Origin of the sequence: Streptomyces hamibioticus, from assembly GCF_047946815.1 — a bacterium.
Taxonomy (GTDB): Bacteria; Actinomycetota; Actinomycetes; order Streptomycetales; family Streptomycetaceae; genus Streptomyces.
Map to the genome: position 1 here is coordinate 7,247,389 of NZ_JBKKQY010000001.1, position 56,283 is coordinate 7,303,671.

A 56,283-nucleotide genomic window follows, 5' to 3' on the forward strand; every position below is an offset into this window, starting at 1 on the left:
GTACAGCGAAGACCACGAGCAGGACGGCTCGACCCAGTTCGTCGGCACGCTGTTCGAACAGGGCGCGCTGGTCTTCTTCGACTGCCTGGTACTGGCCATCCAGCGCACGCGCGGCATCGATCCGAACGCGATGTACGGACGCCACAACAACCTGGAATGACGCCCGTCCGCGTTCGCCGCTCGCTCTTTCGAAGGGAGGACCCGGCCGTGCCGGAAGCCGAAGTATCGACCGTCATCAGCTGCACCAGCACCAAAATGAACCTGGGCCTGGCCGACACGCTCCGCTGGTTGGACGACGTGATCCCGCCGCACGCCACCACCCTCGCCGCGCTGTCCTTCTTCGCCTGCCTGCCGCACCCCCTCCTGATCCCGGCCCGCGACCGACTGGAGGGAAGCGGCGTGAACGTGGGCGCACAGGACGTCTGGACCGAGGGCGGGGCTGTGACGGGCGTCGTCAGTCCCGGCCTCTTGGCCGAGATCGGCTGCACCCATGTCATGGTCGGCCACGCCGAACGCCGTAGCATCTTCGAGGAGGACGACGACCTCGTCGCCCGAAAGGCCGCCGCCGTGTCCGCCGCCGGAATCACACCCCTGGTCTGCGTCGGCCGAGACAGCACAGCAAGGCCCCGTCACCGCCGCGGAATGCGCCGTCGCGCAAGCGTGCGCTGCCCTGGAGGGTGTCCGGCCCGATCACCCGGCGCTCGTGCTGTACGAACGTGTCTGGGCCATCGGCAGCAGTGCGGGCGCCGATCCCGAACACGCTGGTCACGTCCTGCGTGCCCTGTGGGCGGCCACCGCAAGCCGCAACGTGCGCTTTCTCTACGGAGGCGCGGTCCTGCCCGGTACCTAAACCCGCATGCGACAGCCGCCAACTGGGACGGTGTCGCCCTGGGGCGTGCCGCGCAGGACGCCGGAATCCTCGCGGAGACCATCGCCGAAGTACTGGACAATGCCGAAAACCGAGCCCAGCACCAGGTCCGCTGAGATGCGGTGCCGATCTTATGCGGGGCGGGAGGTGCTCGTTGGCTGGAGCAGGAGAGGCCCGCGGCGAACGGCTGGTGGCCCGGCCGACACTCCTGCCGGGGTAGTAGCGCTGTAGCTGTCTGGAGATCTGCACACGGGATGAGCGGCAGAAATGGACACCGCTCTCCGAGGTGGCCGGCCACAAGGCGGGGTGATGGACGAGCAGGGCGCTCTGCCGCGACCTGGAGGCGAACCAGTGAGCGTTGTCAGTGTTGCCTCTCCGGGCTTGAGGACGGCCTTGGCGACTGACGTCATGGGGTTGGGGCTGATCCGGAACCTTCGGAAGATGCGCCGGGACTTCAGCAGCGTCATGCCCCGTTCGACGGGCGCCCGGGACGTGGCCAGTGCCCGGTTGACCGTCTGCTGTGTCGCAGACAGCTGCCCGCCGGGCGGCCGTCTGCGCCCGGTGGTGACCCAGGGGCCGGCGCCCTGCTCGACCGCTACCAGCACCTGAAGAAGGCCCTGGGCACCGATGTGGAGCGTGTCCGCTCTTGGCGGCTGCCGAGTACGCGCAATCGCCCGCTGAACCGCCACGCGCCAGGCGAAGCGGAGCAGTTGAAGGCGCACCGGCTCCTCGTCCATGCCGCCGAAGCCGCCACCGGCAGGCCTCCGCAGGTTTCGGCCTGGAGAGGCGTTTCTTGAACGAGCGGGGAGTCAGGCATCCGGCACTTGGGGACAAGCGTTCCGGTGGGTCTGGGGGGACGCGCACCTGGCTCTCGGTGAGTGGAGGGGGGCAGGTGCGGGGCGGTCAGCCGGTGACCGTGCCGGCTGCGCCGAGGGGGGAACGGTGCCGATCCAGGACCCCCTCGACGGTCCTCATCAGCCGATCCCCCGCCTGATCGATGCTTCCGTTCTGCGTGCTGACCTGCGCGCCTTCGAGTACGAAGGTGATCTCCGCAGCGGCCTGCTCGGGATCGGACAGCCCGGCCTCGGCGCACATGCCGACCAGTCTGCGGGTCTGATGGGCCTTGTGCTCCTCGATCACCTGCCGTGCGGGATGGGAGCGGTCGGGCAGCTCGGCGAGGGAGTTGATGAACGGGCAGCCCCGGTGTGAAATGGCCGGCAATCCGTCGGCAATGAAGCGGGCCAGGCCCAGGATCTGCTCCCTGGCCCGGCCGGGGTGTTCGGCCTCGACCCGGTCGAACGCCGCCTGGTAGTCGGCGGCGACGATCCGCATCCACTCCGCGACCAGCGCGTCCTTGGTTTCGAAGTGCCGGTAGATCGCCATTTTCGTGGTCTCGGCCCTCTCGGCGATCGCCTGGACGCTTACCCGCCGGATCCCCTCGCTTTGGAAGAGCTCTTCCGCTGCGTCGAGGATGCGCTCACGGGGCGGCAGTTTCGCCACCCTGCTCGGCCTTCTGGCGGTCGATGCCATGACTTCTCCGTGACGTCCGGTCCGGTGCGGTCCCCGCACCCACAGCTACGGTACCAGCCCGTTCCATGTGATACCGTCGGGTATCGTTAAGGACCGAACGGTATCGCTCTGTCTGCTGGGAGTGGCAGTGAGAATTTCCGAGTACGTGAGCTGCGACGCGGTCGGGCTCGCGGAGCTGGTGGCCAAAGGCGAGGTGACCCCCGCCGAAGTGGAAACAGCCGCACGCGAGGCCGCGCAGGCGGTCAATCCGCAGATCAACGCCATCGTGGAGACATGGCCGGCCGATGACGCGCCCATCCCCGGCAGCACCCCGCTGGCCGGGGTCCCTTTTCTGATCAAGGACATCGCAGTCTCCATGGCCGGGAGGCGAATGGAGCTGGGCAGCCGTCTCGCGCTCGGCAACGCCACCGACGCCGACTCGTTCCTGATGCTGCGCTTCCGCCGCGCCGGCCTCGTGACGTTCGGGCGGACCGCGACACCGGAGATGGCTTACAGCATCACGACGGAACCACTGCTGTACGGCGCGACCCGCAACCCGTGGAACCTGAAGCGGAGCGCGGGGGGATCCAGCGGGGGCGCGGGCGCGGCTGTCGCCGCCGGAGTTGTCCCGATCGCACACGCCACCGACGCCGCCGGCTCACTGCGCATCCCCGCCGCCTACAACGGCCTCTTCGGGTTGAAGCCCACCCGTGGCCGGGTCTCCATGGGCCCCGGCGTCGACGAGGTCTTCAGCGGCCTGGCCGTGCACGGCAGCGTCAGCCGCACAGTACGCGACAGTGCGGCACTGCTCGACCAGATCCGCGGCCCGGAACCGGGCGACCCCTACTTCGCCCAGCAGCCGTCCCGGCCGTACGCACAGGAAGTCACCCGCCCCCCGGGCTCGCTGCGGATCGGTGTCCTCACTCAGGCATGGGGCGGACGCCGCACCACCCCGCCCGTGGCCGACGCGCTCTCTCACACCGTGCGCCTGCTCGAATCCCTCGGCCACCGGGTGGAGGAGACCGTCGTCGACCTCGGGGCCGACTGGGAGGAGTTCATCCTGGCCAACGCCCGCCTGATGACGGCGAATCTGACGGCCCAGGTCGACGAGCTGGCTGCCGCCTTCGATCGGCCCGTCGACTCCTCAACCCTCGAGCCGCTCACCCTCGCCGGCTACCACTACGGACAGCGGGTCAGCGGCGCGGAGTTCGTCACCGCTCTGACCATCCGGAACCGGGTCGCCCGAAGCCTGGCACGGTACTTCGACGCCCACGACATGCTGCTCACGCCCACTCTGCCGGAACTGCCCGTGCCCCTGGGCACCTATGCCGAGGGCGCAGAGGCGCTGGACGGCCTCGGCTGGATCGACCGCCTCAACGACAGCTCACCGTTCACCATGGCGTTCAACGTGGCGGGCACGCCCGCCATGTCCGTGCCCCTGACGGCCGACGCCGAGACGGGGCTCCCGATCGGTATGCAGTTCGCCGCCGGTTACGGACTCGAAAGCCGCCTCTTCCGCCTCGCCGGCCAACTCGAACAGGCAAGCCCCTGGTCGGGCCGAACCCCCACGGTATGGGCAGGGAGTCCCACCGGCCCCTGAGCGGCTCCTGAAGAGCCTCCACCCTAAGGGCTGTCCCGTAACGGCTGGTCACAGGTGAGATGATCTTGCTGTGTCTGGTGTGATCACGGCGTCGGAGCCTTCCTGGATAGCCCCGTTCACCGGGCTGAGCCCGCGTCAGTTCGGCAAGCTGATCACCGCGCTCCGGCGTGAGGGTGCGGATCCGGTGCGCAAGGGCCGGCCCTGGAGCCTGCCACTGGAGGACCGCGTGCTCCTGGTCGCCGCGCACTGGCGCACGAACCTCACCTTGCGCCAACTGGCACCATTGTTCGGGGTGTCCAAGTCGGCGGCCGACCGCATCATCGGCCACCTCGGGCCCACACTCGCGCTCCAGCAGCGCAAGCGGTTCCGCAAGGACACCGTGCTGATCGTGGACGGCACCCTGGTCCCCACCCGCGACCACACCATCGCCGAGCAGTCCAAGAACTACCGGTACTCCACCAACCACCAGGTCGTCATCGACGCCGACACCCGCCTCGTCGTCGCCGTCGGCCGGCCGGTCACCGGCAACCGCAACGACTGCAAGGCATGGGAGCTGTCCGGAGCCAAGGACGCCGTCGGCCACACCACAGTGATCGCGGACGGCGGCTACCGGGGCACCGGCCTGGTCATCCCGCACCGCCGTGACCCCGGCCAGAGCGAACTCCCGGACTGGAAGGAAGAGCACAACCGCTCACACCGCAAGGTCCGCGCCCGCGTCGAGCACGCCTTCGCCCGGATGAAGACCTGGAAGATCCTCCGCGACTGCCGCCTCAAAGGCGACGGCGTCCACCACGCCATGCTCGGCATCGCCCGCCTGCACAACCTCACGCTGGCCGGATGACCCAGAAACCACCAGGTCACCAGGCACATCAAAGATCATTTACGGGGCAACCCTTAGGCGGTCAGTCACGGTAAGTAATGTCGCCGTCGCGGTCGTTGGTCTTCTTGGTGTAGGAGTGGACGTCGGCGCGGGCGCCGGAGGGCTCGGGTCCTCCCAGTGGTGAACGGTGGAGACGGCCATCGCGACGTCGAAGGAGTGGTCTTCGAACGGCAGGCTCTCCGCGGCGGGGGCCACGCACGGCGCCGAGCCGGCAGGTCGCTGTCCTCGCATGACCGCCGATGGCTCCACCGCGGTCATGTCGCGATCTGCAGGCTCGTAGGAGCCGGTGCCGGCCCCGACGTTCAGTACCGTCTGTGCGTCCCCGAGCGCGTCCAAGATCTGTGCGGCGATCCGAGGCTCGGTACGCCGGTGTCGCGGTGTAGGCGCCGCCGATCGCGTCGTACAGGCGTGCTCCGAGCATCTCCAGTTGCTCTTCCGGTGTCACCTTCAATCCCTTCGCCCGTGCCTCCAGTTCCTTGTCGATGGCCGCCACCATGGCGTTGGCGCGATCACGCCGCTCCAGTAGCAGGCCGCGCAGTTGGCGCAGGTGCGCGACCGCGTCGGTGGACGAGTCACCAACCAGTTCTTCAACCTCCTGCAGACCGAAGCCCAGGCGCCGGTAGGCCAGCACCTCCCTGAGCCGCTCCACGTCGCCCGCCGAGGAGGCCCGGTACCCGGCCGCGGTCCGCGCCGACGGACGCACGAGCCCGATCTCGTCATAGTGATGCAGCGTGCGGACGCTCACGCCGGCCAGTTCGGCCACGCGTCCCACGGTTCAGTGATCCTCCACGGCGCCGACTAGGCAGCCTGACGTCACGTGAGGGTCAAGCCTCACTCGCGGCATCACGACAAGTCGGGCCTTCCGAAACAACCGAACAACCAGCGTGCGCACCCTCGCTACCGCTACCGCTACCGCTACCGCTACCGCTGCCGTCGCTGCGCTCGTCGCCCGCCCACGCCGACGCTCCACTTGGTGAGAAGGGCCCGTCGTCCCCGGACACTGGTCCGCATCTATCTCGTGCTGGTGCTTCACTCAATTCCGCAGCTCTCGCAGGAGCCGATGCCGGGCCCTTCCGTGATCGCCTGCACAGCGGCCGAGGGCGCGGGGCCGTTGCTCAAGCGGCCCTTACCGCATGGCAGTTCACCTGACGAGTGACCAGTCGACTTGGTGAGGCTCAGCGCACTGGTCGGGGGACCCGCGCGGGCCCGGCGATACCGTTGTGTTCTTACTGAGCTTGTTGGCGTGGTGTCGTTGGGGGCTGACGGCGTGTGATCGTCGCGTGCGGTAGGCACTGGGCCACCAGGCGGTACCCGGGCACCAGGCCGACTGCCTGGTGCCCGACGCCGGCGGCAATCCGTGCTTGCACGCCGCCTTCCTCCGTCAAACCGGGCACAGTTCGCCTTCCGCCTTCGCGAAGCCTTCCAACGGCATGCGCCCTCGCCTGGAAAGCCATGAGCCTGCCATGGGCGATCACCGGCTGACCAGAGCTTCGCCGTGCGGCGTCCAGCTTGGTGACCTTGTGGTGTGACCATCAGCCCCTGATCTGCGGCCGGGCTGGGCGGACGAGCCCAAGTGGGGCGGGTTCAGGGTGGCCGCCTCCATTTCCGGTGGTCGTGATCGTGGTCGTGGCCGTGCGGCTGCGCGGTGCAACCGCGCTGTACGGCGACTGGTCGTATGGGACGCCGCGGGTCGCCTCGCGTTCGAGCGGTTGCAGAACCGGCTGGCCCGGCGCGGTGACCGACCTTGAACTGGCCGCCCAGCCCTTCGCCGAAGGCCCCGACCGCCTGGAGACCCAGCTCGCCGTTCTGCTGCGGCGGGCGAAGACCGAGGGACGGCTCGCCACGACGGCGGACCCGGACGTCGAGTCCGCCCGGCTGCTCGCCCTCAGCCGCGGCCTCGGCATCGGCACGAGCGTCCTGGTCGGCAGGCGCACCCCGGTGTCGGCCATGGAGCTGCTGGGATACCACCTGGACCGGCTGTTCACGCTCCGCTGAGTCGCAGGGTCCGCTTCAGGTGCCAGCGCCCGCCGTGGATGAGGCGCACCCCGGGCGTACCGGAGAAGATTTCGTGCCCCTTGTCGTGGTCACCGGCCTCGGCCGCCTCCTGGTGCGCCTCGACGCCGGTCCACTCCGTGTACAGCAGGACGCGGCTGCCGTCTGCGCTGTGCAGGAAGTGACCTGAGATCGCTCCGGGGTGCCCGCCACCCTTGGGCTGGGCGGCGATCACCGCGTCGGTGAAGGAGCGCTGCCGCTCCGGCCCGTCCACGTCGAAGGCAGCCGTGATCAGGCAGCCGGGAACGCGGGTCTCGTTCTCCTCGGCAAGGCTGCGGTACAGCTGGTAGCGGGGCGGACCGGTCAGCGGGGCGGCGTAGCCGCCGCGGTGCAGGCAAGCGTCGTACGCCAGGGCGCTCTCCCACTGGGCGACCGACAGCACGGTCCCGCCGTCCGTGCTCGCGAACCAGCTCACGGAGACGAGGCCGCGTGGCGGGGAAGTGCCGTCCAGCGCATGTACCTCGGCATCGACGAGCTGCTGCTGCCGGTCGGGACCTCCGGCATACCGCGTGCCGATCACGGCGGTACCGGCGCGGGCGATGTCCGGGAAGCGGTCGGTGGTCAACGCGGTCTCCCTGCAAGGCGATGGGCGGTCGGATCCTGGTCCGACGATGATGCGGGGACGACGGCTTGAACCGGCAACTGCTTTACCGAGCCCGTGGCCCGTGAGCCTGCCGCGGTGCCGGCAAACCGCTCGCCGGCCTCGGCGGTCGGTTCGCCGATGTCGCGGGCTGCTCGGCGACGACGACGGCGTGGGCGTCGGCCGCCACGCACCCACCCGGTGGGTCGCCCACCGGGCTGGTGCAGGGGGGCTTCGCCGGGCAGGCCAACAAGACCTGACCCGACTGCCTACGCTCACCTCACTCCGGGTCACCTGTCTGGACTGCGACGCGCGGTGGATGCGCGGAAGTCTGCGCTGCGCGGGCTGCGGTGGGCACGGCATCGCCCATCGTCCGCAGGCCATGACCCGGCACTCGCGGGGCACTCAGCTGTCCGTCATCGGCTGGCGCGAACTCCCGCTGTGCCGCAGGTGCGACGCCGAGGTGCCGGAGACCTCCATCTCCCAGAACGTGCCCGTGCCCAGCGACTACGTCGCCGCCTGTCTGGGTGCCGCGCGGAAACCGGTGGTGGCCGCCGCGCCGTGGAAAGGCCGGCCGGCCCCCGCGCTGGTCCCGAAGCCCCCTCCCGCCGCCGCGGCCAGATCCGCTGCAACCGCGAAGGGTTCGCCGCCGCGCGCCCCGGTGCGGCCGCGGCAGGCCTGGCCGAAGACCGTACCGTCACCGAGCATGGTGCCGACCGTCCGGCAGGCCATCGCCGCCTTCATGAGCGAGTCCTCCGGGGATGCGGATGCCACCGCGATGCTGCCGCTGGGTACTCACCTCGGCTCTCACAATCGGCTGACCGTACTCGAGAAGGACGGGGCCGCCGACCGGTTCGCCGAGTGGTGCCTCGGGCACTGGGGCGACGGCAGCGACCGTGCGCAACGATGCCCGGGCACGATCTGCCGAGCCGTCGAGCGTCAGGAGCGGCTTCGGCTGCGCGCGTCCGGCCCAGAGCCGGTGCAGGCCGGGGACGGGATGTCCGCCCCGGATGCTGTGGCGCTGGTCGAGGTTGAGTACGCAGGCCGAGACGCCCGAGACCAACCAGTCAGAACGACGCGCCGATCATCGAGGTCGACTGCGGGTGAGCACGGGTCGGGCAGCTGGAGGAACTGGTCCACCAACGCGATACGGCCGCCGAGCGCGGCCAGCACCGCTGAGAGTCCTCCGGTGACGGAGGCTGTCCCGATGCGCACCAGGCGCTGCTGGTCCTCACCTCGGTCCGGTCCGTACTGCTGTCACCGCCGGTCGAGCGCGGTGAGCTTGCGCGCCAGTACCGCCCGCTCGCGCCGGTTGGCGCAGAGCCTGACGGCGTGCTCCAGTTCGGCGCGCGCCTCGGTGGAGCGTCCCAGGCGGGCGAGCAGTTCTCCGCGGACGCTCGGCAGCAGATGGGAGTGCGCCAGCGCCTTGCCCGCGGCCAGTTCGTCCACGATGGGCAGCGCCGCGGCCGGTCCGCGCGCCATGCAGACTGCCACCGCCCGGTTGAGGTCCACCACCGGTGAGGGTGCGAGCCGGCCGAGCGCCTCGTACAGGAGCACGATGCGCTCCCAGTCCGTCTCGTCGGCCGTGGCGGCGACGGCATGGCATTCGGCGATCGCGGCCTGCAGCCCGTAGACGCCCAGGCCCCGGCCGACCTGCGCGGCGCGGGCCAAGGCGGCTCGTCCCCGGCGGATCGCGGCACGGTCCCAGCGGCGGCGGTCCTGGTCCTCCAGCAGCACCGGATCGCCGTCGGGCCCGATGCGCGCGGGGAACCGCGCCGCGGTCAGCTCGCACAGCGCGAGCAGCCCGTGGGCTTCGGGTTGCTCCGGCATCAGCCGGCTCAGCACCCGCGCGAGACGCTGCGCCTCACCGGCGAGGTCGAAACGGATCAGCTCGTCACCCGAGCTGGCCGAGGACCCTTCGGTGAAAATCAGATAGATCACGCTGAGCACAGAGCCGAGCCGCTCGCCCCGCTCCTTGGCCTGTGGCGTTTCGAACGGCACCCGGGAAGCCCTGAGGGTCTTCTTCGCCCTGGTGATCCGGGCCTGCACCGTGGCGGTCGGGATGAGGAACGCCCTGGCGATCTCGTCGCTCGTCAAACCGCCGACCACCCGCAGGGTGAGGGCCACCCGCGCCTCCCGGGAGAGCACCGGGTGGCAGGAGATGAACATCAACGCGAGAGTGTCGTCGTCGATCTGGTCGGGATCCCACAGTACGTCCGGGGTGTCCCGGGCAGGGTGGGCCGGTGCGCTCCCCGAGACGACGCCGCCCTCGCCCAGGCCGTGGGCCAGGGCGGCGTACCGCTCATCGAGGGCGGAGCGGCGGCGGAACGCGTCGATCGCGCGGCGACGGCCGACGGTGAGCAGCCACCCGGCGGGGTCACGCGGCACCCCGTCGCGCGGCCAGGTCACCAGAGCCTCGGCCAGGGCCTCCTGCGCGAGGTCCTCGGCCAGCGGGAAGTCGCCGGTGTACCGCGCGAGCGCACCGACGATCCGCGCGGACTCGATCCGCCACACGGCGGCCACGGCCTCACGGCCGGTGAAAGCAGCCATCTCCGACCCGTCCTCGTCAGAGCTGACCGGTGGCCTCGCGCCACGCCCGCTCCTTCTGGATCCACTCATTGTCCTGGGGGAACTCATCGATCGTGGTGACCCGGCGGATCTCGGTCTTCAGGCCCGGCCCGGTCATCGGCGACCGCTTGGCCCACTCCACGGCCTCCTCCTTCGAGGAGACATTGAGGATGTAGAACCCGCCGAACAGCTCCTTCGTCTCGCCGTACGGGCCATCGGTGACCACCGGCGGCTCCGATGAATGGTCCACGACGACCCCTTCGGCCGCGTCATCGAGTCCTTCGGCAGCCACCAGCACCCCGGCCCGGACCATCTCGTCGTTGTACTTGCCGATCTTTTCCAGCAGCTCACCGAAGTCGATGTTCGCCATACCCGCGACGGCCTCATCAGTGGCGCGCATGATCAGCATGTACTTCATGATTCTGTCCCTTCCGAGCAGTGTGCGGGCCCCTCTCGGACCCTTCACCCATAGGTCGAACGGAGACACCGCGGATCGACACAACCGCCGAATCCATTTTCGGCAGCCCCTTACAGCACAGGACCTCCAGCCGCCACGGCCCGGTTCCTGCACCTGCGGACCCGTGTGCCGACCACGGCCCGCCGGAAAGCCACGTACTGATCGACATGGCCACCCACCGACCGCTGCACCTCTATGACGGCCGCGAGAGCGAAGACCCGGCCGCCTGGCTTCGAGGCACCCCGAGGTGAAGGTGACCCACCGGGACCGGTCCAGCGGTTACGGGGAGGGCGCACGGGTCGGAGCACCGCAGGCCGAGCAGGTCGCGGACGGATACCATCTGTTGGCCACCTTGGCCAGGCGGTCGAGAAAGCGGTCAACGCCCATCGCCCCCGCCTGGCCGAACCACCTTGCGGCCAGGGAGGCGACCCCGACCACCTGGAAGCGGAACCTGAGGTGGTCCAGCCGGCGAAACAGATGAACCTCGACTTCAACGCCGTCCGCAACGGTCTTTCCCCGCCCCCACGGCTGGCCCGGATCACAGGAGGGCCGACAGCCCCCCCGGATCCTCACGTGGACCGCGCCGATGAAGACGACCGGGCAGACGGCGTCCAGGGGCAGCTTCTGCCACGCCAGCATGCCGTCCATGACCGTGCCGGTGATGGCGGAGTGACGGTCTGCTTGGAGACATCGCCCGTGGCCGGTGATTTCAGAAAAGTAGTCATGGCGGCCCAAGATCAGCAGGACCAGGCGCTGCCTGGTCCTGCTGATCAGAAGCTGCTTCGAGCGCCGGAGCCGGGAGACGGCATGGAGGCCGGCGCTGACGTGTTCGGCTGCCGCTGGCAGTGAGTGAAAGGGCACGGTGGGCGGCGTGGCCGTGGCCGGAAATTGGAGTACCGGTCAGTCGGTTGCACGCCGACGGGGCGCTTTGCGCCGTGCTGGCATCAGCGCGGGGCCGAAAAGGGTGAACGCGGGGCCGTAAAGGGGGAACCTGGAGGGCTGGGAGTGCGTCCAGGGGCCCGAGCATGTGCTTCGCGGGGCGAAGGCAGGTGCCTCCACCTGGGGCAACGGCGCCTGGAAACGATAGGAGGTTCCCTCTCGTGGCGCATCCTACTTGGTGCGGTGCCCGCGGGTGAGCAGGACTGCCAGTGCGATCATTCCGAGGCCGAGCGACAGGTGGAGCCAGTTGTCGGCGGTGTTGACGGGGACGAAGTTCGCGGCGCTGTCGTGGTCGATGATCACGCCGTACAGCCACAGGACCAGGTAGACGGCGCCACCGACGAGCAAGTAGAGCCGTGCTTGTGCGGCGGCGCGCGACAGCGCCAGCCCGGCGATGCCGAAGGCCAGATGCACCAGGTTGTGCAGGATGGACACCTGGAAGATGCCCAGCAGCTTGGCGTCGGAGTGGTGAGCGGCGAACTCCATGGTGTCGTAGTTGGTGGTGACGCCCGGGATGAATCCGAGCACACCGACCAGGAGGAAGACGACTCCCACGACCAGGGAGGCCTGCTGGACCGGTGTCCGCCCGGTGCGGGCGGTGCGTGCGTGCGTGGACATGGAAACTCCCGTTGAAGCTCGACAGCCGACCCGGGTTTGTCAGGTCCGCCATGGACCCCTCGAGTGCCCTCAGCCGCCGCAGACATGTCACAACAGCACGAGCACACACCACGCACGGGACCCGGCCGATGAGGACCACACCGGTCCGTCCCGCGAATCCTTACGGCATGAGGTGGGTCGCGGAACGGGCCCGCTCCCACCTGCCGGGAATCTGCTCCGTCGGGCGCTGCCGTTCTCGGGCGAGTCGCCGCTGCGCCTTGTCCAGGCCGATGGGGTGCTGCTGCGCCTTCTCGGCGCCAGCGGGATCGGAGGAGGAGGCGAACGTCGCCTTCTCGCCCAGAACCCGGGTGTACCTGGTGGCGGCCAGAGCGCCGGCCGACTCGGGACCAGGAAGCCGATCACCTCCCGTAGCGCAGACTCGGGCAACAGCTCCAGCGACAAGGTCATGCCCGCCTTGATCACCTTCACGGAATGCGTCCCAGATCCATATCGAAGAACGGTGTTTGGCCCGACCGTGTCCGATCACCCGACGGAATGTCCGAAATGTGCAGAGTTGTTCCGCTCACAAGGTCGTGAGCCGTGGGGCCGGACACGCCGGTCCCACGGCTGAAGGAGGAGTAACCGATGAGTGACGTTGCGCAAGGGGACGCCAGGGGTGTCCGGCAGGCAGGGCAGACGGCGAAGGAGCAGGCGTCGGCCACGGCCGGCCAGGCCCGGCAGGCGGCTGGGACGGTGGCCGGAGAGGCGCGGCAGCAGGCCGGAACCGCGGTGAGCGACCTGCGCGAGCGGGTGACACAGGAAGCGGAGAGCCAGACTCAGCGCGCGGCAGGCACCGTGCGGCAGTGGTCGGACGAGCTCTCGGAGTTGGCGCGGAATGCGCCCGAGGATTCCCCCGCCCGCAGCCTGGTGTCGCAGGTGGCCGATGGCGGCCACCGCGCGGCCGAGTACCTGGACAAGCAAGGCGTGGAGGGCATGACGGAGGACCTGAAGGGGTTCGCGCGGCGGCGGCCCGGGGCGTTCCTGGCGGGAGCGGCGCTGGCGGGGCTGGTCGTCGGCAGGATGGCCAAAGCGGGCAGCAAGGCCAGCCAATCCTCGCAAGGGCCGCAGCAGGACCCGGTCCGCGACGGCAGGCCGGGCGTGCAGGAGGCAGCCGTGCGGCCGGAGCTGCCGGGTTCCCCGGAGGTGTGAGATGTCATCGACGGCGCCAGAACCGCGCGGACAGGACCGCTCGGTAGGAGAGCTGTTGTCGGAGGTGACCTCGGACGTACAGGCGCTGTTCCGGCAGGAGGTCGAGCTGGCCAAAGCCGAAATCCGAGAGGAAGCCACCAAGGCGGGAAAGGCCGCCGGGATGTTCGGCGGGGCCGGGTTCGCCGGCTACATGGTCGCGGTGTTCCTGTCGCTCGCCGCCGTACTGGGCCTGGCAAACGTGATGGACGGGGGGTGGGCGGCGCTGATCGTGACCGGCGTCTGGGCAGGGATCGCCGCCGTGCTGTTCGTCATGGGCCGCTCCCGGATGCGGGAGGTGTCGCCGAAGCCGGAGCAGACCGTGGAGACGCTGAAGGAGGATGCGCAGTGGGCACGTCACCCGACCAAGTGAGGACCGAGATCGAAACGACCCGTGAGCGGCTGTCGGAGAACGTCGACCGGCTGGCCGAGCGCACCAGCCCCCGACGTATGGCGCGCCGCCGTACGGATCGAGTCCGCAGCGCGGTGTCCGGTGTACGCGAGCGCGTCATGGGCACCGCCTCCGAGGCCGCGGGGAAGGCTCAGGGCCGCACTCAGCAGGCCGCCGCGTCGGCGCAGGAGAGCACGGGACAGGCCGCGGACACTGTCCGTCAGACCGCCGGGCAGGTCAGCGACGCGGTCAGCAGCGCCCCGGAGCAGGCGGTGCGGCAGACGCAGGGCAATCCGCTGGCGGCCGGGCTGATCGCCTTCGGCGCCGGGATGCTGGCCGCATCGCTCCTGCCGGCCTCGCAGACGGAGGAGCAGGCAGCCTCGCAGCTCTCCGAGAAGGCCGGTGAGGCGATTGAGCCGGTCAAGCAAGCGGCGATGGAGTCCGCGCAGCATGTGAAGGAAGACGCCACCGAGACGGCCAAGCAGGCCGCTCAGGAGGTCAAGGACACAGCGGCGGAAGCTGCCCGAACCACCAAGGAGGAGACGCGCGATAAGGCGGAGCAGTTCGCTGAGCAGGCCCGACAGTCCGGCCAGGTAGCCGGTGAAGCCCGCGGGCGGCCTGCCCCCGGCCCCTGAACCATCCCCGAGCCACCGCGCCGTCCGGGCTTTTCCTGCTCCGGGCGGTGCGGCAGCACCGAACGGAAGGGGTCGGCTACGGCACGGCCCCACGCGGACGGCAACGGCGCCTCCCCTTCCGGGAGCGAACGCGCAGCCACCGGCCACCGGCCGAGTCCTGTTCGATCCCGAGGCTCGCCTGCCGCTGGCCGCCCTGCTGACCGACGCGTCCGCCGACCGGCAGACCCAACTCCTCACCGTTCTGGTACGCGCTGCCACGGTACGCGAACAGGCGGGATCCACGGCCAGGGCCCAGCGCATCGAGCGGGAACTGCTGGACGCGCTCGGCGATGCCCGGCTGCATCCGTGGACGCTGCGGCGACTCGGCTCCCTGCTGCCGTACGGAGAGCAGTTGAGGGAACTCGGCTTGGCGGTCGCGGCGGAGACGGTCGCCGTGAGCGGACGCCTGATGCGGGACGACACGTCGCTCGACGCGATCGTCGGCCACGCCCTCGCCCTTGACGTACCCGGGCGCGCGACTCGGCTCCGCTCAGCGCCACGGGGAAGCGGTGCGCGCCCGCCAGCGGGCTGTCGAGCTGCTGTGCCGTGCGGCCGAGGCCGGTCACGGGTACGGCGAACTGCACGCCGGAGCACTGCACGGCCTGTACGCGTCGCTGCGCTCCGTGGGCAGGGAACGGGAGGCGCTCGCGGCCCTCGACGAGGCGGTGGACCTCCTGACCCGGATCGCCGACGAGGCCGCTGCGGGCCGCGACGCCCGAGACGACTTCAGCGGGCTCGGGTGGCGGCTGACGGGCCTGGAACCGGACCTCTGGAAGGCGGGTCGCCAGGACCAGGCGGTCCGGGTCCTCCGCCGAGGGGTGGAGCTCCTGCGGCCTCTGGCCGTACCGTCCTCGGGGAATGAGGTGTACCTGGCGAGCGCCGTGGGGAAGCTCGGCGTCCGGCTGATGCAGACGGGACACCTCCACGACGCCTTGCTCACGATGCGGGAGACGGTGGAACGCACCCGCCTGCCGGCCCGGGCCGACCCTGCCGGCTTCGAACCCTGGCTCGTCTCCGCTCTGGTGAACCTGAACAACCTGCTGCAGCCGCTGGGACGTGACGAGGAGGCGATCGACGCCCTGAAACAGGCGGTCGGCATCATGCGGCACCGTATCCGCATCGGTCTCGGGGACGACCCCGGAGAACAGGACCTCGCCCTGTGGACGGCCGAACTGGGCCACCTCCAGGCCGAAGCCGGACACGACGGGGAGGCACTGGAGACCCTGGAGTCCGCCGTCGGTATCTGGCGACGACTGACCCGGGCCGACGCCGAACGAGACGAGGCCTCCTTCGCCCGGGCGCTGCTCAGCGTCTGCCAGCTGCGGTTCCAGGAGAACCAGTACCTGGAGGCGCTGGAGGCGGCCGCAGAGTCGGTGGATGTCTGGCGCTGCGTGGTGAAGGCCGCCCCCGACCGGTACGCCCCCCGTCTCGCTGGCGCGCTGGCCATCCAGGCGACACCCCTCTTCCTGGTGGACGATCTGCCCGGTGCCCTCGGAGCGACGGGTGAGGCCGTGGAGATCCACCGCGGCCTGGTCGCCACCAGGCCGGAGGAGTGCGCGTCGCTCCGTCGCGTGCTGGACCTCCAGGCGCTCGTACTCGACGGCCTCGGACGCACCGGGGAGGCGGCTGTGGTCCGCGCCTGGCTGGCCGCGCCCCCGGTCGTTCCCCCGGACGCCCCCGGGCGGGTGGACAGCAGCGTGACCAGGACGGTGTGCCAGATCCACCACGAGACGGTCTGCGGGTGCACGGCGGGGACCATGCCCCAGTGAACGCCGTCGAAGACGATCCCGTACGCGGTCAGGGCCGGTGCGTCGATCACGAGGTGCCGATCCGTCCGGAACGGAAAGAACCCCGACCAGATGACGATCCCGCCCAGGAGAAGGACGGTCACCGGTACGGAGGCGCCGCGCAGGCCCTGGTCCCGCTCCGCCAGTCGTGCAGCTGGGTGCCGGGACACCCAGCGTGGCCGGCAGGGCGAAACCGCCTGACACCGCGAGCGCGAACGCGGCGTGAGGGTCGATGCGCTCCAGCAGCTTCACCGAGCGTTCGTCCCAGTCCAGCTTCTTCCCGGGCTCGTCGGTCTCCCCGGGCTCCGCGGCGACGTCAGTCATGGTGTGCCCCCCTCCAGGGGGCACGGGCGGCCGCGTCCGAGCGGACCGTACGAGCACTGGGAGGCAGGCGTCCGAGAAACCGGAGCACATGGTCCTTACGGGTGAGTGGAGGGCCCGGACCGGGCGTCAGGAGTCGAGATCTGATCGAAGCCACGCAGCAGCGGCGTCAGCTGCGGAGCGCAGCCGTGCAGCGTGCGCGGCCGCGTCCCCGGGTTCTCCGCGACGGTCAGCGCGTGCTCCAAGATCGAGCAGCGGCGCGCCCTGCGGCGCCTCTTCGCCTGCATTCACCCCGAAGGCGGCGTTCCCCGAGGATCTCGCCGACCGACGTGGGCGACGACTCCAGGCGCTGGCGGGCCTTCTGGCCGGGCAGGTGGAGCGGGCGCGCTTGGTGCGGAGACTCGCGCGGAAGCAGCCGGCGCGGAACCGTCGTCCCACGAGCTATGGCAAAGTCCGGGGTTCGGCTCTTCTATCTCTGATCGTCGTTGTTCCTAGAATGGGCAGATGAAGGACATCGAGGCGATCGCGGCGTTGCAGGATCCGGTACGACGCCGTCTTTATGAGTACGTGGCAGTACGGGGGCGCGAGGTCGGCCGCAACGAGGCCTCCGAGGCGGTCGGAGTGGGACGCACCCTCGCTGCGCACCATCTGGACAAGCTGGTCGAGGCAGGACTGCTGGAGAGCGGCAGCCGTCGACTGACGGGTCGTTCGGGGCCGGGGGCGGGGCGCCCTGCCAAGGTGTACATGCGGGCGCGGGTCGAGCGGTCGGTGTCGCTGCCCGCCCGTGATTACCTCACCGCCGCGGAGCTGCTGGCCGAGGCCGCGGAAGAGGCAGGGTTGGACGACCGGCTCTGTGCGGTCGCGCGCGCCCGCGGGGAGGCCCTGCGCGGCAGAGAAGCACCCTGCGGAAGCCTGGAGGAGGCCATGGAGGTGCTGTCCGCCCGCGGTTACGAGCCGCATCTGGAAACCACCGAGGGTGCCGGGGGAGCTGACGGTCTCGAAGGCGGACAGGAGGCAGAAGGCGCCGGGGCGGGTCGGCGAGTCGTCCGTATGCGCAACTGCCCCTTCCATGTCGTCGCCGAACGTTTCCCGCCGCTCGTCTGCGGCATGAATCTCGCACTTCTGGAAGGGCTGTTGGGTGCGGACGGTCCTGTCCGCGCCCGCATGGACGCCCGCCCGGGCGAGTGCTGCGTCGCGGTCGAACATTCTAATGACAATAACCGTTGACATAGAAAAGTATGGCGTGCTGATATGGGTCCATGACCGCATCCGCGCATGGCGCACATCTGGCCCAGCTCAACGTCGCCACGCTCCGTCACCCTCTCGACGACCCGCGCATCGCGCCCTTCGTCGAGATGCTCGACACCGTCAACGCCGCCGCCGACAGCGCGCCGGGCTTCGTGTGGCGGCTCGTGGAGGAAGGGCAGGGCGACGCCACCGGTCTGCGTCCGGCGGGCAGGGACGTCATCGTCAACCTGTCGGTGTGGCAGACCCAGGAAGCTCTGTGGGACTTCGTCTACCGCAGCGGGCACCTGGAGGTGATGCGCAGGCGTCGTGAATGGTTCAAACGGCACGTCCAGGCCCACATGGTGCTCTGGTGGGTTCCCACCGGCCACCTCCCGACGGTCGACGAGGCCCTGGCGAGGCTGGAGGATCTGCGGGCGAACGGACCCTCCCCGCGCGCCTTCACTTTCGTCTCCTCCCACACCGCCGCCGGACGCATGTAGCGCCTGCAGGCCGCACCGCCGACCTGAGCGGGCCGCTCGAACGGTGCGGTTGACGCCAGCCTGATCGACCGCTACCACCTGCTCGTCTTCCCCTTGCTGCTCGGTGCGGGCAAGCGGCTGTTCAGCGACACGGACAAGGACGCGCAGAAGCTGAAGCTCGTCGAGCACGAGGTGTACGCCAACGGACTGCAGAAGAACGTCTCCGACGCGTCCGCTGACAAGGCGGCGGTACTTCAAGCGACAGCACATCTTGGCTGGTATGAGCGGTAGCCGGAGGAGGACCAGGTAACACCTTCGCGGAAATGTGCAAGAGAACCGAGCTTTGTGAACGTCGTACGTGTGCCGGGCGAGGTCTTGACGCCCTGGACGTCGATCACGCAGGCCGTCGGCTTGGATTCCGGCCTTCCTTCTCTCGTAGAAGTTACCGGAGTAGGCCGTTGAGGTCGGCGAACACGCCTTCGTCGCCATTTGGAGAAGTTAGCCGTAGACGGTTTTCCAGGGCGTGAGATCGTGCGGGAGGTACCTCCACTGGATCCAGGACGAGACCGCCACAGCGGCACTGTGTTGTCGCTGACCTTCTTCAGCAGCGCGTCGGCGGCTCCCGTGTCCGTTGCCGTGGCAAGCCGCACCCGGGTGCGGGCAGGGCCGGGGGCCGGCCCCTTCCGTAGCCGGTCGGCGGACAGCCGCACTGGTCTGCTGCTGCCCTCCTTCGCGGTGCGCTTGGCCATGGACAGCCCCCTGGGACCGGCATGAACCGGGACGGCGCTGAGCGCCATGAAGGATGCCGTCCACGGTGAAGGCCGTTCTAGGACCGTCTCCCGGCCGAACGCTCTTGCTCCGTTGACCAGTTGGCGCCTGCCTGGATGGGTGATGATGACGCGGCGGGTCGGCACCGCAGCGGGGCCGACTCCGAGGACCTGTCCGATCGCCCCGGTCCCTCGGACGATCCGTGGGCCAGCACTACCCCCGGCTGGGGGAAGCGGGGCTGGATGGACGAGCGGGACTGGCTGACGGAGCTGGTCAGCCGCGCAGCCGAACTGCGGTATGCGGCCGATCCGCGACCGTACTGGCCACAGCGGCAAGGCCGCGGCCTCTCGCACGACGGCAGCGCAGCGCGCGACACCCGCCGTGGCTTCGCCCGGATCCTCAGCGACTTCGCCGACAACAGCTACGTGGTGGAAGTCTTCGGCGAGGAACGCGCCGACGACTCCACCGAGCCGCCGGACGCCTCACAAGCGATCGAGCGGCGACTGGGCATCCCGGGCCTGTGGCCTCTGGACCCCGAGACGTGGGACGAGGACACCTTCTTCGGTCTGATCGAGGTCTTCCACGACCTGATCAGCCGACCCCGCACCCGCCGCTTCCACCGCTGGAACAGCTGCGGATGGCACCACTCGGAGTTCCACAACGGCCCCGCCCGCATCCTGTACCGAGGCAAGGTCAACGACCTGCTGCGCGAGGCCGGCATCGAGTACGAGCTGACTGCCGAAGGCGAGGACCTCGGGCGCCTGGTCGCCGTCACCGACGACGCTCGCAGCGCGCTGGTGCACCGGGCGCTCAACGACAGCGCCCCGGACGTCACGACCCGGGTTCGCCACGCGATCGCCCTTTTCCGCGCACGGGACACGACGGTGGAGAGCAAGCGGTCGGCGATCGTCACCCTCGCGGCCGTCCTCGAGGAACGCCGCGCCCTGCTCAAAGACAAGCTCGGCAAGGACGAGGGGGCACTGTTCGAGATCGGCAACCGCTTCGACCTGCGCCACACCAGCAGCATCGCGGTCGTCGCCAACTCGCCCGGCTGGTCAACCACACCCCCCACCTCCCGCACTCGGCCGGTGAGGAGCTGACGGCGGCGCCCCTCGAGAGGCGCCGGGCGCCGTGACCCGCCCGATGCCGCAGCTCCGCCCACTGCGTGCCGCCCGCCACCGGCAAGTCGGAGATGCACCGCCCTTCCCGTATGCGAGGGCGCGCCCCGACAGGCCGAGGCGGCCTGCTTCGCCAGCGCGGCGAGCGGGGAGCGGGGAGCGCCGGCCCTTCGCCATCGTGCGCAGCTGCTCCCGGTCGACCGACCCTCGAAGGGCGGGTTCTTCACCGGTGCTGTCCGTCACTGTGCGGCACGACTGCAGTCCGGTGCCGTGAAGGGCCAGGAGGTGACTGCCCGGGACAACTGCGGCAGGTGGATGCCGGCGTAGGCGGGCCCGGCACAGCACGGGCCCCGAGGGAGCAGCCAGGGCATCCCTGGGGGCCGCGGCGGGGGAGTGGCGCTCCGGGCAAGGGCTACGACGTCAGTTGGCCCAGGGTGGCCGGGAATGCCGTGAAGTCGGCCCGCAGGCCGTCGTCTGCGGTGAAGGTGGGCAGTTGGGCAGCCGAGTAGAGGGCGCCGCCCGTGGAGGAGCCGTCGGCGTTCGTGATGTGGGGTGGCGGTGGCCAGCTCGGCATGGTCGCGGTCGCCTTGAACGGCTCTTGCGTGAGCAGGACGAACGGGCCCGCCTGGTCTGCCGACCTCTCGAAAGTGATCTGGAAGGACTCGTACCAGGTCTCGGTGAGTTCGCTGGGCGACACCCACCGCAGGATGCTCAACGGTGCCGTGCTGATGTCCGGCGTGGTGATGGTGATCGTGCCGAACAGCGGGTGATGGGCCTGGATCCGGAAGTCGAGCGTCTTCAGCCGTACCCAGTCAGCGCCTCCAACCAGCACTTCAGTCATACGGCTGCCGGTGAAGCTGAGCGTGTGCCGGCCGGGCTGGAGCCCGGTTGCCATGACGGCGCCGGGCACGCTGACCGACAACCGGACTCTCTGCCCGACTGGCGGGACGGCCCACGACGGGCCCGCAACGGCCGGCACCAGGGCGCCACCCGCTGCCGCAGCCAGCGCGCCCTTCAGGAACCGGCGGCGTACGACGCCGGATGTGTCACTCGATGCATGCATGAGCGCATAGTCGCGCCTGCGTGCACTGGCGGCCGGGCAGATCGCTCCGCCACCACCCATACGGATGATCGACAGCCCCCAGCCGCTCACCATCCTGCTCATGGGCCACCTGGTCCTCCCTGGGGGCCGTACAGAGGCGGTGGCCGTCCGGGCTGCCTGTTATGGATACGGCTGCCTTCCTCACCCGGTGGGCTGCGGCCCGACCGTCTGCCAGGCCGCGGCCCGCCTCCACGATCTCCACCTGGGAGCCGCGGGTGTCTGCGAAGCAGATCGCCTCCGCACCGCGCTCGCCGGTGATGTCCACGCCCCACCGAGCACTCGCACGGACGCGAGGAACGCCCGGTGCACGCGCCAGTTGTTCGCGTCGATGCCGTTCGCGAACTGCCGCAGGACCTCGCGCCGCTCGGACACGAGGTGGTCGCCGCACAGCCACGCCGGCCACACCCTCTCCGGCGGGACGTGGCGGCCGGCCTCCAGCTCGTGGAACTCCGCGTCGATCGACGACTCCGGCGACTCCTCCGCCCTCGCCAGGTCCTCATCCGAGAGGTCGTTGACGTACAGCTCGGCCGCCGTCTCGGGCAGCTTCTCCGCGAACGCGGCGGCCCCCTCCACCCTCTGGTGGAACGTCATGACCGTACGCAGGTTCCACTTCGCGGCGTGCTCCAGGAGTGCCGTCTGCAGGAGCGCCATGCGCCGACCCTCGCTGCGCCTCCTCCGACTCCCCGAAGACGGGGGAGGGGCCGCGGATCTCCAGCACGTCGATCTCGAACCCGGCGAGGATTCCCCGCTCGACCGCCTCCGAGAGCCCCAGTTCGGCCCGCCACGGCCCGTAGGTGACCGAGTCCTGGCCCATCGACGCGATCACCAGCTCCCTGCCCTCAGCGCCATTCTGAGGCCGGGGCGAGGCGAGGAAGAGCGGCCTCCAGCGGCCCGCGAACCTTCCGCTGCCCTTCGGGTGCGTCGATGTCCTCGCGGCCCACCAGGGAGGCGTACGTGGCGAACACGACGACCGGCCCGGAGGCGGCCCAAAGCGCGAGCTGGATCGGTTTCGTGGTGGTGCGCCCGCCCAGCTCGTTCAGCACAGGATCGTTCTCCAGCGAGCACACCGCGACCATGGGCGCCCGATGGCCCACCAGGCGCCACGCCAGGGCGGTCTGCACGAGCAGGTCCAGGGTCGGCACCGGCACGAGGATCCGGCCACTCGGGAAGCACTCCAGCGCGCACGCGGCAGCGGTGATCGTTTTGTCCGATCCGGTCGCGGGCACGAGCGTGCCCCGCGCCCTGCGGGGGCACAGATGGCCTTGCAGGGAATCCAACCCACTTGCTGAGCCGAAGCACCATAGTTGTCACCAACGGTCGCCGCCGACCTGTGATTTCGGCGCGGCGAGGCACAGCGGTTGCCACCTGGTTGGCGTGCCACTTGTCGCCAGCAGCACGGAAACCATTGCTGGTGTCACCGCCGGCTACCTGAGTTGTCCGGAGGATGGCAGCTCAAGGTGCCCTGTGTACGGTGCCGTTCGCCTGGTCGCACGTGGCGACGACTCTCGGAGGCCTGGTCCCAGGCCATCCGCCACAAGCGCTTGACCTGGAGCGCGCTCCAGATCCGAACATGGGGGCATGAACATCACCGACCCCCAGATCGTCCTCGGGACGATGGACTTCGGCACCCGCATCGACCCCGCGCGAGCCTTCGCGATCCTCGATTCCTTCGTCGCCGGCGGCGGTGTCTGGCTCGACACCGCGAACTGCTACTCCTTCTGGACCGATCCCAGCGGCATCGGCGGCGCCAGCGAGCGCGTCATCGGCGAGTGGCTCCGGGCCCGCCCAGGCGCGCGCGACACCGTGCGGATCGCTACGAAGGTCCGGCACAACCCACTCGTCCCACACTCCTGGCCGGAAAGCGCAGAGGGACTGTCCGCCCGGGCCGTCCAGGCCGGCGTGGAGGCGAGCCTGCGGCGTCTCGGAGTCGATCACGTCGATCTGCTGTGGGCCCACGCCGAGGATCGCACCGTGCCGCTGGAGGAGACGGTCGGGGCCTTCGGCAAGTTGGTCACGGAAGGAGTGGCCCTGCGGGTCGGAGCGGCGAACCACGCCGCCTGGCGCGTCGAGCGCGCTCGGTCGCTCGCACGGGAGCAGGGCGTGGAGCCATGGACGGCCCTGCAACTGCGCCACTCACTCATCCAGCCGCGCCCGCTCACCCCCCTCGCGGAGTCCGGCCACCGCCTGCTCACAGCAGAGGATCTGGACCTCGCACGGTCGGACCATCTCACCGTGTGGTCATACAGCTCGCTGATGTGGGGTTCCTACGTGCGGGCGGACAAGCCGCTTCCGGAAACCTATGATCACCCCGGGACTGCCCGGGTGCTCGCGGCCCTGGACGACATAGCCAACGAGCTGTCGTCCACCAGGAACCAGGTCGTCCTGGCCTGGCTGATGCGGCAGGGGATCGCCCCCATCGTCGGCGCGAGCCGGGTGGAGCAGATCGAGGAGGCACTCGCCGCGCGCCGGGTGCGGCCCAGCGACGAGCACCTGGCGCGGTTCGCCCAAGCGCGGTAGCAGCGGTTACACACGGAGTCTCCATGACCATCTTCACCCCGGCGATGGCCGCCGACCGCACCGGCGTCTCCATCGACACGCTGCGCTACTACGAGCGCGAAGGGCTCATCCGCCCGATCCGGCGCTCCTCCGGCGGCCGCAGGGAGTACACCGAGGAAGACGTCTTCTGGATCGGCCTGGTCACACGCTTTCGTGAGGCTGGTCTCGGCATCACGGATCTGCGGGGGTTCGTCGCCATCCTGCGTGCCGACCACCCTGCGCAGGAGAGGGTCACTTTCCTCCGCGAGCGCCGTACCGCTCTTGAGGAACGGGTGGCAGCGCTGCGCCGGGCCATCGTCGTCCTCGATGAGAAGATTGCGTACTACAGCTGAGCGCGGAGGTGCTCGCACCCGGCTCACGCCCTGTCCATCGCGCAACATCCACCCTTTGAACCACTCGGAGTCTGAAGCCGGCCCGCAGCAGCAGGTGACAACCAGCCTGCCTATGTGACGACTATCGTGCTTCGGCTCACTTGCGGAAGGCCGCTTTCTGGTCGACCTGGTGTTTCCGGAGTTGAATAGCCGGCATTCAGATTCCTTCCCGCTTCCCAGTGAACGCTTCTCATCCTGAGCGCCAGATGATCTCGATGGCGTGAATGGCAGCGACCGTGCGACCGATGCGGTTGGTGCTGCACCGGGCCTTGCGGAGGATCCGCCATTGCTTGAGGCGGGCGAAGGCGCGTTCGCCCGGTGCTCGCAGCCGGGCGTGGTCCCGGTTGTACTGCCGGTAGTGCTCGGGAAGCTCGTGGTGGCGGTAATAGGGAGTGCGGACGGTGGCGCCGGCCCCCTGGTAGGCGCGGTCGGCCAGGACGAGGAGCTGACGGGACAGACAGGCGTGGATCACACCGTGTGCACGGGCGGCTGTCAGGTCGTGGGTGCGGCCGGGCAGAGCACGGGAGAACCACAGGGGTGTTCCGTCCGGAGCGGCCACGGCCTGCACGTTCATTCCGTGGCGGCGGTGCTTCATCGAGTAGTACGGCTGGTCCGCCGCGATGCGGTCGGTGGTGATCAGGGTGCCGTCGAGGATGACGAACCCCTCCGGAGGCGGCTCGCGCAGGGCCTCGTGCAGGCTTGGGGCGCGCTCGGCGAGGAGGTCGATCGTCTCGCTCACGTACCGGCCGGCGGTGGCGGTGGAGACGCCGAACCCCGCGGCGACCTGGGCCAGAGTCTCGTTCTTGCGCAGGTGCACCAGGACGAGCAGGGCCTGCCGGAAGCAGCTCAGCCTGCGCCAGCGGGAGTTCAGCTCACACCTTCGGGCGTAGATCAGCCAGGAAACATGCTCAACGACCTTGAGTGGGACGTCGAGCATGGCACGATACGGGACCAACAGGGCTCCTGCGTCGAGACGTTGGCGAGTGAGATCACCAGCCGAAACGACCAGGAGCCCTGCCACGTCACGGGCCCTGACCGCCAGCCGTCGTCACCCGCGAACCACAGGATGAGAAGCGTTCAGTGTGACCACTGCCGTTCAGGGAGTGCGTCTTCCCCGGTGCTGTGTCAGGACGGGTCGGTGACGTGGCGCCGGGTGGCGAGGACGACCAGGCCGCCGATGACCGCGAGGGCCATCAGGACGCTGCCGAAGACGGTGGCTCCGTCGGTCAGGCCGATGCCGTCGCTGAGGTAGCCCGCGGCCACCGGCAGGGCGCCGGCGGGGATGTAGCCGCCTACGTTCAGCGCGGCGTTCGCCTCCGCCAGACGCTGCGGCGGGATGCTCGAGTTCAGCAGTGACAGGCCGCCGAGCTGACCCATGCCCTGCCCGGCACCGGCCAGCAGCGCCGACAGCACCAGGAGCGGCACCGACGAGGAGTGGACGGCGACGATCAGTGCGGTCATGCTCAGCGTGGTGCTCACCGCCCCGGCCGTCAGGACGGTGCGCCGCCGCAGCCGCTGTACCGCGAACTGGACCCCGGTCGCGGTCAGGAACATCACGAAGGCCATGGCCCCCGCCACGATCCGGCTGGTGGTGCCGAGCAGCCCGGACAGCAGCGAGGGGCCGAGCGAGAGCACGAACGACGTGGCGGTGATGCCCGGCGCGAACACCGCGATGCCCAGGGCGAGCTGACGGCCCCGGCCGCGGGGCACGCCCGGTACGCGCACCCAGGATCCCGTGCCACGTGTGGCGGGACGCCGCACCGGCATGCGCAGTACCGTGATCACGGCGGTGACCAGGAGGGCGGCCTCGACCAGGAAGACCGTGACGGTCGGGGCGGGAGCCGCCTCGGAAAGGATCCCGGCGAGCAGCGGGCCGAGGCCGGCTCCGAACACCATGGCGCAGGAGGCCAGCAGCGCGGCGGTGCCCTTGCGGTCGGGGCCGGCCACGTCGGTCACCGCCGCCATTCCCGCGGACACGACCGCGCCGACCGCGATCCCGGTGAACAGGCGGGCGGCGATGAGCGCCGCCACGGTTCCGGCTGTCGCGAAGATCAGGCAGGCGGCCAGCGCCAGGGCCAGCGCGGGAAGCAGGACGGGTTTACGCCCGAGACGGTCGGAAACCACGCCCGAGACCAGCAGCGAACCGACGAGGCCGACGATGTAGAAGGCGAACACCACCGTCAGCGCGCCCTTGGAGAACCCGATGTCGCGCTGCCACAGCACATACAGCGGTGTCGCTGCGTTCGACAGTACGAACACGGCCGTGACCGGCCACGCCGCCAGCCAGATCCACCACAGTGGCGCGACGGCTTGCCCGCCCGCCTCGGTGGAGCCTGGGCTCGGCCTCCCGCTGGGTGCCTGGACCGACGCGGTCCGCGTTTCGGACATGCCTGTTCCTCCCGGTCTTCCATGCCGGCCATCCGGCTCAGTACGACTGGAGTCGAACTTAGCATGCAGTACGATCCTAGTCGTACATAGGAATCGCGTCATGAGGAGTTGCCTATGTCCGCGACCACGCCCCCGGCGCCCGCCATCAAGGTGCTCCCCGAGCCGCCCGGCCTGCCCGAACCACTGCCGGAGCCCGCCGCCGATGACCTGCGGCTGGAGACCGTCCTGGGGGCGCTCAGCGATCCGCTGAGACTGACCATCGTGCGAAAACTCCTGCTGGAGTCCGAGGCGTTCGACCACACCTGCGGCTGGTTCGGCCTCGACCGGCCCAAGTCGTCCCTCACCCACCACTTCAGGGCACTGCGCGAGGCGGGTATCACTCGCCAGCGCCAGTACGGCCTCGAACGCCGCAGCCACGTCCGTGTCGACGACCTCAACGCCCGTTTCCCCGGCCTGCTGGACCTGGTCGCGGCCTGGACCCCGGAGAGCTGATGCGAAAACCGAAGAAGACGGTCCACCAACTGCCGGACGGCGACCGGACAGCGGCTGCGGCGCCGCCGCATTGACTCGGCCTCGACCGGGTCGGTGGCGACGGGCGGCGTGCTTGGGAACAGCGGTCGGTGCCGGGGGGCGTTGTGCTGGGCATGGTCGTGGAGGGGACGGTGTCCCCGGGCCTCACCTATGGCCTGCAGGGACGATCGTTCGGCTGAAGCCCTGCGGAGCCTTTCGCCGCGTGGGCGACCGCCCTTCACGGCCACACAGCGATCAGCCCTCGCCCGGACGGGGCAGGGCACGGTGGGAGGTCTGCCCGGCGCGGATCCCGTGCGCCTCTGGCCGATCGGACCGGAGGCAGTGGTGGGGACCGAGGCTGACCAGCCGCGGCTGGAGTTCGGTGTCGGTTGCGCTCGTCCGCTGGGTGCGCGGGCCGACTCTCTAATCCGGAGCGGCCACCGCCCCACGTAGTGGCATTCGGGAAGGTACGCGTGGGTGCATGCTCAGAGGGCGGAGAAGGCCGCCGCGCGGAAACCGCGCCGCAGTGCATAGGCGTGGCGTGCATGCCGCCGTCAGGGAGCGCAGGTGGTGCTGTCGCGGGGACCCGAACGGTGTCGCGGGCCCCGGCATCATCCCGCTGGACGCTGGGCGAAGTCGCCGCCGCGCTGAGGCAGAGTAGCCGTGAGCTCCTGCGGTCCCGTCTCATCGGAGTGGGCCGGTCTCACCGAACTTTGACCTGGCTCACGGGGGCTCGACGCCACCGACCGTTCTGACGGCCTGCCCCGACCGCTGTCGAGGGCTCGGGATACCGTGGCCGGGTGAACGAATCGCACCCACCGGCCGAGTCCGGTGGACCTGCCCGCCACCCCGACAAGCCAGGGGCATTGCTGCCCCTCCTGGAAACCGACGACGCGGCCGTCGCGTTCTTTGCCGGCGTGGCGGACCTCGACGCGACGGACCCGGTCTCCCGCCAGCTGGAGGAAGGGATCCAGCTCGCCTCCGGAGCCCGGCTGGAGCAGTTCGCGCGGGCCGGCTCGGGGGATGCGTTCTGCTTCGTCGGCGAGGGCGGCGAAGAACGTCCGGTGGTATACGTGAGCCTCGAGGACCAGGCTGGCCCGCTCGCGCTCGGACTGCCGGAGTTGGTGCGACTGTGTCTCGTGGCACCGTGGTGGCGGGACGCTCCCGGTCGGACCGCCGAAGAACTCCAGACGGTCGCCGACGAGTATCGGGATGACCTGCCAGACCTCGACCGGCGACGCGACCTTGCGGCCCGGGCGCTTGGTATCGACCCCGCCGAGTTGCCATCCGAGACGACGGCCCTTGCCCGGCTCGTGGAGCTCTCCCGTGGACCAGTGGCCGAGGCCTGTCTTGTCGTTGGGTATGAGGGCGATCCACTCGATCCCCTCTTCGATGCCGCCGACCTCTGATCGACTGACCATCGGGCCAGACCGGGTGCCGAGCCGCCGGCCTCCCATGCCTGGCGCGCAGCCAGCTGGTCAGCGGCGAGCAGTCACAGTTTGGTGTCACTGGTCAGGGCTCACTGAGGCCAGACACTTGGTGCTGCTTCAGGCCCGTGTTGGGTCTTTGATGCCCGGTGGCCATGGGCCGCCTGGACGTACTTCATCGCCGTATCGGGGGCGATCCCGAAGACTCGCATGAGGTGGACGGGGTCGGCGGTCTCATGTGCTTCGTCGAGAAACCGGTCGATCCTCAACAACCTCTATGGCTGGCGTGGAAGCCGAGTTGAGTGGAGATCGGTTGGATGCCGGTCCGATCTGGTAGACGGCCACGTTCTGCGAGGGCTGAACCCGATTCGTCATTCTGGCCTGCATGGATCTCTGAGCCAGTTGAGACGACTGACAGTTCAGCGGGACGGCGCCCCTGTTATGGACGAGTACGGGGCTCGAACCAGCCAACACGAAGTACGTGTGCTGGCCCTCAACGGTGAGGTTGTGGACGCGCTGGGTGCAGTGGGCGGTGTCGATCGCGGTGATCTGGACCCAGGTGCCGGCTGCGGTCTGGAGCCACATGCCGGGCTCGAGATCCTCGGCCTCCACCCACTTGCCGAAGTCGGGCACCCAGAACGGGTGCTCGTCGGTAGCGGTGATTGGTGTCCGCCTTGGCGTTGCCGTCGTTGCCGTCGGGGTCGACGGTCAGGGTGATCAGGTGCTTGATGCCGTCGCCGGTGATGGTGTCGGTGACGGGGCGGGGCTGGAGGTTGCCGGTCTCCGGGGCGGAGGCCAGAACGTACTCGCCCTCCTGGACGTCCTCGATGTTCTTCGTGGACCCGTCCGCCATCAGCACCTTGGTGCCGGGAATGAAGCTGTTCTTCTTCGCTCCCTTCTTGCAGGACTTCGCTGGGCCGGACCCCTTGGCCTTCTTCGGCTTCGGCTTCGACTTGTGCTTCGGCTTGGGTTTGTCGGCCTTGGCCGCCTTGCTGCCCTTGCCCGCCTTGTTGCCGCCCTTGACGGCATCGACGGCCTTGGCGCCCTTCCGCGCCCACTTCGCCGCCGTCACCGCGTTGCCGGCGCCCGGGATGGCCGCCGCCATGGACAGTGCGGCGTCGGTGTAGTTGCCCTCGACCCGGACTGGAACTGCCCCTGGCCGCTCAACTGGCAGCGCCACTACCGGATGCTCGCCGACCTGGTCGACGCCGACGGCCACCTGCCGACCATCGAACCCGGGGTGCTGTTCGAGGGCGACGACCTGGGCAAGTGGCTCCAGCAACAGAAAAGTCCGGGGACCTGGGCGCAACTGTCGACCGAGCAGCAGGAGCGACTGTCCGCGCTGGGCGTCCAGCCCACTGAGGCCCCGTCTCCCGCCCCGGTGGCCACCCGCGCGACGAGGGGCGCAGCAGGCGTTCCAGCGGGGCCTGGCAGCCCTCGCCCAGTGGGTGGAGCGGGAAGGCGCCGGCCGTCCGGTGCCGCGCGGCCACAGCGAGGAGATCGCCGTCGACGGGGAGGAGCCGGTGGTCGTGAAGCTGGGCGTATGGATTTCGAACACCAAATCCAGGAAGGACCGGCTCACGGCGGAACAGTTGGAGGCGCTGCGCGGGCTGGGAGTGAGGTGGGCATGACGCCGCTCCCGTCCGGCCATTGAGTCGACCCGCGCGAGGCCTCGGGACACGATCTCGGGGCCTCGCATTTCACTGCCCCGGGAAAAGAGGGGCTCTGCTGCGCCCCGGCACGTCCTGGGACCGCCGTGCTGCGCCTCGGTGGCCTGGGAACACCATGGGCGTACGCGTGCTGTGAGCTTGAGTTTTAACCTTGCCTGGCGCCGGAAGACCTGCGCGAGGCGGGACACAACAGGCCGCGAGTTCTGCTGGCGGGCTCAGCCAAGGACGCACGGAGGTTTCCTTGCACCGGCGGTGAGACCTCCCGCAGTGGCGGTGTTCCGAAGCTCCCCCACCCGCGTTCGCGGCTGTTCATCGTCACGATCGGATCGGACTTTCCCGGCGATGCACTGGGAATCATAGTGAGGTTCCCCAATCCAAAGACCCACCACTCGCAGTCGACGGTCGCGGCAATAACTTGGTCTCCTTCGCACGCGGGTCCGAAGGCGCGCCCCCGCTTGACGCGCCGCTGCCGGCGGCGTTGGTCGCCATCTGGCACGCCGACCGTGTCCTCATGGTCTTCGATCGATTCCGCCAGGTCTGGGAACTGCCCGGTGGCCGCATAGAGGAAGATGAATCCCCTCGACAGGCAGCCGCGCGCGAGTTGCTGGAGGAGAGCAGCCAGGTACCCGACGGACCGTTACGGTTCACCGGCTACGCGGGCTTTGTACTCGCACCCGACCAGCGAGCTGAGTACGCAGCTTTGTTCGCAGGCCGTACCGCTGTTATTCGGGACTTCCAGGCCACCGAGGAGACCGCGGCCATCCGCTGGTGGAACCTCCGAGAATCCCTCCCGGGACGTGTTCATCCCCTGGACGCCTACCTCGCCCGACTCACGCGCGAGTCGGGCCCCGGCCTCTCCCACGAGCCACGGCGAGGTTAAAACTCAAGGTGAGTACCTGTTTTCATTCCTGAGCCGCGGATCTGACCAGCTCAGGAATCGAACGGTGACTGCGCGAGACGGGGGCTCGCCCGGCTGCGCCAGGCGACGGCGTAGCATGCGCTCCATGATCACTGCCAGACGCGGCCTCCGGGGCCGCTCCATACGCGTGACGCTGCTGTTCGCCATGTCGCTGCTCTTGATGGCCATCAGTGCACCGCCCGCTGCAGCCCTGCCGTCGCCCGACTGCAAGGAGAACGGGAACTACGAGGTCTGCTTCACCTACGGCGGCACCATCCAGGACCTGGTCGCCCGCAAGATCAAAGCGAAGATTGACGCCACGGCTTCCTCGCCGCAGAGCGGCGACTACATCCGGGTCGCCATGTACGCATGGACGTTCGAGGACGGCGGCTACGGACGCGAGATCTTCGACTCGCTCAAGCGCGCCGCCCAGAACGGCGTGAGCGTCCGTGTGGTGACGGGCGACGAGAGCGCCGAGGTCAAGCGTGCGTTCGACGACGCCGGCATCGACGCGAACTACTGCGCCGACGCGTGCACGGGCGAGACCGGTTCGATGCACAACAAGTTCTTCCTGATCCGCAAGGGCGACACCCAGCTGGTGCTCCAGTCCTCTTCCAACCTCACCCTCAGCCAGGCCAAGCACGCTCAGAACCTGCTCATCAGCCGTAACGACCCGGCGCTGTTCGAGCACTACCTGGACTACTGGCAGCGGCTGTACGCGAAGAGCTGGACGCACGGCGGTCAGACGTGGACCGACGTCGACAAGGCCCGCGCCGGGACCAACGACCTGTCCCGCGTCTACTTCTACGCCATGCAGGACAAGACACCGCTGGTCGGCGTCCTGCAGAACGTCACCGCGTGCACCACTGGCAACGACCGGATCTGGCTGGAGGCCAGCCTTTTCAAGGAGAGCACCGACAGCACGTACACACAGGACGTCGCCGCCGAGCTGAAGCGGCTGGTGGGTCTCGGCTGCAACGTCAAGGTCATCTTCCAGAAGGAGTCGAGCAAGCGGACGCTGTTGGGCTACGGCTTCCCCGCGGCCCGTCTCAAGTGCGACGGCGCACACCACAACAAGCTGCTGCTGATCGACGCGAAGTACGCGGGGGAGTGGCGCGAGGCCGTCTTCGTCGGCTCGTACAACATCGGCGTCAACTCACTGCAACGGTCCAACGACACCATGCTGCGGGTCATCAACGAGTGGGTCACCCAGCAGTACGTCGAACAGTTCCAGGCGCTGTGGACCAACAGCGCCGAGCGGACGTGCGACCAGGACGTCTGAACGGCATCCCCCTTGTCCAGCGGGTGAAGTGCCACGCTCACCACCTCATAAATCCGGCATTTGACGCCTATCGGTATCTACGGTGTCCGAGGTCGTCGAGAAGCGGGTGGTCGGGCCTCCCGGCAGCCAGCGTCGCCGGTTCTCGATGGAGGTGGGCGTGGTTCCGCAGGGAGATCCGCGAGAGGAACGGTATGACGTCCGGTCCGTACCGGAGTCCGGTATCTCCCGTACGCGGATGGTGGCCCGGGTCGTGCTCACCCCGCTGCTGCGGTCTGCGGCGACATGGCTGGCGGTGGTGGAGCTCGGACACGGGCCCTTCCTGCACGACATCGCGCTGGTTGCGGTGGTGTCCTTCGTCGTCGCGAGTGCGTTCCTGCTGTGCGGGGTGTGGCTGAGGCGGAGGGAGGAGCACCGTGGCACCCGGTGACCTGTTCTTCTGCTTCGCCGTCTTCTACCCGGTTGCGACCGGCGCCGTATGGATGGCGGGAGGTCTGCTCTTCCGCCTGCTGGAGGAGCGCAGCGTCATCCGCGTCCCGGCGGGCGGCTGGCCCGGGGTGACCGTCCTGGTCCCCGCGTACAACGAGGAGGCGGTGATCGCCCGCTGCGTGGAGGCCCTGCGCCGGGTCGACTACCCGCAGCTGGAGGTACTGGTCCTCAACGACGGCTCCCACGACGGCACGGTACGGGCGGCCGTGGCGGCGGCGGCCGGGGACTTCCGCGTGAGGGTGCTGGACGACGGGGTCAACCTCGGCAGGGCCGACCGGCTCAACGACGGCATGCGCAAGGCCCGCCACGAGCTGGTCGTGGTGACCGACGCGGACACCCACCTCCATCCGGACGCGATCAAGTACCTGGTCGCCCGCATCACCCGGTCACCCCGGTACGCGGCCGTGGCCGGCGCACCGTTCGTCACCAACCGGCGCAACGTCCTGTCGGCGATGCAGGTGCTGGAGACCGCCTCGCTGATCGGACTCATCCGTCGAACCCACGCGCTGGCCGGCCGGGTCGGCACGGTCGCCGGTGTCCTCGGTCTCTTCCGCCGCGACGCGGTCCTGGCGGTCGGCGGCTACGACCCGCGCATGGCGACCGAGGACATCGAGCTGACCTGGCGGCTGCTGGAAGGCGGATACCGCACGAGCTTCGAACCCAACGCCCTGGTCGGCCCTGGTCGGCATGGAGGTCCCCCTCACCCTGCGGTCCCTGTGGAAGGAGCGCACGCGCTGGGCACGTGGTTAAGAGGCCGGCGGCCCAGTAGGGTGGCGGTGGAACCTTCTTCGGGAGGCTTCTGCTGGCCGGTGCCCGTGCCACCCGCTTCGGCGGACTGAGGGCACCGGCCGTTTCTGCGTCCAGCGGCCCCACAGCGTGCGGTGGGCTTCTACTGGGCATGCCGTGGGCGATGGGGCCGCGTGAGCGCCTCAGAGGCGCTGTGCGGCGCTCTTGCGGGCCAAGCGGGCGAGGGTAGTCGGCGGCCTCGCGTTCTGGCAGGGAGTCAGCCCCAAGTCTGGCGGCACAGATTACCCGGATGCGCGCTGAGGAACGCAGTTCGCCTCACGACGCTGACGGGCTGAATCTGTCCCTTGGTGCGCCTGCATGATGGAATCTCCGTTCTGCCCATGTGGGCGGTTCGAGAGAGGCGCATCCCGTGCTGCGCAGGCGTTGGGGATGCGCCTCTTGCTTGCGACTGTTTGTCAAAGCGCGAGGCTGGCGGCGGCCAGGGCGAGCAGGGCCAGGGCGTTGAGCGTGAGGTCGACCGCGCGTCGCAGGTGGGTGAACTTGCTCGGGGCGAGGGTGGACAGGACGCGGATGCGGGCGGCCGGGCCCGGACCTGGGCACCCGGATACGGCCCAGGATGACCTGGAACTGCGGGGAGTCACCGCGCTGTCCGGCGGTGATGACCAGCGACATCGGCTTCTGGGCCTGCTCGACCGCCAGGTGGAGCTTGGTGGTCAACCCGCCCCGGGACCGTCCGAGCCCGTGGTCGTCGGGCTCGGTGAACACACCACCGGGCGGCTCGATCTGCAGATCCCCTTTTTGCGGGCACCCGCCGCATGCTGGTGGGCGCGGGAGATGGTCGATGATCGCCGCCAAGCGGCGTTCTGTCCGATCGCGCGTTTCGGCTGGCTGAATATATCGGGAGTCGATATATTCGTGTTCATGGCACCCAGGAACATGACCCAGGCGGCGTTCTTCGTTCTGACCGCCCTCGCCGACCAGCCGCGGCACGGCTACGGCATCCTGCGCGAGGTCGAGGAACTCTCCGAAGGTGCCGTGCAGATGCGCGTCGGCACCCTCTACGGCGTACTGGACCGGCTCACCGCCGACGCACTGATCGTGCTGGACCGCGAGGAGGTGCAGCAGGGCAGACTCCGGCGCTACTACCGCCTCACCGACGAGGGCACCGCGGCGCTGGACGCCGAGGCGGAGCGGCTGGCCGCCGGAGCGAGCGCGGCGAAGAAGCGGATCGCCGAGGGGCGTCGTGGCCCCGCAATCACCGACGCGCCCGCCACCGGGCCAGGACTCGCCGGAGGTCTGGCATGACGACCCTGCTGGAGACCCGCTACCGCGCCGTCCTGCGCCTGCTGCCCGCCTACTACCGGCGCGAGCGCGAGGAGGAAATGGTCGAGACCTACCTGTGGGACGTCGACCAGGAGACCCAGGAGCAGAGCCGGACCACCCTCGGCGAAGTGGCGAGCATCGTCGCCCTGGCCGTGCGCATCAGGCTCGGTGCAGGCGGCGCGCCCCGCCGGTACGTCGTGCTTGGCTCGGCCGTCCGGCTCTTCGCGCTCTTGGCCGTCCTGCTCCAGGCGGCGTCCGCCGTGGTCGACCGGGTCCTGGGGCTGACCTGGGCGTCGACCCGTGGCGGAAGCCAGTGGGCCCTGTTCACTGACGGCTTCACCGGCCACGGGGTGTGGGCTGGTGTCGGCGCGGTCGCCCAGTGGTTCCTGCCGCTGCTGTGGACGGTCTCCTACTTCGCCCTCCTGCGCGACCGCCGCCGTCTGGCCCAGGTGTCCGCGCTCGTCGCGGCCGTGCCGAACCTGTGGCCGCTGCTCGATCTGTGGGCCCGCGACTTCGCCCCCTCGGACTCCGCCTATGTCGTGGCGGCCGCTGTGCTGGCCTGGTCGTCGGCGCTGGCACTGTGCGCGGCCCACCACCGCGACGCGCCCCCGGCGGCTCTCCCGGCGGGCGCGCCCGGCCTGGTCTTCGCCGCCTGCTGTGTGCTGATGGGCGGCTCCGTCGTGGCCCTGCCCGGCGGGGTCGACACCGTCTGGGCGCTCGTCACGTGCTACCTGGTGACGGCTCTCGCCTGGTTGCTGTACCGCGCCCGGGGCGAACACCGCGTCCCCGCCGGAGAGGCCGCCGCCCTCGCGGCGCTGGGCCTGCTCCTCCTGGTGGTCCGGATCACCGCGGTCTACCCGTGGCTGGACGTGCTGCCCGGGGCGCTGCGCGTGGGTGTTCTGACCCAGGCGGCGGCCCTGGTCGCACTGACCGCCGCGCTGACCGTCGTGAGCGGACGCGGACTGCTCAGCCGGGGTACGTGATGTACCCGTTGCCGTCCCGGTCGTCGGCGCTCTTGGTGAAACGCGTGGTGGAAGGCCCATGCTGCCTGGGTCTCAGCGACATGGCGTTCGATCCGTCGCTGCTGGCCTACTTCCGCCGCCGACTGGCCCGTTCCACTGCGCGTAGTTGCGCGTCTGACCGTCCCGCGCGCAGGGCCCTCGGTCAAGACGGCCCCCTGGTCTGCTGCAGGTTCACAGCCGGGTCGCTCGGTGGTGTGGCCGGGGTCTGGCAGTTGGGGCGGCTGACCAAGCTCGGCGTGCGGCCCGCCCAGGCGTGGGCGGGACGTCAGCCGTGAGCGGGCGCAGAACCTGTCGGACGCGCACGATGCCCCGGGCTGTCATCGCGCCCGGGGCATCGTGCTGTCTGCGGGTTCAGGCCGTGAGCTTCTTGAAGACCGCCTCGAAGCGGTCGAGGGTGTCGTCATCGACCTGCGCGAAGAAGTCGTGCTTGTCCCGGGTGAGCTGGTGTGCGGGTCCGACGTGGTCGAAGTCCCGCGGCTTGTGCTGCTTCTCCCGGGCGATCCCGATGCGCTTGAGAATCGGGAGGGGGCTTATCGGGGGTGATCAGGTCTTCCTCGTTGATGATCACCTCGGTCGCCTTGTTGTAGAGCCAGAGGTAGTCCTTGGTGGAGAACAGGTCCTCGATGTCGGCCGTCTCCGGGAGCCCGTCGAGCTGGCCGATGACGGTGATGTGGGACGTGTCGACTTCGGCGGCCTCGGCCCGGCGAGTTCGGGCGCGGCCGCTGAGAGGAGGGCCTGCCGCTGAGCGAGGACACTGCCGCCGGCGGCCGGGGTGGCCATGCCGCGCTCGGTCATCATCAGCTCGATCGCGGTGCCCAGGCCGAGCGGCTCTCGGCCGTCCCGCCGTACGGCCTGCCTGTGCACTGCCGGGGCTTGCCCTTGCGGGCGGTGCTGCCATTCTTCCTCGCCGCCTCGCGGGCCGCGACCAGGGCCTGCCGCGCGAGGTCGACGCCGGACATCTCGCCGCCGCTCATGCCTGCCCCCAGGTGAGGTGCCCGAGGACCAGGTGCCGGGTACCTGCCAGGCGCTGGACCTCATCGACCAGCCGGTTGCTGAACAGTCGCCTGGCCGGACGCCTTGCTCGACAAGGAGACCGGAAGCTGCCGGAAGACGTCTTTCCGGCCCTGAACGCTCCACCGCCACCGCCCGCTTGGACGTCGCTTCCGACGCGTCGGCGTACGGTACGAAGCTGCGCTGGAGCGCGCCGAAGTTGCGAGTCGTCACCTCACGGTACGCGCGCCGGATCGCCGTGGACGCGGTCATGGGCAGATCCCTCCTACAGGATGAGTGACACGCGCGAGGGACGGGCCCCGGAGTTGCGATGCCGGGTCCCGTCCTGTGGCGTGCCGCCTGGGGTTTCAGGCGGCGGGGCTGAGGGCCAGCGTGCAGTGGCGGCCGGTGGCCAGGTGGACCGTGAGGGTGTCGCCGTCGGCGGTGGCGGCCCGGTAGGCAGGGTGGGCCAGGAGCGCGAGGACGACAATGGTGCGCAGCACGTCGGCGGCGGGGCCGTCGGCCGGACGGGGGCGCTGGTCGGGTCCTGGAACACCTCGCCGTCGGCGCCTTCTTGGAAGTCGAGCACCCAGGGGCGCCCGGCCGCGGTGAAGGCGAGCCGCCGCGGGCGCCGGAGTCGGTGACGTCGCTGGTTCCCAGGTGGGCCTCCAGAACGTCGGCGAGGCGTGCGGCCTCTTCGTCCACGGCGCTCAGCCGGCTCTTGTCGCGGTCGATGGGCGTGTTCCGACGCGCGGTAGTTGTCACTCCCGGGTCGTGCCGCCCTGCTAGTTCCCGTGGTTGTCACTGGTGAAGCAAGCTACTTATCACCAGCTGGGGCGAGGCAGGGCAGTTGTCACCACCTACCCTCGCGGAGTGTTTCGCTGGCCTCTGCAATCGTCGCCGGGTTTCCTGTCGAAGTGCATCTGTTGGTGCCATCCTGCAGCGTCAACGGAGCGCAGCCGGCCAACCCCGTTGATCTGAAGCTACGTTGATTGCGGTGCCTTGTCGTAGCGCACCGGCGCGCAGCACTCTGATTCCATCCACCCCAGGTGAGGTAAGACGCACCGATCGGCTTCCGGCGTGGCATGACCACCGCGCGCGTGTCGCGACAGCTCGCGATGGTCGCGGTCGCTGTCGAAAGGAGTCCGACCGATGTGCCAAACCCTCGAGCCGAACGGCCCGGACCAGGACGAGGAGGAGAATGGGGCAGGTGCAAACGGAAGCCGGCCCCCGGTTCTGCACCGTCGACTAGGTGTATTGCCCTGTGAGGTTGGGGACGCGGCTGGCGGGTGGTTGGCCCTTCAGCGCGGTGTGTCCGCGGTGGTGATTGTAGGTGTGCAGCCAGCCGGGGAATGCCTCGCGTCGTTCGGTTTCAGAGCGGTAGGGGCGAGCGTAGGCCCACTCCTCCAGCAGGGTGCGGTTGAAGCGTTCGACCTTGCCATTGGTCTGCGGGCGGTAGGGCCGGGTGCGCTTGTGGGCGATCCCGGCCGCTGCCAGCAGATCGCGCCAGTCGCGTGAGCGGTAGCAGGAGCCGTTGTCGGTCAGCACCCGCTCGACCGTGATCCCGCACCTGGTGAAGAAGGCGTGGGCCCGCTGCCAGAAGCCGGTGGCGGTCTCCTTCTTCTCATCGGTGAGGATCTCGCTGTAGGCCAGACGGGAGTGGTCGTCGACGGCGGTGTGCAGGTAGCTGTAGCCGGCGTTCGAGCGGGTCTTCCGGCCTGTCTGCCGGCCCAGGACCTTGTGTCCGCCGCCGTCGGGGATGTTACCGAGCTTCTTGATGTCGACGTGGACCAGTTCGCCGGGCCTGGCGCGTTCGTAGCGGCGTATGACCCGGCCGGTGGCCCGGTCCAGGTGCGCGAGGCGGGCCAGGCCGAATCGGGTCAGCACGCGGTGCACGGTCGAGGGCACCAGCCGCAGCAGGCCCGCGATGCGGGCCGGTCCCCAGCGGCGCAGGAGCCGGACCTTGATGATCCGGCGCTCGGTGCGGGTCGGGGTGCGGCGCGGGCTTGTGCGGGGGCGGGAAGAGCGGTCGCACATCCCGGCCTCGCCGAACTGGCGGTAGCGGTCGGCCCAGCGCTGGGCCGTGGTCGGCGAGACCTGGAAGCGTTCCGCGGCCCGCCGCAGCGGCCAGCCGTCCTCGACCACGCAGCGGGCCAGGCGCAGGCGGCCGGTCTCGGTCAGGGGTGCATTACGGTGGGGCACGAGGGCCTTTCTGTTGGTGTAGATGTCGCAATCCACACCGAACCGGAAGGCCCTCATCTGTTCAAAATCCCTCAGCCGAGACCTGGCTCCCCCGTCCACAACCTCCCGGGACAGAACAACTAGGCCATTTCTGATGGCTCTTGGTGGGCTGGGTGGATCTCGTGGTTGCCCGGGCAGGACGCCCGTATGGTGCGGCGACACGAACTCACGGACGCGCAGTGGCGGAAGATCGAACCCCTCCTGCCCGGCAACGGCAAGCGGGGCGGGCAGTGGGCGAATCACCGCAGGGTGATCAACGGGGTGCTGTTCCGAGCCCGGACCGGAGTGCCCTGGCCTGACCTGCCGGAACGGTACGGTCCCTGGCAGACCGTCTACGAGCGTCACCGCCGCTGGTCGGCCGACGGCACCTGGAAGACCGTCCTTCAGGAGTTACAGATCGAGGCGGATGCCGGCGACCCGGACAGGGCGCTCGCCCGCCAGGCGGACCGGCAGGAGTGGGCCGTGAACATCGACTCCACCTCCTGCCGTGCGCATCAGCACGCGGCCGGGGCGCCCGGTAAGCCCCCGGCCGACCACCCGGAAAAAGGGGCGGGGCGCGTGAGGAGGCTGATGGGCGCGAGGCGTTGGGGCGCTCACGGGGCGGGCCGACCAGCAAGGTCCATCTGCTCTCCGACGACCGGGCCCACCCGCTGCACTGGCTGACCTCGCCCGGTCAGCGGGGTGACAACCCGATGTTCGCCCCTGTGCTGGACGGCTTACGCATCCGGCGTCCTGGGCCAGGCCGCCCGCGCAGCCGCCCGGACCGGGTACGCGGCGACAAGGCGTACTCCAGCCGCGACAACCGCGCCTACCTGCGGCGGCGCGGCATCAAGGCCACCATCGCTCAACCCGATGACCAGCGGCTCCACCGCAAGCGCCGGGGACGAGCCGGCGGCCGTCCCCCGGCCTTCGACAAGGCCCAGTACCGCCGCCGCAACGCGGTCGAGCGATGCGTGAACAAGTGGAAGCAGTTCCGCGCGGTGGCCACCCGGTATGACAAGCGCGACTACATCTTCAACGGCACCCTGACCGTCACCGCGATCGTCATCTGGCTCCGCGACACAGTCCAAGAGCCATCAGAAACGACCTAGTACTGCAACGGTGCTTGCCGTGACTGCTGACCAGCTCGGTCGTTGATGTGGTCATGGGTGGGGACCTTGCTGATGTCAGGTTGTGGGCGCATGAACTCGAGGCGGTGCATGAGCGGTTCGTGCACCGGTTCCAACGGGAGGAGCCGCGTCAGTCGGCGCTTGCCTATATGCGGGGGCTGGTTGCTCCGCTGGAGCGGAAGAACGGCTGGACGCTGGCGGAGGAGGCCGGGCACGCGGGGCCCGATCGCATCCACCGGCTGCTGAACCGCATCGAGTGGGACGCCGACGAGGTCCTGGACGACGTACGCGACTACGTCGTCGAACACCTCGCAGACCAGGAGGCCGTCCTGATCGTCGACGACACCGGGTTCCTGAAGAAGGGCATCCGCTCGGCCGGCGTGCAAAGGCAGTACTCCGGTACCGCGGGACGCACCGAGAACTGCCAGATCGGCGTCTTCCTCGCCTACGCCACGAGCCGCGGACGCACCCTGATCGACCGGCGACTGTATCTGCCCACGTCCTGGACGGACGACCGGGAACGCTGCCGCCGGGCCGGCATCGACGACAGCGTCGCCTTCGAGACGAAGGTGGCCACGGCCAAGACGATGGTCCGCCGGGCCATCGCCGACAAGATTCCGTTCGGCTGGGTGACGGCGGACGCCGCCTATGGCTTCAGCAAGGGCTGGCGGTCCGAACTGGAGCAGGCTGACGTCTTCCACGTCATGGCCACCACCCGCCACGACACCGTCGTCACCCGCTGGTCCCTCGACCACCCCGTCCACGACCTGTTCCCCGGCCTGCCGCGGCAGAAGTGGAAACGCCGTTCCTGCGGCGACGGAGCCCACGGCAGGCGGATCTACGACTGGGCCCGCGTCGAGGTCCGGCCGTGGCACCGAGAGGACCGCCGGCACTGGGTTCTCGCCCGCCGTACTCGCGCGGTATAGGCAGGAGGCGCCGGAGTCCCTACCAGGCACAAAAGGCTTTCTGCGTTTTTCTCATCCTGCGGCGTAGGGTGAGTTGCGCTGTCACAGCGCATCGATCTCCACCGCGTCGGTCCGCGGCGCGTACCTCTCGGACGCCAGGGCAGCCAGCGTCCGGCGGCAGACCTTCCCGGTAGGCCCGGACGGCATGTCGCTCACCAGAAGCAGGAGTTCGGGCAGTTTGCGACGTTCCAGCCCGCGCTCACGCTCCAGGAACACCCTGAGTGCCCGTAGGGTCGGTGCCCGTGTGCCCGGCACCTCACGGACGCATGCGCACAGCCGCTCCCCCAGATCGGCGTCGGGCACGCCGACGCACGCGACCTCGGCAACGGCGGGATGCGTGCCGAGTTCCCGTTCCACCTCGGCCGGGCTGATGTTGTAGCCGCCACGTACGACGATCTGTTTGAGGCGACCGAGCACGTGCAGCCGGCCGTGTGCGTCCAGCATCCCGCGGTCACCGGTACGGACCCATCCCCTCGCGGTCCGGTAGCGGGCGTCGAGTTCGGGGCTCGCGACGTAGCACAGTGGGGTCATCGGCCCTCTGGCGCAGATCTCGCCCGGTTGCCCAGGAGGCAGTACGCGGTCGTGGGCACAGTGGCCCACGGCCTCCTCGTCAGGGGCGATGGTCCGGTCGTCGGCGGCGCGGTCGTCCCCGGCCCGGCCATCCGTCGTACGGTCGCGGTCGCTGTCGTCGATGATGCGGATCTCCGCGACCGCGGGGTCGGGCCGTCCCGTGCCGGTCCGCGGAGTGAGTCCCGTGGCGGCGGTGTGGCAGTTGACGCCGTCGGACGACCCGTACACGGTCACGACGGGGCGGTTGAACCGGCCGCGGCACGCGTCGGCTGTGGCGTACGGCAGGGAGGCTCCGCTGGACACCACGGCGTGCAGGGAACGGAGGTCCTCGCCGGGCAGGACCGGATGGTCGGCGAGCCGTCGCAGCATCGTCGGGACACCGAGAACGTGGGTGGGACGGTGATCGGTGATCGTGCGGAGGACGCCGGCCGGGTCGAAGGAGTCCCGCACCAGCAGCGTGCCGCCGAGCGCCGCCAATGTGACGGGGACTCCGCAGGAGCCGAACGATGAGGCGAGCGGAACGAGGACGAGGTTGCGCATCGGACCGTCGCCGTGGTGCAGGGCACGCAGGTAGTTGGCGCGGCCACCGGCCATGGCGTTGTGCGAGTAGGCGATCATCTTCGGTTCGGCCTCCGAGCCGGAGGAGACCAGGATGCGGGCCGGCGCCTCGGGGTCGACCGGCCGCGGATGCCAGGGGCCCCGGGCGGGCGCGTCGAGCGACCGCACACCGCTGCGGGTACGGGTGTGGGTGCGGCCGAACGCGAACACCGCCTTCACGTCGGGCAGTCGCGCGCACGACGCGATGTCGGAAGGGTCCGCGAAAACGGCTCCGCTCGCCCGGGACCGGCCCAGCAGGCTCAGCGTGTCGCGGCGTCCCCGACCCGGTGGATAGGGCAGTGACACCGCGCCGATCGCCGACACCGCGAGTTCGGCGATCACCGCGTTCCGGCCGTTGGGCAGGCTCAGGGCGATGATGTCCCGCGCTCCCAGGCCGGCTTCGGTGAGCAGGGCGGCGACGCGCCGCACGTGGGCGTCGAGCGACGCGTAGTCCAGTGACCCGGCCGAGTCGACGACGGCTTCCCGGCCGGGGTGCCGCCGGACGTGCCCGGAGAAGAGCGTGTACAGGTCCCGGTCCGGGCAATACCCCCTGGCCACCCAGGCGCGTCTGTCCTGCGGCGGTACCAGGTCGCGGATCTCGACGCCGTTGTCCGACACCCACACGTCGCTCACACGAACTCCCACGGTGTGAGGGGGGCCGCGTGGTCCCCGACGGAAAGAGCCCTGCGAAAACGCGGGTCCCGGGCCAGTTCCCGCAGGTCGGTGCAGACCGCGGTCGCGCTCATGCCCGCTTCGTCCAGCCGTGGCAGCCAGTGGCCCGTGGGCCGCGCGCGGAACCGCGAGACGATGTCGGTGATACTCGCACGGGCGCCGAGCCCCGCGACGCCCGCGATCAGCTCCGGCTGGTCGCGCGCCTTTCGGCCCAGCTGGAGATAGCCGTCCTCCGTACACAGCGGGCGGTCCAGCGCGGTCCACTCGGTCCGCCGGGGCGGGCGCGGCAACAGGGCCGTGGCGGAGTACAGGGAGGAATCGACGCGTCCCCCGCGCCCGGTGCGGACGCGGGTGAGCAGGGCCGCCAGCACACCTTGTGCAGACACCAGTCCGCCGAGTACGTCGGTGAGTGTCATCAGGGAAGGGGCCGGTGGTTCGTCCGCGGGGCGCACGGCCGCCGCGAGCCCGCTGTGGGCCTGCACCAGGAAGTCCGTGCCGACCGGTGGCGACGAGCCGAAGCCGTCGCCCCATCCGGAGGCCCAGGCGTAGACCAGGTCGCGGCGCACACGGCGCAGGTCGTCGGCGTCGAGTCCCAGTCGCGCCGCCTTGCCCGGCGCCCAGTTGTGAAGGAAGACGTCCGCGTCGCACACCAGGTCCCGGACCGTCCGGCGTCCTCGGGCCGAGGTGATGTCGGCCTCTGTGACGGTCTTGTCCCTGTTGAGCGCGGTGAAGCGGGCCGAGCATCCGCCCACGACGGGCGGGCTGCCGCGCATCGGGTCGCCTCCCGGCGGCTCAACGCGTACCACGTCAGCGCCCAGCATCCGCAGGACGTGCCCGGCCATGGGGCCCTGGACCCGGCGTGTCGATTCGACGACGCGCACACCGGCGAGTGGGCGCCCCCGCGCCGGGCCGCTCCGCGCGCGGTTCCTCTGCGATTCGGTGCTCCGAGCGTCGGTGGCCTGCGGGAAGGGCAAGAGCGTCCAGGGCCGAGCGGGCCCTGACGGGCGCGGATCCTCACTGACAGGCAGCACACTGGCCCCCGCGCTGTCGGCCGCCGTGCGGATGACCGCGAAGGGTGTCCGTCGCGTCGTCTCGTGCAGCGACGGCGGCAAGGGGCATACGGCGGTCGCGAAGCGGGCTTGGAAAGGCCGCCATCCGCGTGCGACGGCAGCCGGTTCCGCGCCGAGCCGTTGCCAGAAGCGCAACCAGCACTCGGGGTCGAGCGTCTCGTATTCGAAGCGCACTCCGTCCGCGGAGACGAACACGGAGCCGCCGGGGGCGGTCGGTTCCTGTGCGTCGTCGTCGGCGGTCGCGGCCGCGAGGTACTGCGTGAGGGCGAGCAGTGCGGCCTGGCTCACCGAGGTGCGGACCCCGGACACGTCCGAGCCCCTGGACCGGGCGATCCGTGCCGCGAGGACTCCCTGCGCCGCGAGGATGCCCGCCGTCGCCGAGGCGTAGTCGATGGCGAGCGGCAGGGGACGTCCGGTGGCGCGGCCGTGGACGTGCATGATGCCGCAGGCCGCTTGGACGGCTCGCTCGTCGGTCAGCGGGAGCTCGACCGGACCCGCCCAGCCGATCTCGTACTCGATGCCGCCGGTCCCGTTCCAGGGCCTGCCGTCGTCCGGCGGTCCCTCCACCATGTCCAGTACGCTCCCGGTGACGCGTGCCGCCACTGCGGGCCCGGCGGTGCCCGCCACAGGCGTCACCGCTGCACGCCTTCCGGCTGGCGCCGCCGTCCTGGTGTGTCGGCGTGCCCGTCCTCCCGCGGCCGTCGGCCCTGGACTGAGTAGAAGACGCTGGATGCGGCACGGAACGACGGGTCGCGCATCAGTGCCCGGACCTCGTCGAGCTGTCGCGCGGTCATGCCCGCGGCGATCAGCCTGTCCTGCAGGTGGTAGGTGTGGTGCAGGGCGAGCTGGAGGCTCGCCGCTCCGGCGTGCCGCACCTCGATACAGGGCTGCGGGTCGATGTCGACCAGACCCGCCGCGCGCATGGCTGCGGGCGCGCGCCGTCCCCATTCGGGGTCTCCGCCTGCGGCCCGCATCACGGCGCACTTGGTGCGCAGGAACGTCTCGTACAGCTCGGTGGCAGGAGCGTCCGGAGTGAGCAGGGGCGGTTCGTAGGAGGTGTCGAACTCGTCGATCTGGAGCCAACCGCCCGGTTTGAGGGCGGCCACCAGCTTGTCGAGCACCGCGAGCCGTTCCGGCAGGTGCTGGAGGACGAGCCGGGCGACGACGAGGTCGAAGGCCGCTTCGGGCAGCGGGTCGGTCGTCACGTCGTGGGGGAGTACGACCAGCCCCGGCCGTCCCGCGATGTGGCGCGGTTTGATGTCGGTGGCCACCACCTCCCCGGTCGGGGCGACGCGGTCGGCGAGCCATCGCGCCACGGTGCCGCCGCCCGATCCGATCTCCAGGCATCGCCAGCCGGTGGTGACGCCGGTCCCGGCCAGTCGTTCCAGGGTCACCGGGTCATAGGCCTCGGCAAGGCAGCGGTGCTGTTCCCGGCTGTGCGCGTTGTCGTTGTCGAAGACGTAGGCGAAACCCTCGGCCAAGGGCTGAAGCACTCCTGGTCCTCCCTTTTCTCCCGTTTCCTTTTCCTTCCGTTCCCGGCTCCCTGGGGCGATCTCGGTCAGGTCCGTGGCGGTCAGGTCTGCCGGATTCGCCCGGGTCAGGTCCATCGGCCGGTCCCGCAGGTCTCGGTGCGTCCGGTGAGTTGTTCCAGCAGCGCAGCCCGCCGTACCTTGCCGGTGCCGGTACGCGGCACCCGCTCCCAGGTGACGACGACCGGTGCGCGCAGGGGCGGCAGGTCGTGGACCGCGCGCCGCCAGGTGTCCTGCTCCAGCCGTCCGTCCGGGGTGACGACGACCGGCAGGGGCGCCTCGCCCGGGCTGCCGAGCACGACGCATTCGACGGCCCGGGGCAGCCGTTCCTCCAGGACGTCCTCCATCTGCAGGCAGCTCAACTGCGGTGTGTGGTCCACCTCCCGGTCGAGCAGCTCGACGGTTCCGTCGCGGTGGCGTACGCCGATGTCACCGGTGTTCCACCAGGGACCGACCCGCTTGGCCGACCAGCGGTCCGCCTCTCCCACGTAACCGAGGGCGCAGGCGGTGGTCCTGGCCAGTACGAGACCGGCCCGTCCGGGCCTGAGGGGTTCGAAGGTCTGCGGGTCGACCACGCGCAGCCGTGTCTTGCCCGGGACGGGGCGGCCCAGGTTGCGCGTGGAGGACCGGGACGGCCGTGCGGACAGTGAGCGGCGGGTATGGAAGCGGAATGTCAGCGGACCGGTCTCGGTCTGCCCCCATCCCTGCATCCACACGGGACCGCGGTGCCGACTCGCGCGCAGATAGGCGCGGATGGTGGGGGGATGCATCGCGTCGTAGGTGCTGACGAACGTGCGGACCTGCCGGAACGGGTTGTCCAGCCGTTCGGTCAGCGGCCGGAACCGGACGTAGGAGGCGGGCAGCGCCTCCATGACGGTCGGGGGGTGGGCGCGGAGCACCGGATCGGCGAGGTCGGGGGCCTGACCGCTGATGATCACGATCTTCCGTGGGGCCAGGCACAGCGCGCTCGCCGTCCAGCAGAACGTCCTGCCGTGCGCGAACGCGCTCGCGTTGACCAGAGTGTCGCCGCGCCGCACCCCGATCACCGGATAGCGCACCGTCTCGAATCGCGCGAGCTTGCCGATGATGGTGCGGGTCGAGTGCACGACGAGTTTGGGTACGCCGGTGGTGCCGGAGGTGTGGTTGATGACCAGGGGTTCGTCGTCGTGCCGCCGACGGGGCCGGGCGGCGGTGTGTCCGCGTACGTCGTCCGGACCGAGCGTGCCGGGCAGCGCCGCGTCCAGCGCGACGGTGACGGGAACGGCGGACGCCAGGTCCACGCCTGAGCTCCTGCTCCGCTCCAGGACATCTGCCGTGGTGACGAGCACCGTCGGTTTGAGGCGCTGGATGAGCGTCGCGAGCGTCTCACCGGGCAGGTGCGCCGACAACTGGGCAGGGACGGCGCCCATGCGCACCGCCGCGCAGGCCAGCAGATCGTAGTCCCAGTGGTTGTCCTTGACGATGGCCACGCGGTCGCCGTGCCGCGCTCCCGCGGCCGTCAGCCAGCCGGCCGCGTCCTGGACGAGGGCGGCCAGTTCGGCGATGCCGTATTCGGTCTTGCCGTCGCCGGTCCCGGTGCCACGGATCTCGGCGTCGTCGGCCGCGGCGTCCGCGCGGATGTCGAACGGCCGGTCCAGGTGGAAGCGCGTTTCCGTGCCGCGTTCCGCACACGCGTCGAACAGCACCCCCATGTCGTACGGTTTCACGTTGCGCCGTCCTTTCCCGCACTGGTGCGGATGGTCGTACGGGCATTCGTCCGAGGCTTGCGCAAGCGGCTGAGGACGCGGGACGCGGCGAGCGCGCCCGAGCGCACGGCGCCCTCGCTGGCCGGTCGCAGCATTACCCAGTCACCGGCGTACTCCACCGGCCGGACATCGCGTGCCATGAAGCGCGGGCGGTGGCGCAGTGCCTCGGGGGTGGCTTCCGGCAGGCCGTGAGTGAAGGAGTGGACGAAGTTGCGCCCACGAGCCGGCCGTAGTCCGGGGACGTAGCGCCGGGCCGCCCCGACGAGCCGGTCGACGACTTCGTGCGGGGGTGCGGTGAGCAGGTCCGGCGCAGTGCGGGCGGCGGCTATGAGGGTCAGCAGGCCCTTGCCCTCGGGGACCCGCCCTGGGTGCTTGGCATGGTCGACGATGATGCCGGAGAGCGTGCTGTCCTCCGCTTCCGGCGTGAGCAGGATGTACAGGGGCTTGCGGGAGGGCGGTGTCAGCGGCCGGTCCAGCAGGCAGCTCACCTTCAGCGTCGGTGTGAAGGTGCAGGCCCTCAGGAACGACAGCTCGTCCTCGGGAGCGCCGGCGTGGAGCCGGGCCGCGACCGGGGCCGGCACGCACAGCACCACGGAGCGCGCGGTCACCGCGCCGTCGCCGACGAGCAGCCGTGCACCGTCGCGGCCGCCGACGACCTGGTGGACCCTGCTGCCGGTGACGACGTCGACCTCTTCGGCGAGGCGGCGCGCGAGCAGGTCCATGCCGTCCCGGTACGTGCGCCAGCTCCCGGCCGGGCCCACGGACAGCAGCAGGCTCACCATCGGTGCCGCCGCGGACCGAGCGGTGTCCCAGCCGAAGAAGCAGCCCGAGACCGGCTGGAAGAGGTAGTCGTGCACGTCGCGGTGGTACCGCGCGGTGAACTCCCTGATCGTCGCCGCTCCCAGCGGCGTCCGCTCCGGGTGGTCGGGGTCGAACGCCGCGCGGTGCGCGGCGGTCCAGGCCAGGATCCGCGCCAGATCGATCCGGGCGCGTGGTGCCAGCCCGGCGCCGGACAGCACCGCGGCCCGGTCCGCCACACCCGGGTGCGCCCGGCCGTCGCGCCACGTCCCGACACCCTTGTCGATGCGCGGCACGTCGCTGAGGGGCACGCCCAGCCGCGCGAGCAGCTCCCACGTCGCACGGTAGCCGTGCGGCGAGATCTGCTCGGCTCCTTCGTCGATGGTGTAACCGTCGTGGCGGAAGCTGTGCATCCGGCCGCCGACGTGGTCCTGTTCCTCGAACACCCGGACATCGAGACCGGCACGCCGCAGTTCGTACGCGGTGGTCAGTCCGGCGACTCCGCCGCCGACCACGGCGACATCGAGGTCGGGGCTCATACGGCGGCTCCCAGGAGGAGATTCGCGGCGATCAGCAGGAGCACACTGACGCGGTGCACCGTGAAGCCCAGCGCCCTGGCCCGCATGATGTCGCCCCGCCGGAAGCCGATGGCGTACTGCGTGGCGCGCAGCGCGGTCACGGGCAGCATCCAGAGGACGAACCACCACGGGGCGACGCCGGTCGCAGAGGCGACCGCGCCCATGAGGAACTCGGCTGCCGACAGGGCCCCGATGAAGACCGCGTTGCCCTTCGGTGACACCAGACAGGCGACGGTCAGCCGCCCGACCCGGCTGTCCCCTTCGATGTCGTTGGTGTTGGAGTACACACCGAACATCAGCGGACCGAACCCGAAGAGCACCCCCTGGAGGAGTACGAAACCGGAGAACTCCCCCGCCACAAGCCCGTACGGCGCGACCACCAGTCCCACGCCCAGACCGACGAGGAACACTTCCTGGAAGCCGTGGTAGCTGATCCTGAGGCCGTAGGAGTACTGGAGCGAGAGAACGAACAGGGCGGCGATCAGCACCACCGTCCACTGCGGCCGGTGCGGTGCGATCGCGACGGCGGCGGCCCACAGCGCCGCACCGGCCGCGGCGCAGAACCATGCGAAGCCGAGTGCTTCGGTGAGCGTCAGGGTGCCCGCCACCAGCGGCTTCCGCAGTTTGTTGCGCAAGGGGTTGTCCGGGCCGTAATTCACGAGGTCACTGCCGTCACGGAACCCGGTCACATCATCCAGGGCGACCATCGCCATGATGACGAAGACCTCGCCGGCCAGGAACAGCAACAAGACCCAGGCAGTGGCGGGCGCGAACTGGGAGAGAGGCAGCAGCACCGCGGACAGCGCGACGGCGATGCTCGGGTAGTAGTCGTAGACGTCGAGCTTGCCCAGGCGGGCATAGCTGCGCATCTTGCTCTCCGGCCGGGGGGCCGCGACCGGCCCGACGGCGGCATGGTCCGTCATCAGCTCCGCTCCTTTGTGATCTGCTCAGGTCACCCGTCTCCGGGTCACGAAGGTCACTGCCGCGCGAAGGCGCACACGGCATCGGCGATGTACTCGACTTGGGCATCGCTCAGGTGGGGGTAGACGGGGATCGCCAGGGCCCGCGCCGCGGCCCGCTCCGCGTTCGGCCACCGGTCCCCCGGTCGTGTGAACGGGGCGAACGCCGCCTGCCGGGGCAGCGCCAGCGGGTAATAGGCGTGGGAGGCGATACCGTGGCGCAGCAGATGCCCTTCCAGGGCGTCGCGGTGTTCCGCGAGGACCGCGTACACGTAGTGGCACCGGCCGTTGCGGCCTGGTGGCGGGGGCAGCACGCCCCGCTCGGCCAAGTCGGAGAAGCGCTCGGTGTAGTAGTCGGCGATGGCCGCCCGCCGCTCCAGCCGTTGGGGGAGGCCGGGCAGGCGATGGATCTGGAAGGCGGCCTGGACCTCGTCGAACCGGCTGTTGTGGCCCACGACGTGATGGACGAACCGCCGGGTGCCGTCCTGGCCGTGGTTGCGCAGCATGCGCACGCGCCGGCCGATCTCGGCGTCCCGGGTCACCACCGCCCCGCCCTCGCCCGGCATACCGAAGGACTTCACCTGGACGAACGAGAAGACACCGGCCTCTCCCCACAGGCCCGCCGGCGTGCCGTCGAGCACCGCGCCCTGCGCGACTGCCGAGTCCTCGACCAGCCGGACACCGCACCGCCGGGCGATATCCATGAACCGGGGCATGTCGGCCATGATCGAGAACATGTGCGCGGGCATGACCGCCTTGGTGCGACCGGTGATCCGCCGCTCAACCTCGCCGGGGTCGACGACCATCGTGTGCGGATCAATATCGGCGAACACCGGTGTGGCGCCCCTGAGGACGACAGCGGCGGCCAGCGGTGCGCAGCCGAAGGCCGGTACCACCACCTCGTCTCCCGGGCCGACTTCCGTCGCCGTCAGGACGAGGCCGAGCGCGGACGTCCCGCTGCCGCACGCGACCACGTCGGCGGCGCCGAGGGAGTCCCGGAGCAGTTCCTCGAATCTGCGCGTGTACTCGCCGAGGATGAAGCGCTGTTCGGGCGCGCACCCGATCTCGTGCAGGAGACCGAGCATGACCTCACGGTCGTCCTCGAACAGGTCCGGTGGGAAGAATGGGATCGATGTGGCGTGCGGCGTGTCCGCACGGCCGGTGACCCGTGGGATCCGCTGATGGGGCGTCACATGGCTCTCCCGGTATAGAAATCGCGCACCGCCCCGCAGACGCGGTCGACCTGGTCGAGAGTGAGGTCCGGATAGAGGGGCAGTGCCACCGCTCGTTCACTGGCCGCTTCGGCGCGGGGAAAATCTCCCTTCGAATAGCCGAGTTCGGCGAAGCAGGGCTGTAGGTGCAGTGGCGTCGGGTAGTACACCTCGGTGCCGATTCCGCGCCGCGCCAGATGTCCGACGAGTTCGTCGCGGTGTTCGACTTCCACGAGATAGACGTAGAAGACGCTTGAGGAATCCGGGCCCTGGTCGACCACGTGGGGCAGGCGTCTGATTCCGGGCACGTCACGAAGCCGCTCCCGATAGGCCCCGGCCAGTTCGGCGCGTCGGCGGATGTCACTGTCCAGACAGGTCAGTTTGGCCAGCAGGACGGCGGCCTGGATGTCGTCCATCTTGCTGTTGGTCCCGGGGATCGTCGTCTCGGCGGAGATTCCGGGAAAGTGGTCAATCGTGCGGGCGAACCGGCCGTGGTGGCGAAGCCCCGCGACCAGTTCCGCCACTCTCGGCTCGTCGGTGAGGACGGCACCGGCGTCACCGATGGCGCCTAGGGTCTTGCTCGGGAAGAACGACAGGACGCCACCCAGGCCGTGCAGGCCCGCGTGGACCCCGCGCTGTCGCATACCGATTCCCTCGGCGCTGTCCTCCACCACGGACAAGGCGTGGCGGGCCGCGACACCGGCCAGCCTCGCCATGTCCGCCATCTGACAGAACAGGTGAGCGGGCATGACGAACCGGCTGGCCGGCGTGACGGCGGAATCGAGCGCGGCGGGGTCCATGGCATAGGTGACGGGGTCGATGTCGACGAACTGGGGCCGCCCTCCGGCGAGCACGACGGAGGTGGCGGTGGCCACGAACGAATAGGCGGGTACGAGCACCCCGTCGCCGGAAGTCAGCCCGCACGCGCGCAACAGCAACACCAGTGCGTCCGTGCCGCTGTTCACCCCGATCACGTGACGAGCGCCTGTGGCACAGGCCAATGCCCGTTCCACTTCCGCGACATGGCGGCCGTGTGAGAACTTCCCGTGGTCGAAGACCTCTCGCACCAGGGAATCGATCCGCGGCCACAAGCGTTCGAAGGTCGCCGCCTGGGAGAAGAAAGGAACATGGTCGGAGATGATGCGGGAACGGACGTCGTTGCCACGGCACATCTCGTTGGAACCCCCACCGAGAAACATGCCCCCCACCTCTGGAACGCGTTCGGCAGAATCTGTTGCGGTAGGAGAACTACCCAGCGAGCTGCAGGAATGAGCGGGACGGCGGCCATATTCACACCTTGCGGTACAAGCCATTCCCAACTCTTGACTCGCTTCCGCCGACACGCGAAAGTCGCTGGGGCTGCCCCCGCGTCGGCGCCCGTGCGCCCGTACCTTCACCCGTTCCGGACCAACGGAGGAAGATGCTGCAACCCCTCATCGTCGGCCTGGGCCGCTCCGGCGCCGGACTGCACCTGAAGGTTCTGGCCCGCGCGAACTCCACGCCGGACGGTCCGTTCTTTTCCGGCCCCTTGATCGCCTGTGATCCACGCCCTGAAGCGGGCCGGGGACTGCGTGGCGTGACCGTCACCTCCTCCATCACGGAAGCCGCCCGGCTGGTCTCACCGCCGTCCACCGTCGTCCACGTCTGCACACCACCATCCAGCCGGGCGCCCGTCCTCACGGAACTCGCCCGGCTCGGCTTCACCCAACTCCTGGTCGAGAAACCGCTGGCGACGGACCGCCGCCAACTCGACGACATCGTCCGGCTGACACGGCGCCACGGTCTGCGCCTCCTGGTCGTCTCCCACTGGCTCGACTCGGATCTCACCCGCAGACTGCGCCTCCTGGTGCGGGAGCGTCCGCTCGGTGGACTGGTGTCGATCTCCGTCACCCAGGACAAGCCGCGCTTCCTCCGGTCGTTGACCACCGACGGCCATCCCACCGCGTTCGACGTGGAGGTCCCGCACTCCCTCGGCGTCGTCCTCGATCTGGCCGGTCCGGCCCGGCTCCTCGACGCCCGCTGGACCGACCTGCGCTGCGGGGACACCGTCCGCCCGCGGATGGGCGGCGCGTGGCTCGCCCTGCGCCACGATTCGGGCGTACGCACAGAGATCTCCTCCGACCTCACCTCGCCCGTCCAACAGCGCAGCCTCACACTCCACTTCGAGCACGGCCGCGCGACCGGGCACTACCCGTTGAGCGAACACGACGACCACACACAGCTGTTGGTCTCGGGAGCCAGACCGCGTCACGGCTCCGGCGAACGCCAGGTGTTCCGGGACGACGCGCTGACCGCCTTCATACGGCGGGCGTACCGGCTCTTCGCAGCGGGCCGGGGCACGGAGTTGTCCCTCCCCTGTGACGTCGTCCGCCTGCTGTGCGAGGCCAAGGACCACTGCCGCGCCCGCGACGACCGCGACACCGCGGACGGACCACCTGTGGAGGACGCCCATGCAAAGTGACCACTCCCGGCCTCCGCTGTCTGGCAACCGGCTCGCGGGAATCGGTGACGAGGCGGCCGTCGGTCTCGACGGACAGATCGCCGCGATCCACCGCCTGAACTGGTCCGCGTTGGAGCTGCGCACCGTGGACGGCACAGCGATGGCCGACCTCGACCCGGTCGCCTTCCGTACGGTGGCCGACCGGCTCCGGGCGGCTCGGATAGACGTGGTGTGCCTGGCCTCCCGCATCGGGAACTGGAACCGGCCCGTCACGGGCTCGTTCGACGACGACCTGGCCGAACTGGAGACGCTGGCGGAACAGTGTGCCGTCCTGGGCTGTCGCTACGTACGGATCATGTCGTACCCCAACGACGGTCTGACGCAGGCCGACTGGGGGCGGCGCGTCCTCGGCCGGATGTCCCGGCTGGCGGCCCGTGCCGAGCAGGCGGGCATCGTCCTCGTCCACGAGAACTGCGCCGGCTGGGCCGGTGAGAGCGCCGATCGCATGGTGCGTCTGGTCGAGGTCACCAGCAGTCCCGCGCTGCGGCTGCTCTTCGACACGGGTAACGGCGTCCCGTACCGCTACGACGCCTACGAGCTGCTGGAAGAACTGCTGCCGTACATCGCTCACGTACACGTCAAAGACGCCGTCCGGACCGCGGGCGGGGTGGTGTACACCCTGCCCGGTGACGGCGAGGCCCGGGTCGCCGCCTGCCTGCGGCTGCTGCGGGAGTCGGGCTACTCCGGTTCGCTGTCCCTCGAACCCCATCTCGCCGTCCGGCCCCATGAAGGGCTGCGCGCTTACGGTGACGCGGCGGCGCTCTTCGTCCGCGCCGGGCAGCGGCTCGGGCGGCTCTGGGAAGGGCCGTCCGCGCCGGACACGGCCGACGGCGCCGCCACCGGGGCGCGGTGATGAGCCTGGGAGCGACGAGGCCCGCAGCCCGCCCCCTGCTCGGTGCCGACGACCACGAACTGCTCCTGACGTTGCTGCGGACACCGACCGTGGGGCCGTTGGAGGCGGGCCCCGACGACGGACCGGCTCAGCTGTGGCAGGCGCAGCGTGCGTACGCCTGCGCGGCGGGGGCCGTCGGCATGCGGGTGGTACATCATGCCGCCCCGTCCGCCGAGTCGGTGCGGCGCGGTGACGTGCCGAGCGTCGTCCGGCTGGCCTCCGACGACTCCGGTTTCCTGGCTGGGCAACCGAGCCTGGTGCTGCGTTTGGGCCCGGACCTGCCGCCCGAATCCACCGTGATGTTCAACGTGCACCTCGACACTGTCTCCGGCCTGGAACCTGTACGGTTCGACGGCTCGCGCTTCACCGGGCGCGGCGCGGTCGACGCCAAGGGACCGGCGGTCGCCCTGCTGGCCGGAGTGCGGGCGGCCATCGCCGGGCACGCCGCGATCGGCCGCGACGTGGGCGTTCTCATGCAGGTGGTCTCCGGTGAGGAGGGCGGCGCGATGGGCACCTTCGGGACGCGGCCCCTGGTCGAGGCGGGGTACTTCGGGCGCCTCAACGTTTTCTGCGAGCCGACCGGTCTGCGCCACCTTCCGCGCTCCACGGCGTCGATGACGGCCTGCGTGACCGTCGATGGTGAGGGGTCGGTCGATGACCGGCCCGACGCGGGGCACAACGCCACGGTGCTACTCGGCTTCCTCGCACAGCATCTGGCCGGAGCACTCGACTCCCGGGCACCGGGCGGCAGGGTGTGTATCGCCGGCCTGCACACCGGAAAGCTGCACAATCGCGTCTACGGCCAGGGGCGGCTGCTGCTCAACATCTCGTACGGGTCCGCCGCGCAGGGTGCCGTGTTCGAGGCGGCGGTGGCCGAAGCGGTCGCCTCCGGAGTCGGGCAGTTCGCCGAACGATTCGCCGACTGCCGGAACTTGGTGCGTACCGCACTCGACGCGACGTCGATCACCCGCCTGGAGTGGGACAAACGCGGGCTGCCCTGTCTGGACAACGCCGACCCGTGGTGCGAGGCGGTCCTGAGCTCGGCGGGGGTGGCCCGCGTGCCGGACAGCGAGCCGGCCTTCACCTGCGATGCCATCTGGATGGACGGTGTTCCCGGCGCTTTCACCACGGTGCTGGGACCCGGCTCCCTCGACGCCAACAACGCCCATGCCGAGGGTGAGTTCGTCGACCTCGCCGATCTGGAAGCGTTCGCGTCCGCGGTGTCCAAGCTGCTCACCGCCTTCGCCGAGCATCAGCAAAGGAGTGCCGTATGACGGTCCCACGACAAGTCGACGCACGGCGGCGGACCGTACTGGTCGATCACGACGACCTGGTCCGCGGCACCGCCGGCCTGTTTGTCGCGCGGGGAGTCCCGTCGCCGCGCGCCACCGCCGCCGCCACGGCCTTGTGCCACGGAGATCTCACCGGGCTCGACTCCCACGGGGTGTTCAACCTCGGCCGCCTGTACCTGCCACTGTTCACCTCCGGCCGCACCGATCCGGCGGCGGAGCCCGAGGTGCTCACCGACCTGGGGGCGTGCGCGGTCCTCGACGCCCGGCGCGCGCTCGGCCTGTGGGCAGCGTCCGAGGCGATGGACTCCGCGGTGGCCCGTGCGCGTCGGCACGGGATCGGCCTGGTGTCGGTCCGCGGCGCGACCCACTTCGGCTGCGCGGGGTTCCACGCGGCCCGCGCCGCCGAGCAGGGCATGATCGGGGTGGTCGCGAGCAACTGTGGAAGTCAGCGCATCGCACGGCCGCCGCGGGGCAGGCTCGCGATGCTCGGCACCAACCCGCTCAGCATCGCCGCGCCCGCGCTCGACGGCCACCCGTTCGTCTTGGACATGAGCACGACGGTGGTGCCGACCGGCCGCATCCGTACGGCGGCCCGTCGCGGCGACGTCGTCCCCGTGGGATGGCTGGAGGATCCGGCCGGGAATCCGGTGACCGACCCGGCCGCGTTCGACCGCGGGGAGGCCTTCCTGCGATGGCTCGGCGGGGACCCGGACACCGGCGCCT

The 56,283-nt window shown here is 70.0% G+C and carries 50 protein-coding genes and 8 pseudogenes (2 of these 58 cut by a window edge); 32 read left to right on the forward strand and 26 right to left on the reverse strand.

All coding sequences use genetic code 11. The features are described from left to right. Both ACLGIH_RS33175 and ACLGIH_RS35065 read left to right on the forward strand, forming a co-directional pair. Window positions 1-160, forward strand: the 3' portion of a protein-coding gene (locus ACLGIH_RS33175) for a phosphoheptose isomerase family protein (protein ID WP_416529580.1). The gene continues 140 nt to the left of window position 1, outside the view; the window shows 160 of its 300 coding nt (coding positions 141-300); the start codon falls outside the window, past its left edge; the stop codon is at window positions 158-160. 47 nt (window positions 161-207) lie between these two features. Further along, window positions 208-984, forward strand: coding sequence for a triose-phosphate isomerase (locus ACLGIH_RS35065; protein WP_473246763.1), 777 nt, complete (start codon window positions 208-210; stop codon window positions 982-984). A 267-nt stretch (window positions 985-1,251) separates the two neighbouring features. Here ACLGIH_RS35065 and ACLGIH_RS33190 read toward each other — a convergent pair. Both ACLGIH_RS33190 and ACLGIH_RS33195 read right to left on the reverse strand, forming a co-directional pair. Then, window positions 1,252-1,458 (reverse strand): annotated as a pseudogene (locus ACLGIH_RS33190) (transposase family protein); the annotation flags it as partial. A 313-nt stretch (window positions 1,459-1,771) separates the two neighbouring features. Continuing rightward, complete coding sequence (locus ACLGIH_RS33195; RefSeq protein WP_416528971.1) at window positions 1,772-2,398, reverse strand: TetR/AcrR family transcriptional regulator; 627 nt, start codon at window positions 2,396-2,398, stop codon at window positions 1,772-1,774. A gap of 127 nt (window positions 2,399-2,525) precedes the next feature. Here ACLGIH_RS33195 and ACLGIH_RS33200 point away from each other — a divergent pair, with 127 nt between their 5' ends. Next, the gene (locus tag ACLGIH_RS33200) at window positions 2,526-3,977 is read left to right on the forward strand and encodes an amidase (protein WP_416528972.1); all 1,452 of its coding nucleotides are present in this window, start codon (window positions 2,526-2,528) and stop codon (window positions 3,975-3,977) included. Between the two features lie 70 nt (window positions 3,978-4,047). After that, the gene (locus ACLGIH_RS33205) at window positions 4,048-4,818 is read left to right on the forward strand and encodes a transposase (RefSeq protein ID WP_416528973.1); all 771 of its coding nucleotides are present in this window, start codon (window positions 4,048-4,050) and stop codon (window positions 4,816-4,818) included. 144 nt (window positions 4,819-4,962) lie between these two features. On the opposite strand, the pseudogene ACLGIH_RS33210 reads toward ACLGIH_RS33205, so the two are convergent. Beyond that, window positions 4,963-5,629, reverse strand: a pseudogene (locus ACLGIH_RS33210) (MerR family transcriptional regulator); the annotation flags it as partial. Window positions 5,630-6,471: 842 nt separating this feature from the next. Between ACLGIH_RS33210 and ACLGIH_RS33215 the strand changes: the two are divergent. Continuing rightward, window positions 6,472-6,852 (forward strand): TetR family transcriptional regulator C-terminal domain-containing protein, encoded by a 381-nt coding sequence (locus tag ACLGIH_RS33215; RefSeq protein WP_416528974.1) that lies wholly within the window; start codon window positions 6,472-6,474, stop codon window positions 6,850-6,852. Here ACLGIH_RS33215 and ACLGIH_RS33220 read toward each other — a convergent pair. From ACLGIH_RS33220 to ACLGIH_RS33235, 4 genes are all read right to left on the reverse strand, one after another. Next, a complete protein-coding gene (locus ACLGIH_RS33220) occupies window positions 6,839-7,474 on the reverse strand; it encodes a hypothetical protein (RefSeq protein WP_416528975.1) in 636 nt (211 codons plus the stop codon). The two genes, ACLGIH_RS33215 and ACLGIH_RS33220, sit on opposite strands and share 14 nt — an antisense overlap. Before the next feature lie 522 nt (window positions 7,475-7,996). Continuing rightward, complete coding sequence (locus ACLGIH_RS33225) at window positions 7,997-8,263, reverse strand: hypothetical protein (protein ID WP_416528976.1); 267 nt, start codon at window positions 8,261-8,263, stop codon at window positions 7,997-7,999. A gap of 483 nt (window positions 8,264-8,746) precedes the next feature. Continuing rightward, complete coding sequence (locus ACLGIH_RS33230; protein WP_416528977.1) at window positions 8,747-10,039, reverse strand: RNA polymerase sigma factor; 1,293 nt, start codon at window positions 10,037-10,039, stop codon at window positions 8,747-8,749. A 16-nt stretch (window positions 10,040-10,055) separates the two neighbouring features. Then, a complete protein-coding gene (locus ACLGIH_RS33235) occupies window positions 10,056-10,475 on the reverse strand; it encodes a YciI family protein (protein WP_416528978.1) in 420 nt (139 codons plus the stop codon). Window positions 10,476-11,087: 612 nt separating this feature from the next. Between ACLGIH_RS33235 and ACLGIH_RS33240 the strand changes: the two genes are divergently transcribed. Continuing rightward, on the forward strand, window positions 11,088-11,363 hold the full coding sequence (locus tag ACLGIH_RS33240) for a hypothetical protein (protein ID WP_416528979.1): 276 nt from the start codon (window positions 11,088-11,090) through the stop codon (window positions 11,361-11,363). A 261-nt stretch (window positions 11,364-11,624) separates the two neighbouring features. On the opposite strand, the gene ACLGIH_RS33245 is transcribed toward ACLGIH_RS33240, so the two are convergent. Then, on the reverse strand, window positions 11,625-12,071 hold the full coding sequence (locus ACLGIH_RS33245) for a DUF4383 domain-containing protein (RefSeq protein WP_416528980.1): 447 nt from the start codon (window positions 12,069-12,071) through the stop codon (window positions 11,625-11,627). A gap of 624 nt (window positions 12,072-12,695) precedes the next feature. On the opposite strand from ACLGIH_RS33245, the gene ACLGIH_RS33250 reads away from it, so the two are divergent. From ACLGIH_RS33250 to ACLGIH_RS33285, 8 genes and pseudogenes are all read left to right on the forward strand, one after another. Beyond that, on the forward strand, window positions 12,696-13,259 hold the full coding sequence (locus ACLGIH_RS33250; RefSeq protein ID WP_416528981.1) for a hypothetical protein: 564 nt from the start codon (window positions 12,696-12,698) through the stop codon (window positions 13,257-13,259). Between the two features lie 64 nt (window positions 13,260-13,323). Beyond that, on the forward strand, window positions 13,324-13,668 hold the full coding sequence (locus tag ACLGIH_RS33255) for a phage holin family protein (RefSeq protein WP_416529552.1): 345 nt from the start codon (window positions 13,324-13,326) through the stop codon (window positions 13,666-13,668). Then, window positions 13,644-14,321: a DUF3618 domain-containing protein gene (locus ACLGIH_RS33260; RefSeq protein ID WP_416528982.1), complete on the forward strand. Its 678-nt coding sequence runs from the start codon at window positions 13,644-13,646 to the stop codon at window positions 14,319-14,321. Before ACLGIH_RS33255 ends, ACLGIH_RS33260 begins: the two co-directional genes overlap by 25 nt. A gap of 497 nt (window positions 14,322-14,818) precedes the next feature. Continuing rightward, window positions 14,819-16,129, forward strand: a complete 1,311-nt coding sequence (locus tag ACLGIH_RS33265) for a tetratricopeptide repeat protein (protein ID WP_416528983.1) — start codon at window positions 14,819-14,821, stop codon at window positions 16,127-16,129. A gap of 843 nt (window positions 16,130-16,972) precedes the next feature. After that, complete coding sequence (locus ACLGIH_RS33270) at window positions 16,973-17,695, forward strand: helix-turn-helix transcriptional regulator (RefSeq protein WP_416528984.1); 723 nt, start codon at window positions 16,973-16,975, stop codon at window positions 17,693-17,695. Between the two features lie 32 nt (window positions 17,696-17,727). Then, entirely contained in the window at window positions 17,728-18,195 is a 468-nt protein-coding gene (locus ACLGIH_RS33275) for a DUF3291 domain-containing protein (RefSeq protein WP_416528985.1), read from the forward strand. Window positions 18,196-18,246: 51 nt separating this feature from the next. Next, window positions 18,247-18,465: pseudogene (locus ACLGIH_RS33280) on the forward strand (dihydrofolate reductase family protein); the annotation flags it as partial. 612 nt (window positions 18,466-19,077) lie between these two features. Next, window positions 19,078-19,958 (forward strand): annotated as a pseudogene (locus tag ACLGIH_RS33285) (hypothetical protein); the annotation flags it as partial. A 514-nt stretch (window positions 19,959-20,472) separates the two neighbouring features. Here the strand turns inward: ACLGIH_RS33285 and ACLGIH_RS33290 are convergent. Then, the gene (locus ACLGIH_RS33290) at window positions 20,473-21,225 is read right to left on the reverse strand and encodes a twin-arginine translocation signal domain-containing protein (protein ID WP_416529581.1); all 753 of its coding nucleotides are present in this window, start codon (window positions 21,223-21,225) and stop codon (window positions 20,473-20,475) included. Window positions 21,226-21,271: 46 nt separating this feature from the next. Beyond that, window positions 21,272-22,464: pseudogene (locus tag ACLGIH_RS33295) on the reverse strand (DEAD/DEAH box helicase); the annotation flags it as partial. A 276-nt stretch (window positions 22,465-22,740) separates the two neighbouring features. On the opposite strand from ACLGIH_RS33295, the gene ACLGIH_RS33300 reads away from it, so the two are divergent. Both ACLGIH_RS33300 and ACLGIH_RS33305 read left to right on the forward strand, forming a co-directional pair. Beyond that, window positions 22,741-23,679 carry an aldo/keto reductase gene (locus ACLGIH_RS33300; RefSeq protein ID WP_416528986.1) on the forward strand — a complete coding sequence of 313 codons (939 nt, stop codon included), beginning with the start codon at window positions 22,741-22,743 and terminating at the stop codon, window positions 23,677-23,679. A 23-nt stretch (window positions 23,680-23,702) separates the two neighbouring features. After that, window positions 23,703-24,050 carry a MerR family transcriptional regulator gene (locus tag ACLGIH_RS33305; protein ID WP_416528987.1) on the forward strand — a complete coding sequence of 116 codons (348 nt, stop codon included), beginning with the start codon at window positions 23,703-23,705 and terminating at the stop codon, window positions 24,048-24,050. Between the two features lie 229 nt (window positions 24,051-24,279). On the opposite strand, the gene ACLGIH_RS33310 is transcribed toward ACLGIH_RS33305, so the two are convergent. After that, window positions 24,280-25,026: a transposase family protein gene (locus ACLGIH_RS33310; RefSeq protein WP_416528988.1), complete on the reverse strand. Its 747-nt coding sequence runs from the start codon at window positions 25,024-25,026 to the stop codon at window positions 24,280-24,282. A 188-nt stretch (window positions 25,027-25,214) separates the two neighbouring features. Further along, window positions 25,215-26,477, reverse strand: coding sequence for an MFS transporter (locus ACLGIH_RS33315; protein ID WP_416528989.1), 1,263 nt, complete (start codon window positions 26,475-26,477; stop codon window positions 25,215-25,217). A gap of 114 nt (window positions 26,478-26,591) precedes the next feature. Between ACLGIH_RS33315 and ACLGIH_RS33320 the strand changes: the two genes are divergently transcribed. Both ACLGIH_RS33320 and ACLGIH_RS33325 read left to right on the forward strand, forming a co-directional pair. After that, window positions 26,592-26,969: an ArsR/SmtB family transcription factor gene (locus ACLGIH_RS33320; RefSeq protein ID WP_416528990.1), complete on the forward strand. Its 378-nt coding sequence runs from the start codon at window positions 26,592-26,594 to the stop codon at window positions 26,967-26,969. Between the two features lie 818 nt (window positions 26,970-27,787). Next, window positions 27,788-28,396 carry a hypothetical protein gene (locus ACLGIH_RS33325; protein ID WP_416528991.1) on the forward strand — a complete coding sequence of 203 codons (609 nt, stop codon included), beginning with the start codon at window positions 27,788-27,790 and terminating at the stop codon, window positions 28,394-28,396. A gap of 252 nt (window positions 28,397-28,648) precedes the next feature. Here the strand turns inward: ACLGIH_RS33325 and ACLGIH_RS33330 are convergent, their stop codons facing one another. Continuing rightward, window positions 28,649-29,047 (reverse strand): Hint domain-containing protein, encoded by a 399-nt coding sequence (locus ACLGIH_RS33330; RefSeq protein ID WP_416528992.1) that lies wholly within the window; start codon window positions 29,045-29,047, stop codon window positions 28,649-28,651. 496 nt (window positions 29,048-29,543) lie between these two features. On the opposite strand from ACLGIH_RS33330, the pseudogene ACLGIH_RS33335 reads away from it, so the two are divergent. From ACLGIH_RS33335 to ACLGIH_RS33355, 5 genes and pseudogenes are all read left to right on the forward strand, one after another. Further along, a pseudogene (locus ACLGIH_RS33335) lies at window positions 29,544-30,045 on the forward strand (helicase associated domain-containing protein); the annotation flags it as partial. A 517-nt stretch (window positions 30,046-30,562) separates the two neighbouring features. Next, a complete protein-coding gene (locus tag ACLGIH_RS33340) occupies window positions 30,563-30,964 on the forward strand; it encodes an NUDIX hydrolase (RefSeq protein ID WP_416529553.1) in 402 nt (133 codons plus the stop codon). Between the two features lie 124 nt (window positions 30,965-31,088). Continuing rightward, window positions 31,089-32,264, forward strand: coding sequence for a phospholipase D-like domain-containing protein (locus ACLGIH_RS33345; protein WP_416528993.1), 1,176 nt, complete (start codon window positions 31,089-31,091; stop codon window positions 32,262-32,264). A gap of 82 nt (window positions 32,265-32,346) precedes the next feature. Continuing rightward, complete coding sequence (locus ACLGIH_RS33350; protein WP_416528994.1) at window positions 32,347-32,691, forward strand: hypothetical protein; 345 nt, start codon at window positions 32,347-32,349, stop codon at window positions 32,689-32,691. Beyond that, on the forward strand, window positions 32,678-33,589 hold the full coding sequence (locus ACLGIH_RS33355) for a glycosyltransferase family 2 protein (RefSeq protein WP_416528995.1): 912 nt from the start codon (window positions 32,678-32,680) through the stop codon (window positions 33,587-33,589). Before ACLGIH_RS33350 ends, ACLGIH_RS33355 begins: the two co-directional genes overlap by 14 nt. Before the next feature lie 363 nt (window positions 33,590-33,952). Here ACLGIH_RS33355 and ACLGIH_RS33360 read toward each other — a convergent pair whose 3' ends face one another. Beyond that, window positions 33,953-34,138 (reverse strand): hypothetical protein, encoded by a 186-nt coding sequence (locus tag ACLGIH_RS33360; protein ID WP_416529582.1) that lies wholly within the window; start codon window positions 34,136-34,138, stop codon window positions 33,953-33,955. Next, window positions 34,059-34,339, reverse strand: a pseudogene (locus ACLGIH_RS33365) (IS5 family transposase); the annotation flags it as partial. The gene ACLGIH_RS33360 and the pseudogene ACLGIH_RS33365, both read right to left, overlap by 80 nt. A gap of 94 nt (window positions 34,340-34,433) precedes the next feature. On the opposite strand from ACLGIH_RS33365, the gene ACLGIH_RS33370 reads away from it, so the two are divergent. The 3 genes from ACLGIH_RS33370 (at window position 34,434) to ACLGIH_RS33380 (ending at window position 36,587) form a co-directional block, all read left to right on the forward strand. After that, entirely contained in the window at window positions 34,434-34,802 is a 369-nt protein-coding gene (locus ACLGIH_RS33370; RefSeq protein WP_416529554.1) for a PadR family transcriptional regulator, read from the forward strand. Beyond that, window positions 34,799-35,803, forward strand: coding sequence for a hypothetical protein (locus ACLGIH_RS33375; RefSeq protein WP_416528996.1), 1,005 nt, complete (start codon window positions 34,799-34,801; stop codon window positions 35,801-35,803). The genes ACLGIH_RS33370 and ACLGIH_RS33375 overlap by 4 nt, the downstream gene beginning before the upstream one ends. 397 nt (window positions 35,804-36,200) lie before the next feature. Continuing rightward, window positions 36,201-36,587: a hypothetical protein gene (locus tag ACLGIH_RS33380; RefSeq protein WP_416528997.1), complete on the forward strand. Its 387-nt coding sequence runs from the start codon at window positions 36,201-36,203 to the stop codon at window positions 36,585-36,587. 52 nt (window positions 36,588-36,639) lie between these two features. On the opposite strand, the gene ACLGIH_RS33385 is transcribed toward ACLGIH_RS33380, so the two are convergent. From ACLGIH_RS33385 to ACLGIH_RS33395, 3 genes are all read right to left on the reverse strand, one after another. After that, the gene (locus tag ACLGIH_RS33385; protein WP_416528998.1) at window positions 36,640-36,816 is read right to left on the reverse strand and encodes a hypothetical protein; all 177 of its coding nucleotides are present in this window, start codon (window positions 36,814-36,816) and stop codon (window positions 36,640-36,642) included. Window positions 36,817-37,200: 384 nt separating this feature from the next. Then, window positions 37,201-37,335, reverse strand: a complete 135-nt coding sequence (locus ACLGIH_RS33390; protein ID WP_416528999.1) for a hypothetical protein — start codon at window positions 37,333-37,335, stop codon at window positions 37,201-37,203. A gap of 745 nt (window positions 37,336-38,080) precedes the next feature. Then, window positions 38,081-39,034: an IS481 family transposase gene (locus tag ACLGIH_RS33395; RefSeq protein ID WP_416528939.1), complete on the reverse strand. Its 954-nt coding sequence runs from the start codon at window positions 39,032-39,034 to the stop codon at window positions 38,081-38,083. A gap of 186 nt (window positions 39,035-39,220) precedes the next feature. Here ACLGIH_RS33395 and ACLGIH_RS33400 point away from each other — a divergent pair. Then, a protein-coding gene (locus ACLGIH_RS33400) for an IS5 family transposase (RefSeq protein WP_416529000.1) occupies window positions 39,221-40,164 on the forward strand; the annotation gives its coding sequence in 2 pieces (ribosomal slippage) (window positions 39,221-39,617 and window positions 39,617-40,164; 945 coding nt in all). A gap of 53 nt (window positions 40,165-40,217) precedes the next feature. Beyond that, window positions 40,218-41,096, forward strand: a pseudogene (locus tag ACLGIH_RS33405) (IS701 family transposase); the annotation flags it as partial. A 93-nt stretch (window positions 41,097-41,189) separates the two neighbouring features. Here the strand turns inward: ACLGIH_RS33405 and ACLGIH_RS33410 are convergent. From ACLGIH_RS33410 to ACLGIH_RS33445, 8 genes are all read right to left on the reverse strand, one after another. Next, complete coding sequence (locus ACLGIH_RS33410) at window positions 41,190-42,947, reverse strand: class I adenylate-forming enzyme family protein (protein ID WP_416529001.1); 1,758 nt, start codon at window positions 42,945-42,947, stop codon at window positions 41,190-41,192. Next, a complete protein-coding gene (locus tag ACLGIH_RS33415) occupies window positions 42,944-44,626 on the reverse strand; it encodes a CoA transferase (RefSeq protein ID WP_416529002.1) in 1,683 nt (560 codons plus the stop codon). The genes ACLGIH_RS33410 and ACLGIH_RS33415 overlap by 4 nt, the downstream gene beginning before the upstream one ends. 62 nt (window positions 44,627-44,688) lie before the next feature. Further along, window positions 44,689-45,549: a class I SAM-dependent methyltransferase gene (locus ACLGIH_RS33420; RefSeq protein WP_416529003.1), complete on the reverse strand. Its 861-nt coding sequence runs from the start codon at window positions 45,547-45,549 to the stop codon at window positions 44,689-44,691. 104 nt (window positions 45,550-45,653) lie between these two features. Further along, window positions 45,654-47,291 (reverse strand): AMP-binding protein, encoded by a 1,638-nt coding sequence (locus ACLGIH_RS33425; protein ID WP_416529004.1) that lies wholly within the window; start codon window positions 47,289-47,291, stop codon window positions 45,654-45,656. Next, on the reverse strand, window positions 47,288-48,667 hold the full coding sequence (locus ACLGIH_RS33430; protein ID WP_416529005.1) for an NAD(P)/FAD-dependent oxidoreductase: 1,380 nt from the start codon (window positions 48,665-48,667) through the stop codon (window positions 47,288-47,290). The genes ACLGIH_RS33425 and ACLGIH_RS33430 overlap by 4 nt, the downstream gene beginning before the upstream one ends. After that, window positions 48,664-49,629: a UbiA family prenyltransferase gene (locus tag ACLGIH_RS33435; protein WP_416529006.1), complete on the reverse strand. Its 966-nt coding sequence runs from the start codon at window positions 49,627-49,629 to the stop codon at window positions 48,664-48,666. Before ACLGIH_RS33435 ends, ACLGIH_RS33430 begins: the two co-directional genes overlap by 4 nt. 53 nt (window positions 49,630-49,682) lie before the next feature. Next, window positions 49,683-50,750, reverse strand: a complete 1,068-nt coding sequence (locus tag ACLGIH_RS33440; protein WP_416529007.1) for a DegT/DnrJ/EryC1/StrS family aminotransferase — start codon at window positions 50,748-50,750, stop codon at window positions 49,683-49,685. 104 nt (window positions 50,751-50,854) lie between these two features. Then, a complete protein-coding gene (locus ACLGIH_RS33445) occupies window positions 50,855-52,075 on the reverse strand; it encodes a DegT/DnrJ/EryC1/StrS family aminotransferase (RefSeq protein ID WP_416529008.1) in 1,221 nt (406 codons plus the stop codon). 221 nt (window positions 52,076-52,296) lie between these two features. Here ACLGIH_RS33445 and ACLGIH_RS33450 point away from each other — a divergent pair, with 221 nt between their 5' ends. The 4 genes in view from ACLGIH_RS33450 to ACLGIH_RS33465 are tightly spaced (each overlapping or abutting the next) and all read left to right on the forward strand, a layout consistent with a single transcriptional unit that may run on beyond the window. Beyond that, a complete protein-coding gene (locus ACLGIH_RS33450; RefSeq protein WP_416529009.1) occupies window positions 52,297-53,337 on the forward strand; it encodes a Gfo/Idh/MocA family oxidoreductase in 1,041 nt (346 codons plus the stop codon). Next, window positions 53,327-54,229 carry a sugar phosphate isomerase/epimerase family protein gene (locus tag ACLGIH_RS33455; RefSeq protein ID WP_416529010.1) on the forward strand — a complete coding sequence of 301 codons (903 nt, stop codon included), beginning with the start codon at window positions 53,327-53,329 and terminating at the stop codon, window positions 54,227-54,229. The genes ACLGIH_RS33450 and ACLGIH_RS33455 overlap by 11 nt, the downstream gene beginning before the upstream one ends. Next, entirely contained in the window at window positions 54,229-55,542 is a 1,314-nt protein-coding gene (locus tag ACLGIH_RS33460; protein ID WP_416529011.1) for a M20/M25/M40 family metallo-hydrolase, read from the forward strand. Before ACLGIH_RS33455 ends, ACLGIH_RS33460 begins: the two co-directional genes overlap by 1 nt. Next, a protein-coding gene (locus ACLGIH_RS33465) for an Ldh family oxidoreductase (RefSeq protein ID WP_416529012.1) crosses the window boundary here: on the forward strand, window positions 55,539-56,283 show its 5' portion. It continues 377 nt past the right edge of the window; only the first 745 of its 1,122 coding nucleotides appear in the window; the start codon lies at window positions 55,539-55,541; the stop codon falls past the right edge of the window. The genes ACLGIH_RS33460 and ACLGIH_RS33465 overlap by 4 nt, the downstream gene beginning before the upstream one ends.

Bases quoted from the DNA above. Each gene is read 5' to 3' on its own strand.
- ACLGIH_RS33195 (WP_416528971.1), bottom strand. From the start codon at position 2,398: ATGGCATCGACCGCCAGAAGGCCGAGCAGGGTGGCGAAACTGCCGCCC.
- ACLGIH_RS33230 (WP_416528977.1), bottom strand. From the start codon at position 10,039: ATGGCTGCTTTCACCGGCCGTGAGGCCGTGGCCGCCGTGTGGCGGATC.
- ACLGIH_RS33235 (WP_416528978.1), bottom strand. From the start codon at position 10,475: ATGAAGTACATGCTGATCATGCGCGCCACTGATGAGGCCGTCGCGGGT.
- ACLGIH_RS33245 (WP_416528980.1), bottom strand. From the start codon at position 12,071: ATGTCCACGCACGCACGCACCGCCCGCACCGGGCGGACACCGGTCCAG.
- ACLGIH_RS33250 (WP_416528981.1), top strand. From the start codon at position 12,696: ATGAGTGACGTTGCGCAAGGGGACGCCAGGGGTGTCCGGCAGGCAGGG.
- ACLGIH_RS33270 (WP_416528984.1), top strand. From the start codon at position 16,973: ATGAAGGACATCGAGGCGATCGCGGCGTTGCAGGATCCGGTACGACGC.
- ACLGIH_RS33275 (WP_416528985.1), top strand. From the start codon at position 17,728: ATGACCGCATCCGCGCATGGCGCACATCTGGCCCAGCTCAACGTCGCC.
- ACLGIH_RS33290 (WP_416529581.1), bottom strand. From the start codon at position 21,225: ATGAGCAGGATGGTGAGCGGCTGGGGGCTGTCGATCATCCGTATGGGT.
- ACLGIH_RS33300 (WP_416528986.1), top strand. From the start codon at position 22,741: ATGAACATCACCGACCCCCAGATCGTCCTCGGGACGATGGACTTCGGC.
- ACLGIH_RS33305 (WP_416528987.1), top strand. From the start codon at position 23,703: ATGACCATCTTCACCCCGGCGATGGCCGCCGACCGCACCGGCGTCTCC.
- ACLGIH_RS33310 (WP_416528988.1), bottom strand. From the start codon at position 25,026: ATGCTCGACGTCCCACTCAAGGTCGTTGAGCATGTTTCCTGGCTGATC.
- ACLGIH_RS33315 (WP_416528989.1), bottom strand. From the start codon at position 26,477: ATGTCCGAAACGCGGACCGCGTCGGTCCAGGCACCCAGCGGGAGGCCG.
- ACLGIH_RS33320 (WP_416528990.1), top strand. From the start codon at position 26,592: ATGTCCGCGACCACGCCCCCGGCGCCCGCCATCAAGGTGCTCCCCGAG.
- ACLGIH_RS33345 (WP_416528993.1), top strand. From the start codon at position 31,089: ATGATCACTGCCAGACGCGGCCTCCGGGGCCGCTCCATACGCGTGACG.
- ACLGIH_RS33370 (WP_416529554.1), top strand. From the start codon at position 34,434: ATGACCCAGGCGGCGTTCTTCGTTCTGACCGCCCTCGCCGACCAGCCG.
- ACLGIH_RS33375 (WP_416528996.1), top strand. From the start codon at position 34,799: ATGACGACCCTGCTGGAGACCCGCTACCGCGCCGTCCTGCGCCTGCTG.
- ACLGIH_RS33385 (WP_416528998.1), bottom strand. From the start codon at position 36,816: ATGAGCGGCGGCGAGATGTCCGGCGTCGACCTCGCGCGGCAGGCCCTG.
- ACLGIH_RS33415 (WP_416529002.1), bottom strand. From the start codon at position 44,626: ATGGTGGAGGGACCGCCGGACGACGGCAGGCCCTGGAACGGGACCGGC.
- ACLGIH_RS33430 (WP_416529005.1), bottom strand. From the start codon at position 48,667: ATGAGCCCCGACCTCGATGTCGCCGTGGTCGGCGGCGGAGTCGCCGGA.
- ACLGIH_RS33435 (WP_416529006.1), bottom strand. From the start codon at position 49,629: ATGACGGACCATGCCGCCGTCGGGCCGGTCGCGGCCCCCCGGCCGGAG.
- ACLGIH_RS33440 (WP_416529007.1), bottom strand. From the start codon at position 50,750: ATGCTCGGTCTCCTGCACGAGATCGGGTGCGCGCCCGAACAGCGCTTC.
- ACLGIH_RS33445 (WP_416529008.1), bottom strand. From the start codon at position 52,075: ATGTTTCTCGGTGGGGGTTCCAACGAGATGTGCCGTGGCAACGACGTC.
- ACLGIH_RS33450 (WP_416529009.1), top strand. From the start codon at position 52,297: ATGCTGCAACCCCTCATCGTCGGCCTGGGCCGCTCCGGCGCCGGACTG.
- ACLGIH_RS33455 (WP_416529010.1), top strand. From the start codon at position 53,327: ATGCAAAGTGACCACTCCCGGCCTCCGCTGTCTGGCAACCGGCTCGCG.
- ACLGIH_RS33460 (WP_416529011.1), top strand. From the start codon at position 54,229: ATGAGCCTGGGAGCGACGAGGCCCGCAGCCCGCCCCCTGCTCGGTGCC.